Source organism: Prescottella defluvii, from assembly GCF_000738775.1.
GTDB classification, from domain to species: Bacteria; Actinomycetota; Actinomycetes; order Mycobacteriales; family Mycobacteriaceae; genus Prescottella; species Prescottella defluvii.
In genome coordinates this window covers 57672-113001 of record NZ_JPOC01000005.1, presented here as the reverse complement: position 1 = coordinate 113001, position 55330 = coordinate 57672, and the positions used below count along the sequence as shown (strand labels likewise).

43 protein-coding genes and 4 tRNA genes are annotated in these 55330 nt (G+C 68.7%); 22 read left to right on the top strand and 25 right to left on the bottom strand.

Features of this window, described 5'->3' with window-relative positions; all coding sequences use genetic code 11:
• Positions 1-1208: signal recognition particle-docking protein FtsY (ftsY, locus tag IJ15_RS0101735; protein ID WP_031936626.1), on the top strand; the 1208-nt coding region annotated here is incomplete at its 5' end.
• Positions 1209-1304: 96 nt separating this feature from the next.
• Here ftsY and IJ15_RS0101730 read toward each other — a convergent pair.
• The 4 genes from IJ15_RS0101730 to IJ15_RS0101715 form a co-directional block, all read right to left on the bottom strand.
• Complete coding sequence (locus IJ15_RS0101730; protein WP_031936625.1) at positions 1305-2054, bottom strand: enoyl-CoA hydratase-related protein; 750 nt, start codon at positions 2052-2054, stop codon at positions 1305-1307.
• 49 nt (positions 2055-2103) lie between these two features.
• A complete protein-coding gene (locus tag IJ15_RS0101725) occupies positions 2104-2793 on the bottom strand; it encodes a nitroreductase (protein WP_031936624.1) in 690 nt (229 codons plus the stop codon).
• Between the two features lie 85 nt (positions 2794-2878).
• Positions 2879-3826 carry a TauD/TfdA dioxygenase family protein gene (locus IJ15_RS0101720; protein ID WP_031936623.1) on the bottom strand — a complete coding sequence of 316 codons (948 nt, stop codon included), beginning with the start codon at positions 3824-3826 and terminating at the stop codon, positions 2879-2881.
• Positions 3827-3836: 10 nt separating this feature from the next.
• Positions 3837-4430 (bottom strand): TetR family transcriptional regulator, encoded by a 594-nt coding sequence (locus IJ15_RS0101715; RefSeq protein WP_031936622.1) that lies wholly within the window; start codon positions 4428-4430, stop codon positions 3837-3839.
• 449 nt (positions 4431-4879) lie between these two features.
• Between IJ15_RS0101715 and IJ15_RS0101710 the strand changes: the two genes are divergently transcribed.
• The 7 genes from IJ15_RS0101710 to IJ15_RS0101680 all read left to right on the top strand — a co-directional run bounded on the left by IJ15_RS0101710 (position 4880) and on the right by IJ15_RS0101680 (position 15079).
• Entirely contained in the window at positions 4880-6415 is a 1536-nt protein-coding gene (locus IJ15_RS0101710) for an acyl-CoA synthetase (RefSeq protein ID WP_031936621.1), read from the top strand.
• Between the two features lie 225 nt (positions 6416-6640).
• On the top strand, positions 6641-8014 hold the full coding sequence (locus tag IJ15_RS0101705) for an ammonium transporter (protein ID WP_031936620.1): 1374 nt from the start codon (positions 6641-6643) through the stop codon (positions 8012-8014).
• Positions 8015-8017: 3 nt separating this feature from the next.
• Positions 8018-8356, top strand: a complete 339-nt coding sequence (locus IJ15_RS0101700; protein ID WP_031936619.1) for a P-II family nitrogen regulator — start codon at positions 8018-8020, stop codon at positions 8354-8356.
• Positions 8346-10892: a [protein-PII] uridylyltransferase gene (locus tag IJ15_RS0101695; RefSeq protein ID WP_031936618.1), complete on the top strand. Its 2547-nt coding sequence runs from the start codon at positions 8346-8348 to the stop codon at positions 10890-10892. The genes IJ15_RS0101700 and IJ15_RS0101695 overlap by 11 nt, the downstream gene beginning before the upstream one ends.
• A 99-nt stretch (positions 10893-10991) precedes the next feature.
• Positions 10992-12572 carry a signal recognition particle protein gene (gene ffh, locus IJ15_RS0101690; RefSeq protein ID WP_031936617.1) on the top strand — a complete coding sequence of 527 codons (1581 nt, stop codon included), beginning with the start codon at positions 10992-10994 and terminating at the stop codon, positions 12570-12572.
• 8 nt (positions 12573-12580) lie between these two features.
• Positions 12581-13675 carry a metal-dependent hydrolase family protein gene (locus IJ15_RS0101685; RefSeq protein WP_031936616.1) on the top strand — a complete coding sequence of 365 codons (1095 nt, stop codon included), beginning with the start codon at positions 12581-12583 and terminating at the stop codon, positions 13673-13675.
• Positions 13676-13867: 192 nt separating this feature from the next.
• The gene (locus IJ15_RS0101680) at positions 13868-15079 is read left to right on the top strand and encodes a winged helix DNA-binding domain-containing protein (protein ID WP_031936615.1); all 1212 of its coding nucleotides are present in this window, start codon (positions 13868-13870) and stop codon (positions 15077-15079) included.
• Positions 15080-15128: 49 nt separating this feature from the next.
• On the opposite strand, the gene IJ15_RS0101675 is transcribed toward IJ15_RS0101680, so the two are convergent.
• Positions 15129-15213, bottom strand: a tRNA-Leu gene (locus IJ15_RS0101675).
• A gap of 77 nt (positions 15214-15290) precedes the next feature.
• Positions 15291-15956, bottom strand: a complete 666-nt coding sequence (locus IJ15_RS0101670; protein ID WP_031936614.1) for a hypothetical protein — start codon at positions 15954-15956, stop codon at positions 15291-15293.
• 434 nt (positions 15957-16390) lie between these two features.
• Between IJ15_RS0101670 and IJ15_RS0101665 the strand changes: the two genes are divergently transcribed.
• The 3 genes from IJ15_RS0101665 (at position 16391) to IJ15_RS0101655 (ending at position 26822) form a co-directional block, all read left to right on the top strand.
• Positions 16391-25699, top strand: coding sequence for a type I polyketide synthase (locus IJ15_RS0101665; RefSeq protein WP_031936613.1), 9309 nt, complete (start codon positions 16391-16393; stop codon positions 25697-25699).
• Entirely contained in the window at positions 25699-26109 is a 411-nt protein-coding gene (acpS, locus tag IJ15_RS0101660; protein ID WP_031936612.1) for a holo-ACP synthase AcpS, read from the top strand. The genes IJ15_RS0101665 and acpS overlap by 1 nt, the downstream gene beginning before the upstream one ends.
• A gap of 98 nt (positions 26110-26207) precedes the next feature.
• Positions 26208-26822 carry a hypothetical protein gene (locus IJ15_RS0101655; RefSeq protein ID WP_156111983.1) on the top strand — a complete coding sequence of 205 codons (615 nt, stop codon included), beginning with the start codon at positions 26208-26210 and terminating at the stop codon, positions 26820-26822.
• A gap of 29 nt (positions 26823-26851) precedes the next feature.
• Here the strand turns inward: IJ15_RS0101655 and IJ15_RS0101650 are convergent, their stop codons facing one another.
• The 3 genes from IJ15_RS0101650 to IJ15_RS0101640 all read right to left on the bottom strand — a co-directional run bounded on the left by IJ15_RS0101650 (position 26852) and on the right by IJ15_RS0101640 (position 29349).
• The gene (locus IJ15_RS0101650) at positions 26852-27505 is read right to left on the bottom strand and encodes a TetR/AcrR family transcriptional regulator (protein WP_407983953.1); all 654 of its coding nucleotides are present in this window, start codon (positions 27503-27505) and stop codon (positions 26852-26854) included.
• 105 nt (positions 27506-27610) lie between these two features.
• On the bottom strand, positions 27611-28399 hold the full coding sequence (locus IJ15_RS0101645; protein WP_051918436.1) for an ABC transporter permease: 789 nt from the start codon (positions 28397-28399) through the stop codon (positions 27611-27613).
• Positions 28396-29349 carry a daunorubicin resistance protein DrrA family ABC transporter ATP-binding protein gene (locus tag IJ15_RS0101640; RefSeq protein WP_031936608.1) on the bottom strand — a complete coding sequence of 318 codons (954 nt, stop codon included), beginning with the start codon at positions 29347-29349 and terminating at the stop codon, positions 28396-28398. The genes IJ15_RS0101645 and IJ15_RS0101640 overlap by 4 nt, the downstream gene beginning before the upstream one ends.
• 105 nt (positions 29350-29454) lie before the next feature.
• Here IJ15_RS0101640 and IJ15_RS0101635 point away from each other — a divergent pair, with 105 nt between their 5' ends.
• Together IJ15_RS0101635 and IJ15_RS0101630 are read left to right on the top strand one after the other, a co-directional pair.
• The gene (locus IJ15_RS0101635) at positions 29455-30183 is read left to right on the top strand and encodes a TetR/AcrR family transcriptional regulator (protein WP_031936607.1); all 729 of its coding nucleotides are present in this window, start codon (positions 29455-29457) and stop codon (positions 30181-30183) included.
• A 70-nt stretch (positions 30184-30253) separates the two neighbouring features.
• Complete coding sequence (locus IJ15_RS0101630; RefSeq protein ID WP_031936606.1) at positions 30254-31612, top strand: dipeptidase; 1359 nt, start codon at positions 30254-30256, stop codon at positions 31610-31612.
• 20 nt (positions 31613-31632) lie between these two features.
• Here the strand turns inward: IJ15_RS0101630 and bcp are convergent, their stop codons facing one another.
• Entirely contained in the window at positions 31633-32103 is a 471-nt protein-coding gene (bcp, locus tag IJ15_RS0101625; protein WP_031936605.1) for a thioredoxin-dependent thiol peroxidase, read from the bottom strand.
• Positions 32104-32278: 175 nt separating this feature from the next.
• Between bcp and IJ15_RS0101620 the strand changes: the two genes are divergently transcribed.
• Positions 32279-32500: a DUF3618 domain-containing protein gene (locus tag IJ15_RS0101620; RefSeq protein WP_031936604.1), complete on the top strand. Its 222-nt coding sequence runs from the start codon at positions 32279-32281 to the stop codon at positions 32498-32500.
• A gap of 161 nt (positions 32501-32661) precedes the next feature.
• On the opposite strand, the gene IJ15_RS0101615 is transcribed toward IJ15_RS0101620, so the two are convergent.
• Positions 32662-32734, bottom strand: a tRNA-Lys gene (locus tag IJ15_RS0101615).
• A 40-nt stretch (positions 32735-32774) separates the two neighbouring features.
• Positions 32775-32847, bottom strand: a tRNA-Lys gene (locus IJ15_RS0101610).
• A gap of 274 nt (positions 32848-33121) precedes the next feature.
• Here IJ15_RS0101610 and IJ15_RS0101605 point away from each other — a divergent pair.
• Positions 33122-34366, top strand: a complete 1245-nt coding sequence (locus IJ15_RS0101605; RefSeq protein WP_081880527.1) for a L,D-transpeptidase — start codon at positions 33122-33124, stop codon at positions 34364-34366.
• A 46-nt stretch (positions 34367-34412) separates the two neighbouring features.
• A complete protein-coding gene (locus tag IJ15_RS0101600) occupies positions 34413-34646 on the top strand; it encodes a hypothetical protein (RefSeq protein ID WP_231569386.1) in 234 nt (77 codons plus the stop codon).
• A gap of 118 nt (positions 34647-34764) precedes the next feature.
• Here IJ15_RS0101600 and IJ15_RS26885 read toward each other — a convergent pair whose 3' ends face one another.
• From IJ15_RS26885 to orn, 3 genes are all read right to left on the bottom strand, one after another.
• Positions 34765-34893, bottom strand: coding sequence for a hypothetical protein (locus IJ15_RS26885; RefSeq protein ID WP_031936601.1), 129 nt, complete (start codon positions 34891-34893; stop codon positions 34765-34767).
• Positions 34894-35299: 406 nt separating this feature from the next.
• A tRNA-His gene (locus tag IJ15_RS0101590) sits at positions 35300-35372 on the bottom strand.
• A gap of 83 nt (positions 35373-35455) precedes the next feature.
• Positions 35456-36055, bottom strand: coding sequence for an oligoribonuclease (gene orn / locus IJ15_RS0101585; RefSeq protein WP_031936600.1), 600 nt, complete (start codon positions 36053-36055; stop codon positions 35456-35458).
• A gap of 84 nt (positions 36056-36139) precedes the next feature.
• Here orn and IJ15_RS0101580 point away from each other — a divergent pair, with 84 nt between their 5' ends.
• A complete protein-coding gene (locus tag IJ15_RS0101580) occupies positions 36140-37735 on the top strand; it encodes a helicase HerA-like domain-containing protein (RefSeq protein ID WP_031936599.1) in 1596 nt (531 codons plus the stop codon).
• A 24-nt stretch (positions 37736-37759) separates the two neighbouring features.
• Here IJ15_RS0101580 and IJ15_RS0101575 read toward each other — a convergent pair whose 3' ends face one another.
• From IJ15_RS0101575 to IJ15_RS0101545, 7 genes are all read right to left on the bottom strand, one after another.
• Positions 37760-38878, bottom strand: a complete 1119-nt coding sequence (locus IJ15_RS0101575; protein ID WP_031936598.1) for an NDMA-dependent alcohol dehydrogenase — start codon at positions 38876-38878, stop codon at positions 37760-37762.
• Between the two features lie 78 nt (positions 38879-38956).
• A complete protein-coding gene (lysA, locus tag IJ15_RS0101570) occupies positions 38957-40306 on the bottom strand; it encodes a diaminopimelate decarboxylase (RefSeq protein ID WP_031936597.1) in 1350 nt (449 codons plus the stop codon).
• Between the two features lie 142 nt (positions 40307-40448).
• Positions 40449-41252: a mycolate reductase gene (cmrA, locus tag IJ15_RS0101565; protein WP_031936596.1), complete on the bottom strand. Its 804-nt coding sequence runs from the start codon at positions 41250-41252 to the stop codon at positions 40449-40451.
• A 45-nt stretch (positions 41253-41297) separates the two neighbouring features.
• Positions 41298-43328 carry an NADPH-dependent 2,4-dienoyl-CoA reductase gene (locus IJ15_RS0101560; protein ID WP_031936595.1) on the bottom strand — a complete coding sequence of 677 codons (2031 nt, stop codon included), beginning with the start codon at positions 43326-43328 and terminating at the stop codon, positions 41298-41300.
• A 14-nt stretch (positions 43329-43342) separates the two neighbouring features.
• Positions 43343-43903, bottom strand: coding sequence for a PadR family transcriptional regulator (locus tag IJ15_RS0101555; protein WP_031936594.1), 561 nt, complete (start codon positions 43901-43903; stop codon positions 43343-43345).
• 108 nt (positions 43904-44011) lie between these two features.
• Positions 44012-44143, bottom strand: a complete 132-nt coding sequence (locus tag IJ15_RS26610) for a putative transporter small subunit (protein ID WP_031936593.1) — start codon at positions 44141-44143, stop codon at positions 44012-44014.
• Between the two features lie 55 nt (positions 44144-44198).
• Positions 44199-45896, bottom strand: a complete 1698-nt coding sequence (locus IJ15_RS0101545) for a sodium:solute symporter family protein (protein ID WP_031936592.1) — start codon at positions 45894-45896, stop codon at positions 44199-44201.
• 544 nt (positions 45897-46440) lie between these two features.
• Here IJ15_RS0101545 and IJ15_RS0101540 point away from each other — a divergent pair.
• Positions 46441-47766 (top strand): MFS transporter, encoded by a 1326-nt coding sequence (locus tag IJ15_RS0101540; protein WP_031936591.1) that lies wholly within the window; start codon positions 46441-46443, stop codon positions 47764-47766.
• Between the two features lie 24 nt (positions 47767-47790).
• On the opposite strand, the gene IJ15_RS0101535 is transcribed toward IJ15_RS0101540, so the two are convergent.
• The gene (locus tag IJ15_RS0101535; RefSeq protein ID WP_031936590.1) at positions 47791-48612 is read right to left on the bottom strand and encodes an acyl-CoA thioesterase; all 822 of its coding nucleotides are present in this window, start codon (positions 48610-48612) and stop codon (positions 47791-47793) included.
• A gap of 90 nt (positions 48613-48702) precedes the next feature.
• On the opposite strand from IJ15_RS0101535, the gene IJ15_RS0101530 reads away from it, so the two are divergent.
• Positions 48703-49272, top strand: coding sequence for a TetR/AcrR family transcriptional regulator (locus IJ15_RS0101530; protein WP_031936589.1), 570 nt, complete (start codon positions 48703-48705; stop codon positions 49270-49272).
• Positions 49273-49282: 10 nt separating this feature from the next.
• Here the strand turns inward: IJ15_RS0101530 and IJ15_RS0101525 are convergent, their stop codons facing one another.
• Both IJ15_RS0101525 and gdhA read right to left on the bottom strand, forming a co-directional pair.
• On the bottom strand, positions 49283-50128 hold the full coding sequence (locus IJ15_RS0101525) for an alpha/beta fold hydrolase (RefSeq protein WP_031936588.1): 846 nt from the start codon (positions 50126-50128) through the stop codon (positions 49283-49285).
• Between the two features lie 105 nt (positions 50129-50233).
• Positions 50234-51577 carry an NADP-specific glutamate dehydrogenase gene (gene gdhA, locus IJ15_RS0101520; protein WP_031936587.1) on the bottom strand — a complete coding sequence of 448 codons (1344 nt, stop codon included), beginning with the start codon at positions 51575-51577 and terminating at the stop codon, positions 50234-50236.
• Between the two features lie 429 nt (positions 51578-52006).
• Between gdhA and IJ15_RS0101515 the strand changes: the two genes are divergently transcribed.
• The 3 genes from IJ15_RS0101515 to IJ15_RS25425 all read left to right on the top strand — a co-directional run bounded on the left by IJ15_RS0101515 (position 52007) and on the right by IJ15_RS25425 (position 55237).
• Positions 52007-53359, top strand: a complete 1353-nt coding sequence (locus tag IJ15_RS0101515; protein WP_231569384.1) for a DUF4185 domain-containing protein — start codon at positions 52007-52009, stop codon at positions 53357-53359.
• Positions 53360-53512: 153 nt separating this feature from the next.
• On the top strand, positions 53513-54457 hold the full coding sequence (locus IJ15_RS0101510; RefSeq protein WP_407983952.1) for an esterase/lipase family protein: 945 nt from the start codon (positions 53513-53515) through the stop codon (positions 54455-54457).
• A 288-nt stretch (positions 54458-54745) separates the two neighbouring features.
• Positions 54746-55237, top strand: coding sequence for an excalibur calcium-binding domain-containing protein (locus IJ15_RS25425; protein WP_081880525.1), 492 nt, complete (start codon positions 54746-54748; stop codon positions 55235-55237).
• The last annotated feature ends 93 nt before the right edge of the window (positions 55238-55330 follow it).

The window sequence follows — 55330 nt, the reverse complement described above, 5'->3', positions numbered from 1 at the left end:
AGCCCAAGCCGATCGTCCCGCCGGCTCCCGAGCCCGTGGTCGAGAAGCCGGCGCCGGTTGCCGAGCCCGAGGCGCCCGCGGCTCCCGAGCCCGTGGTCGAGAAGCCGGCACCGGTCGTCGAGCCCGAGGCCCCGGCCGCGCCCGAACCTGTCGCCCCGCCGGAGCCGGTCGTCGAACCCGCGCCGGAGCCCGTCGTCGAGGAGCCGGCGCCGGTTGCCGAGCCCGAGCCCGAGCCGGTTGCGCCTGCTGAGCCGGAAGCTGCCCCCGCGCCCGCCATCGAGGAGATCGCACCCACCGAGGGCCGCCTTGATCGCCTGCGCGGTCGACTGTCCCGGTCGCAGAATGCGGTCGGCAAGAGCCTGCTCGGCCTGCTCGGCGGCGGCGACCTCGACGAGGATTCGTGGGAGGAGGTCGAGGACACGCTGCTGATCGCGGACCTCGGCACCGCCACCACGATGAAGGTCGTCGAGCGCCTGCGTGAGCAGATGGCCGCCCGCGGAGTGCGCAGCGAGGCCGACGCCCGCGCGCTGCTGCGGGAGGTGCTCATCGAGGAACTGCGTCCCGAGATGGATCGCTCCATCCGTGCGCTGCCGCACGGGGACCATCCCGCGGTGCTGCTCGTGGTCGGTGTCAACGGCACCGGCAAGACCACCACCACCGGCAAGCTGGCCCGCGTCCTGGTCGCCGACGGTCGCCGTGTCCTGCTCGGTGCGGCCGACACGTTCCGCGCTGCCGCGGCCGACCAGCTGCAGACGTGGGCCGAGCGCGTGGGCGCCGAGGTGGTCCGCGGACCCGAGGGCGGCGATCCGGCCGCGATCGCGTTCGATTCGGTCGCCAAGGGCATCGAGGACGGTGTCGACGTCGTCGTCATCGACACCGCCGGCCGCCTGCACACCAAGACCGGCCTCATGGACGAGCTCGGCAAGGTCAAGCGTGTCGTGGAGAAGAAGGCCGCCGTCGACGACGTCCTGCTGGTCCTCGACGCCACCGTCGGCCAGAACGGACTCATGCAGGCCCGCGTGTTCGCGGAGGTCGTCGACATCACCGGTGTCGTGCTCACCAAGCTCGACGGCACCGCCAAGGGCGGGATCGTCTTCCAGGTCCAGCACGAGCTGGGTGTCCCGGTGAAGCTCGTCGGACTCGGTGAGGGCGCCGACGACCTCGCGCCCTTCGAGCCGGAGGCCTTCGTCGACGCACTGCTCGGCTGACACGTCTCCCTCACACACCACTGCCCGGTCCCTGATTCAGGGGCCGGGCAGTGTGGTTCGGCACAGGACGTCGGAGCCGGGTGCCGGGCGCGTCGGTCAGCGTCCGCGCCATTGCGGTGCACGGCCCTCGAAGAACGCGCTGATGCCCTCCTTCATGTCCTCCGATGCGCGGAAGACGTCGATGGCCTGCGCTGTGGCTTGCCATCCGAGGGTGTCTTCCGCCGCGGTGAGCCCGCGTAGCGCGCGCAGGGTCTCACGCACTGCCATCGGTGAGGAAAGGCAGATGTCCTCGGCGAGGGCGAGCGCCCGTTCCAGCGCGTGTCCGGCCTCGGTCACTTCGTTGACCAGGCCCAGCTGGTAGGCGCGTTCGGGTTCCAGGGTGCGGCCGGAGATGAGCAGTTCCCGCGCCACATTCGGCGGCAGGGCGCGTGCGGCACGGAAGAGTGCACCGGAGGCCGCGACAAGCCCGCGACGGGTTTCGGGTAGGCCGAAACGCGCTGTGCGAGAGGCGATGATCGCGTCGCATGCGAGTGCCATCTCGAATCCGCCGCCGAGCGCGGGTCCTTCGACGGCCGCGATCAGCGGGGTGTCCCGCTCGCGCCGCGCGATGCCGTACTCGCCGCCCCGCTCGGTCCGCAGACTCACGCCCGCCGCGAGGTCGGTTCCTGCGCTGAACACCCGTGGGGTGCCGGTGAGGATGCCGACCCACAACTCGGGATCGTCCTCGAGGCGGTTCAGTGCCGCGTCTATGCCCTCCGTGACGGACCGGTTGATCGCATTGCGTTTGGCCTCCCGTTCGATGCGGATGACCAGAACTCTGCCGTGCTGCTCTTCGACGACGTCCATGTACAGAAGACCTCTATGCCTGTCGTGGGGAGATGGGGGGTGATCGTTCTCAGGACACCCAGCTCGCCACCGTCTCGATGCTCGCCCGAGGGGTGCGGAAGCTGTTGGCCGGATGGGTCTCGTCGGCGTAACCGAACGAGATGGAGCAGACGACCTTTCGGTCGTCGGCGAAGCCGAAGAAGCGACGCAGATACGGTGCGCTGCCGGCCAGTGCCGCCTGCGGGACGGCGGCGATGCCGAGACTGTGGGCGGCCAGCAGGAAGGTGTTCACGTACAGGCCGCAGTCGACGGCGCCATAGATCCCGAGAGCCTCGTCCGTCGTGATGACGGCGACGTGTGGAGCGCCGAACAGGTCGAAGTTCTTCATCGTCTGCGCCGCCGAGGCGCCGCGGTCGCCCTCCTCGATGCCGACGCTGGAGTACAGCTGCATCGCGCAGTCCTTGCGCCGGGCGCCGTAGTCGCCCCGATATCCGGTGGGGAACGGAAAGTCCGGTTCCTGTGGGGACGAGCGCACGTACTCGCGAAGTCCCGTCCGGAGCCGCTCGGTTCCGTCGCCCTCGGTGAGGGACACCTGCCAGGGCTGGGTGTTGCACCACGACGGTGTGCGCTGGGCCATCTCGAGAATCTGTTCCACTGTTTCGCGCGGGACGGGGTCCGATGTGAACGCGCGGCAGCTGCTGCGGGTCTCGAGCAGGGATCGCAGGTGGGTACGACGGTCGATGGTGGGGGCCTCTGTCACGATGGGAACTCCTGTCGGCCGGTCGGCACGAATGTGCCGAATAGTGTTCTTGTGCAAGGTGTTCGACACTCGAAGGGTGGGTGGTTCAGGAGCCGATCCCGATCGGCTCGTCGCCGACGATCGAGATCCGCTCCATGACCCGTCGGGCCGGGTGGTAGTCGCTCGAGGCGTAGTGCTGGCACGTGCGGTTGTCCCAGAAGGCGATGGTGTCCGGCTGCCATCGCAGGCGCACCTGCAGTTCGGGTCGCATGAGGTGGCGGTAGAGCAACCGCAGCAACTCGTTCGACTCGTCCTCCGTCACCCCGAGAATGCGCTGGGTGAACGCGACGTTGACGAACAGCACGCGGCGGCCGGTCTCCGGGACGACTCGCACGACGGGGTGTGTGACCGGCGGGAACTCGGGCCGCAGTCGCTCGATCGCGTCCTGCGGCATCCCGGAGCCGAACGATCTGACCCAGTCGTGCTCGGCCTCGAGGTGGTCGATTCTCGCCTTGATGGCCTCGGGCAGCAGATCGTATGCCGCACCGGTGTCGGCCCAGAGGGTGTCCCCGCCCACGGAGGGAATCTCGACCGCGCGCAGGACCGCCGCGAACGACGGGAACCTGTGCCACGTGACGTCGTTGTGCCAGATGTTCTCCGCGCCTACGGCAGTCGCATCCTTGGCGAGGGTCGCGACGTCGACGGCGCTCTGTCCGGGCTGGGTGTACTTGTAGAAGGGGTGTTGCTCGAGCTCACCCCATCGCGCGGCGAACGCGCGATGGTCCTCTCGGGTGATGTCCTGGCCGCGGAAGAACAGCACCTTCCACTCGAGCAGTGCCCGGCGAAGCTCTGCCATCACCGCGTCGGGCAGATCGCCGCCCAGTCGGATACCGGAGATCTCCGCACCGATGGTGGGGGTCTGCGGTTCCACGGAGAACAGCTCGTAGGGCCGGTCGTCCACGGCCGGGGTGGCGCGTGGGGCGACGATCGGGCCGAAGTAGGCGAGAGGGTCTGTGGGAGTGGGCGCGGCGGTGACGGGAAGCGCGTAGGTCATGGAGAAGCTCCTAGCGGTGCGGGGTGGGAGGTGCGGTGGGGGCCTCGAACATGGCGACGAGTGTGCCCACGAGGTCGGAGACGATCGCGGTGGTCTCCGACGGAGTGCGGTCGGCTCCTTCACGCGCGGCGAGCGCCGTCATGTTGAGCATGACGGCGTTGGCGGTCCGCCAGCCGGCGATGTCCGCCGGCGCGGGGCAGAGGTCGGTCAGCAGCTGATGGACCCGCCGATAGCTTTCTGCCATCAAATGCTTCCGGGTCAGGTCCGCGAGCGCGGGATCGGTGACCGCCTGGACGAGAAAGCGCGCGTAGCGGCTGCCGGGCCGGCCGAGGGTCTCGGCGGCCAGCGGGTGAACGAGGGCCTCGACAGCGATTCGGACGGTCGCCGGGGAGTCCGACCTTTCCATTGCGTCGAGCAGTTGGGTTCGGCGGGCGTTGACCGGAGCCATGCGCATTTCGATCAGCGCGTCGATGAGGCCGTCCCGAGATCCGAAATGGTATTTCGCCGCGGAATTGTTGGACTGGTTCGCCGCGAGTTGAACGTCTTTGAGTGTGAGTGCCGGTAGCCCTCGCTCCACAATGAGCCGTTCGGCGGCATCGATCATCGCGACTCGGGGCATGGGCTGGATCACACGACGGACCTTAAGGTCGCGATCTTAAACTGTCAAGAGTTCACCACTCGGGGCTCCGGCGCGGCGAGTGGACGCCGCTGTCCGCGGCCCGCTCGGTCGGATCGAACATGCACTGCGCCAACGCTGCACGGGTTGCGCGCGGCGGCGTGGGCGAGATAGCTTGCGGTCAGCGATGTAGCGTAGGAATTCGGTGCGCATTGTCCGGAAGGGTTCGGCATCGGGAATTCGGCGAGCATTGTTTCGGTTTTCTCCCCTTTTCGATTGTGCGATCGTCGCGCCGTCCTCCTTGAAATCTGCTGGCCGGGCGCATTGTTCGGATGCGGCAGATCTCCGCCCGCGGAAAGGGTTGAAATGGGGGAGCCCGAGAGGTCGCGCAACGACGCTACGAAACTGTCCGTTCACCACCACCATCGGAGGCCCTGATGTATCCCGGAGCGCACGCCCGCAACTATCCCGACCGAGTCGCTGTCCGGATGGGCCGTGGCCCCGGTCTGACCTACGGGGAACTCGACGAGCGCTCGATCCAGCTCGCCCGCGAGCTCCGAGAACGGGGTCTGCGAGTGGGCGACGGCGTCGTCATCATGGCGGAGAATCACGTCCGGTTCTTCGAGGTCTACTGGGCGGCAGTGCGATCCGGTCTGTACGTCACCGCGATCAACCGGCACAGCACGCCGGCCGAGGCCGCGTACATCGTGGCGGATTCGGGAGCGCGGGTCCTGATCTGCTCGCACGGCCTGCGGGACACCGTCGTCGGGCTGCTACCGCTCCTCGACGCAGCCGTGCACCGCCTGATGTTCGACGGCGTCGTCGACGGCGTCGAACCCTACGAGGACGTACTGGCGCGGCAGTCGCCGGAGCCACTCGGCGACGAGCCGCGTGGCCAGCTGATGCTCTACTCCTCCGGCACCACGGGTCGACCGAAGGGCGTCAAGCGGGCGCTGACCGGCCTGCGGGTCGACGACCCCGCCGCACCGCGCAACTCCAATCTGGTCTGCGGCATCACCTCGATGGACGCAGACTCGGTGTATCTGGTGCCGGGACCGCTCTACCATGCCGCAGCGTTCAACTGGTCGATCGCGGTGCAGGAGATCGGCGGCACCGTCGTCGTCATGCCGAAGTGGGACCCGGAGGAGTTCCTCGCGCTGATCGAGCGGCATCGCGTCACCCACACCCAGCTCGTGCCGACGATGATGGTGCGGCTGCTCAAGCTGGATCCGGCGGTCCGGACCGGCCACGACCTGTCCTCGCTCGAGGCTCTACTGCACTCCGCCGCACCGTGTCCCGTCGACGTCAAACGCGAGATGCTGGACTGGCTGGGACCGATCGTCGACGAGTACTACACAGGCACAGAGGGTCTCGGTGTCACGTTCATCGCCGCGCGGGACTGGGCGACGCGTCCCGGCAGCGTGGGGCGGTCGGTGACGGGTCCGATCCGCATCTGCGGAGACGACGGCGCTGAGCTGGCCACGGATGAGGTGGGCACCGTCTACTTCGAGCGGCAGGGCGCACCCTTCGGCTACCACAACGACGACGCGAAGACCGCTGACGCGCGGCACCCGGACCACCCGACGTGGGCGACGATCGGGGACATGGGGCGCCTGGACGCGGACGGGTACCTGTACCTGACCGACCGCAAGGCGTTCATGATCATCGCCGGCGGTGTGAACATCTACCCGGCCGAGATCGAGGGCCGCATGATCATGCATCCGTCCGTCGCCGACGTCGCCGTGTTCGGGCTGCCGCACGCGGACCTGGGGGAGTACGTGCACGCCGTCGTGCAGCCTGCCCCCGGCGTCGCGGCCACCCCGGAACTCGCGGACGAGATCCTCGCGTTCGCCCGGGAGCAGCTCGCCCGATTCAAGGTGCCTCGCGTCCTGGACTTCCGGGACGAGCTTCCCCGACTGGAATCCGGCAAACTCCGCAAGGACGTCCTGCGTGCGGAGTATCTGCCCGCCTGAGCGTGCGTCCCACCGAGTCGGCCGACGCCGGCACGTTCCACGGTGCGGCTGGATGAACCGACGTCGTGCTTCGCTGGTCTTCGCCGCAGATCGACAGCCACGAAACGAGATCGCAACACTTCCCGCCGATCCGTTCACCTGTCCGAAACTCCGCGAAACCACGGATGAAACACCGCGTGAGCAGTCTTTCCTTACAGAACGACAAGACTGATGAGGAGGGCTACCGTGGATTTTCCCACTATCGGAACCCCGGACACCGGGGACACCGCGTGGATGCTCATGAGCGCCGCGCTGGTGCTCCTGATGACGCCGGGCGTCGCGTTCTTCTATGGCGGCATGGTTCGCGCGAAGAACGTGCTGAACATGATCATGATGAGCGTCGGCGCGATGGGTGTCGTGGGCGTTCTCTGGGTCCTGTTCGGCTATTCCATGACTTTCGGTGACGACAAGGGCGGAATCATCGGCGACCCGACCGAGTTCTTCGGGCTGAAGGGGCTTTTCGGCGGCGATTACCTTGCTGACGCCGAAACCGGTGCCGCCGTATCGATTCCGCTGGTCGGTAGCGTCCCGGCGCTCGTGTTCGTCGCATTCCAGGCGATGTTCGCGATTCTCACCGTCGCGCTGATCTCGGGCGCGGTCGCCGACCGCATGAAGTTCGGCCCCTGGATGCTGTTCGCGGGTCTGTGGGCGACGATCGTCTACTTCCCGGTCGCGCACTGGGTGTTCTCCTTCGACGGCGTGACCGCGGAGACCGGCGGCTGGATCGCCAACAAGCTCGGTGCGATCGACTTCGCCGGCGGCACCGCCGTGCACATCAATGCCGGTGTCGCGGGTCTGGTTCTCGCCCTGATGATCGGGAAGCGCCGCGGGTGGCCGACGACCCCGTTCCGTCCGCACAACCTGCCGTTCGTGATGCTCGGTGCGGCGCTGCTGTGGTTCGGCTGGTTCGGTTTCAACGCCGGCTCGGCCGTCGGCTCGAACGGCGTCGCCGCCGCCGCATTCGTGACCACCATCGTCGCGACCTGTGCCGCGATGCTCGCCTGGCTGCTCGTGGAGAAGATCCGCGACGGGCACGCCACCTCGCTCGGTGGTGCGTCGGGCATCGTCGCCGGCCTGGTTGCCATCACCCCGGCCTGCGCGTCCGTCGACGTCGTCGGCGCCCTCGTGATCGGTGTCATCTCCGGTGCACTGTGTGCCCTCGCCGTCGGCCTGAAGTACCGCTTCGGCTACGACGACTCGCTCGACGTCGTCGGCGTCCACCTCGTCGGTGGTCTCGTCGGCACGCTGCTGGTCGGCCTGGTCGCCACGAAGGCCGCACCGACCGGTGTCGACGGCCTGTTCTACGGCGGCGGATTCGACCAGTTGTGGCGTCAGGCGGTCGGCGCGGGCGCCGTCCTCGTGTACTCCTGCATCGCAACGGCCGTGATCGCGCTTATCGTGAAGGTCACGATCGGACTGCGGGTCAGCGCCGAGGACGAGGTTCGCGGGGTGGACGAGAGCGAACACGCCGAGAGTGCCTACGACTTCGTCGCGCTCGCTGGAAGCCCGGTCCAAGGTCGCACGCCTGCGCCCGCCACTGTTGCCGCCAGGGAGGCATGAGAGATGAAGCTGATCACCGCAATCGTCAAGCCGTTCACGCTCGAAGACGTCAAGACCGGACTCGAGCAGGCAGGTGTGCTCGGAATGACGGTCAGCGAGGTGCAGGGCTACGGGCGGCAGAAGGGCCACACCGAGGTCTACCGCGGCGCCGAGTACTCGGTCGACTTCGTGCCGAAGGTTCGCGTCGAGGTCGTCGTCGACGACTCGGTCGTCGACAAGGTCGTCGAGGTCATCGTCGAGGCAGCCCGCACCGGCAAGATCGGTGACGGAAAGGTCTGGGTCACACCGGTGGAATCGGTCATCCGGGTCCGCACCGGGGAACGGGGCGGGGATGCGATCTGACCCTCACGGGTCCGGATCCGACGGCCCTGATCCTGTCGCCACCACGGCGGCGGGGTCGGGGCCGTCCGGGTCTCACGGACCCGGCACCGATCATCCCGACGACGCTCGGGACCTGGCGCGGGCGCGCGAGCAGTTGCTGGCGGGTGGAACCCGGAACCATCGCCTGGACGCACCCGCATTGCGGCATGCGCTGGTCGATCTGCACGAATTCTGGCTCACCACAAAGGGAAACGAACTGGGTATCCGGCCGGACTCGGGCTTCGCGATCGTCGCGGTCGGCGGCCTGGGCCGCCGCGAGATGATGCCGTACTCGGATCTGGACCTGATCCTGCTGCACGACGACGTCGATCCCGCGCGGCTCTCGCGGGTCGCCGATCAACTGTGGTATCCGCTGTGGGACGCGCACATCAAACTCGACCACAGCGTGCGGACCGTGCCGCAGGCACTGCAGGTCGCGGCCGCCGACCTGACCGCGACGCTCGGCATGCTCGAGGCCCGGCACATCGCCGGCGATGTCGAGCTGAGCCACCTGCTCATCGGCGGTGTGCGACGGCAGTGGCGCACCGGAATCCGTTCGCGCTTCGATGAACTCGTCGAACAGGCCCGCGGTCGGTGGGCGCGCAGCGGCGAGATCGCGCACCGCGCCGAACCCGACCTCAAGAACGGCCGCGGCGGACTGCGCGACGTCCAACTGCTCAACGCGCTGTCGATCGCACAGCTCACCGACGGGATGCCCGGTCTCGGGCCGGACGTGCCGGGCGGCGGGTTGGCGCTCGCGCATCGCCGCCTGCTCGACGTGCGCACCGAACTGCACCGGGTGGCGGGCCGCTCGCGGGACCAGTTACGCGCGCAGGACGCGGACGAGATCGGCGCCGCGCTGCGCATCGGGGACCGGTTCGACCTGGCCCGCACGCTCAGCGACTGCGCCAGAACCATCGGCTACTCCGTCGACGTCGGGTTGCGGACGGCGAACAATTCGCTGCCACGGCGTGGTCTGTCGAGACTTCGCGGGATTCCCGTGCGACGCCCGATCGACGAGGGCGTCGTCGAACACGGCGGCGAAGTGGTGCTGGCGCGCGACGCCCGGCTCGGCCGGGACCCCGGACTGGTGGTGCGGGTCGCGGCGGCGGCGGCGGTCACCGGGATGCCCATCTCGGCGTCCACGCTCGGCCGGCTGTCGGACAACGCCCCCGAACTGAGGGAACCGTGGCCCCCGGGTGCACTCGCCGACCTGCTGGTCCTGCTGGGCTCGGGCACCCGGGCGATCCCGACGATCGAGGCCCTGGACCGGACCGGGCTGTGGGGGCGGCTGCTGCCGGAGTGGGGCGCGGTACGCGACCTGCCGCCGCGGGACGCCGTCCACACCTGGACCGTCGACCGGCACCTGGTGGAGACCGTCGCTCAGGCCGGCGCCCTCACCACCCGTGTCGCGCGGCCGGACCTGCTGATGCTCGGCGCACTGCTGCACGACATCGGCAAGGGGCGCGGTGGCGACCACAGTGAGGTCGGGGCGGAACTCGCCGTCCAGATCGGCACCCGGCTGGGGCTGTGGCCGTCGGACATCGCGTTGCTGACCGCGATGGTGCGGCATCACCTGTTGCTGGCGCAGACCGCCACCCGCCGCGACCTGGACGATCCGGGCACCGTGCAGATGGTGGTGGACAAGCTCGGCGGCGACCCGGTCCTGCTCGAACTGCTGCACGCGCTCGCCGAGGCCGACTCGCTGGCGACCGGCCCCGGCGTGTGGGGCGACTGGAAGTCGTCGCTGATCGGCGAGTTGGTGCGTCGCTGCCGCCTCGCGATGGCGGGGGAGCCGCTGCCGGCGCCCGACCCGATCGACCCGGCGCTGATCGACCTGGCGGCCGGCGGAGGCATCCATGTCTCGCTGCACCCCGGTCCCGCCGCGCACACGTTCGTCGTCACCGTCGTCGCGCCCGACACGCCCGGCCTGCTGTCCCACGAGGCCGGCGTGCTGGCCCTGCATTCGCTGCGGGTGCTGTCGGCGTCGCTGGGCAGCCACGACGCCTCGGCGATCAATTCGTTCGTCGTCGCGCCGCGGTTCGGGGCCCCGCCCCAGGCCGGCCTACTGCGGCAGGAACTGATCCGCGCGATCGCCGGCGAGGTGGACGTCCTCGAACAGTTGGATGCGCGGGAGGCGGAGTCGCGGGGGACGCAGCCGCTCGAGGATCGGACCGCGGCTGCCGTTCCGGTGCAGTACGCGCAGGCCCCGCCCCGGGTGATCTGGTTCGACCCCGAGGGCGCCGAGGGCGCCGGAGAGCCGGGGCAGGTGATCGTGGAACTGCGGGCGGAGGACCGGTTGGGCCTGCTCAGCAGGCTGGCCCGGGTGCTCGAGCGCAACGGCGCCGACGTGCGCTGGGCGCGGGTGAGCACGCTGGGCTCGTCGGTGGTCGACGCGTTCTGCATCCGGATCACGGACGCCGACACCCGGGCCGGACGGCAGCGGCTCGAGGACGCGATCCTGGCCGTCGTCCCCGCGCCGGAACCCGCGCAGGAGCCGGACGCCGAGTCCATCTGAGCCGGGTGCAGGGTTGCCGCACGGTCCGACCGCCTCGAGCGGTTACCCTGGTTGCGAGAATATTTCACGGCCTTCTCCCAGAGCTCAGGAGCGCACTCGGTGTTCGAATCCCTTTCCGACAGGTTGACCGGAGCCCTCAAGGATCTGCGTGGCAAGGGTCGACTCTCCGGAGCCGACATCGACGCCACGTGCCGCGAGATCCGTCTCGCGCTCCTCGAGGCCGACGTCGCACTGCCCGTCGTCCGCGCCTTCATCGCCAAGATCAAGGAACGCGCGAAGGGCGCCGAGGTCTCGGGAGCGCTCAACCCGGCGCAGCAGGTCGTCAAGATCGTCAACGAGGAACTCGTCGGCATCCTGGGCGGCGAGACGCGTCGTCTGCAGTTCGCGAAGACGCCGCCGACGGTGATCATGCTGGCCGGTCTGCAGGGTTCAGGTAAGACCACCCTCGCCGGCAAGCTCGCCAAGTGGCTCAAGGACCAGGGGCACACCCCTCTGCTCGTGGCGTGTGACCTCCAGCGTCCCGGTGCCGTCAGCCAGCTGAAGATCGTCGGTGAGCGCGCGGGTGCCGCGGTGTTCGCGCCGCACCCCGGCACGTCCATCGGCGGCGGCGAGAATCCGCTCGGCATCTCGGCCGCGGACCCGGTCGAGGTTGCCCGCGCCGGCGTCGAGGAAGCCCGCAACAAGCAGTACGACGTCGTGATCGTCGATACCGCCGGCCGTCTCGGCATCGACGAGGAGCTGATGGCGCAGGCCGCCGGCATCCGCGACGCCGTCCAGCCCGACGAGACGATCTTCGTGCTCGACTCGATGATCGGCCAGGACGCGGTGCACACCGCGGAGGCGTTCAAGTCGGGTGTCGGCTTCACCGGTGTCGTGCTCACCAAGCTCGACGGCGACGCCCGCGGTGGCGCGGCGCTGAGCGTCCGCGAGGTCACCGGCGAGCCCATCCTGTTCGCGTCGACCGGTGAGAAGCTCGAGGACTTCGATGTCTTCCACCCCGACCGCATGGCCAGCCGGATCCTCGGCATGGGCGACGTCCTCAGCCTCATCGAGCAGGCCGAGCAGGTGTTCGATGCCCAGCAGGCGGAGGAGACCGCGCAGAAGATCGGCTCCGGCCAGCTGACGCTCGAGGACTTCCTCGACCAGATGATGGCCGTGCGCAAGATGGGCCCCATCGGCAACCTGCTGGGCATGCTGCCCGGTGCGGGACAGATGAAGGACGCGCTCGCCAACGTCGACGAGAAGCAGCTCGACCGGATCCAGGCGATCATCCGCGGCATGACCCCGGAGGAGCGCGAGAACCCGAAGATCATCAACGGCTCGCGTCGACTGCGGATCGCGAACGGTTCGGGCGTCAAGGTCTCCGACGTCAACCAGCTGGTCGAACGCTTCTTCGAGGCCCGCAAGATGATGGCCGCGATGGCCGGTCGCATGGGCATGCCGGGTGCGCGCAAGCAGATCAAGGGCAAGAAGGGGAAGAAGGGCAAGAAGGGCGGCAAGGGCCCGACGCAGCCCAAGATCCGGGGCGGGTTCCCGGGTGGCTTCCCCGCCGGAATGCCGGGTATGGGTGGGATGCCCGCCGGCATGCCGGACCTGTCGAACATGCCCAAGGGCCTCGACCAGTTGCCTCCGGGACTCGAGGGCATCGACCTGTCGCAGCTCAAGCTCCCCAAGAAGTAGGCGCGCCGGTGAGCGCGTTCCACCTGCGGGGCACCGGCCTGCCCGACGAGCAGCGGTTCGAGCTGTGGATCCGGGACGGGAAGATCACCGACGAGCCGGTGCCGGGTGCGCACACGCTGTGCACCGAGGGATGGATCCTGCCCGGCCTCGTCGATGCCCACTGCCACATCGGGATTCGCTACGGCGGTGGCGCCGAGGACCTCGACGGGGCGCTGGCGCAGGCACGGACCGAGCGGGACGCCGGTGTCCTGCTGGTCCGCGACGCCGGATCGCCGGTGGACACCCGCACGCTCGACGACGTCCCGGGTCTGCCACGGATCATCCGCGCGGGTCGGCACATCGCCGCGCCCAAGCGCTACATCCGCGGACTGCCCGTCGATCTCGAGGACGAGTCGCAACTGCCCGACGAGGTGGTGCGGCAGGCCCGCGCCGGCGACGGCTGGGTGAAGTTGGTGGGGGACTGGATCGACCGCGAGGTGGGCGATCTGGCGCCGCTGTGGAGCGACGACATCCTCGTCGACGCGATCGCGGCCGCACACCGTGAGGGCGCCCGCGTCACCGCGCACGTGTTCGGCGAGGACGCGCTGCCCGGTCTCATCGATGCCGGGATCGACTGCATCGAGCACGGCACCGGCCTCACCGACACCACGATCGCGATGATGGCCGAACGCGGCACCGCGCTGGTCCCGACGCTGATCAACATCGACAACTTCCCCGAGATCGCCGACGGCGCCACCAAGTTCCCGGTGTACGCGGCGCACATGCGCGACCTGTACGCGCGGGTGAACGACACCATCGGCGCCGCCCGCGATGCCGGCATCCCGATCTATGCGGGCACCGACGCCGGCGGCCACGTCCGGCACGGCCGGATCGCCGACGAGGTCGCCTCGCTCGGCAAGGTCGGCATGACCCCCACCGAGGCCCTTGGCGCCGCATGCTGGAATGCGCAGACCTGGCTCGGTGGCGGCGGACTCGACGTCGGCGCTGCCGCGGATCTCATTGTCTACGAGCAGGATCCGCGCACCGGCCCGCAGGTGCTGTCGCAGCCGTCGCTGGTGATCGTCGGCGGCGAGGTCGTCACGGCGCGGGGCTCGTTCGCCTGACGGCTCCTCGGCATCCTCGGCCACCCTGCTCCGGCGTCACACAGGTTTCGTCGAGGTCACACCCCAATTCCGTGCACAAAGGGTGTGTGATCCGGCGAGAAGGTGTGTGATGTCGGGACGAGCCGGGACCCGTTCGACGGGATGGATCACGGTGCGTTCGGCACAATCGGATCTGTCGACGGGAGGCGATTGGTGACAGCTAGTCCGAGCGGGGACTCCGCCACCGTCAGGACCAGCGACGTCGTCGCGTTCCGGCTGCACGCGCATAATCTGACCGCCCGGCGACCGATCGACGATCTGCTCGAGGTGGCGGGTGCGTGCGGCGTCCAGAACAGCCCGCCGGGGTCGGCGCTGCTCGCGCTGCACGCCCGCGTCGAGGGCGTGACGGGGGACCTCGTCGACCACCTGGTCGCCGAGGACCGCAGCCTGCTGCAGTCCTGGTGCATGCGCGGGGCGCCGTTCTTCTTCCCGGCCGCCGCCGCGCCGACCTTCACCACCGGTGTGCTGCCGGCGACGGAGGGCGGGCGGCTGCAGTTGATCCGCGGTGTCGAGCAGGCGCTGGAGCGACTCGGGATGGGGTTGGACGAGGCGGTCGACCTCATCGCCGACGAGATCCACGACGTACTGTCCGGCCGGCAACTGGCGATCGGTGAACTCGGTGAGGAACTGGCCGAGCGCGTCGCACGCACGCTGCCGCCCACCCGCCGGGAGACTTGGCAGTCGGAAGGCCCCTACGGTACGCACCAGCCGCTGGGGGAGGCCGTCGTCCACTTCTGCATCCGGATCCTGACGCTGCGTGGAATCGTCTGCCTCGCACCGCGGGCCGGGAACAAGGCGCCGTTCGTTCTGCTCGACGAATGGCTGGGCGGGCCGTTGCCGCAGACGGAGCCCGACGTCGCTCGCGCCGACCTGCTGCGCCGCTACCTGCACTGCTACGGACCGTCCACCCGCAAGGACTTCGCCGCCTGGCTGGGTGTCCGCACGGGTGACGTCGACCCGTGGTGGACGTCTGTCGAGGACGAGCTCACACCGGTCGACGTCGACGGCAGGCGGGGATGGATCCTCGCCGCCGATCTCGACGCCCTACGCGCGCCACCGCGGGCGTATGGGGTGCGCCTGCTGCCGCCGCACGACCCCTACCTGCAGATGCGTGATCGGCAGTCCATCGTCGACAAGATGCACCATGCCCAGCTGTGGAAGACGGTCGGCGATCCCGGCGCGGTACTGGCCGACGGCCAGATCGTCGGGACGTGGCGTCCACGCAAGAGTGGGCGCCGATTGACGGTGACGGTGGATGCGTTCGGACCGTCGAGCCCGACGGTCCGCGACCAGGTGCGCGCAGAGGCCGAGCAGGTGGCCGTGTTGCGCGGGGCGTCGACGGTGCAGGTCGAGTTCGCGAGCTAGGCCGCGGCGATCGCCCGCCTCTGCTCACCGGAGACGGTGAGACTGTTCGTGGTGCGCGAGGGGGGACTTGAACCCCCACGTCCTGAGACACTGGAACCTAAATCCAGCGCGTCTGCCAATTCCGCCACTCGCGCGAGTGGTGTCAGACTACGCCACCGGCGGCCGGTCCCGAACGTCAGGATCGGCCGCCGGAGTGAACGGAGCGATTCTCCTACGCGGACAACGGGTTCCGGGTGCGGTCCCGGCTCCGTCCGTACCGCCACACCGCGCCCAGCAGGGCTGTCGGGTCGACATCGAGGTGCTCGGTGACGTCGGCGAGCACCTCGAGAGCCCGCGTCTCGGTTACCGGAGTGTCGCCGGGTCCCATTGCCTCCGTCACGAACTGGCGGATCGTGTCGAGTGCCGCGGGGCCGACGAGTCCGAGTTGCAGGACGAACGTTTCCCAGGTGGTCGCGCCGAGTCCCGGCACCGAGGCGAGCGCCTCCCGGGCGATGCGGCCGTCCCCGATCCGTGCGCTGCCGGCGACACCCGCCTCGACGAGCGCGGCCGCCGCGAGCGCCGCGGCCTCCGCCTTGGTGGTGTAGTTGCCCGGCACCCGCTGACGGTTGCCGAGGATCTCCGCCAAGCGGTCGGGGGTGTCGACGAAGGCGGCCAAGGCTGTGAGGTCGTCGAGGTCCCCACCGCGGTGCGCCCGCCAATTGGCCACGACCCGCCGGACACCCGACGTCGGTGTCCCGTACGTGGCGCGGGCCGAGAAGACGGCGTCGAGCAGTGCCGCCTCGATCTCGCCGGGCCAGCCCGACGGCCAGTGGATTCGTTCGCTCGGCAGGGCGTCGTCGATGTAGGCGAGCAGTGTGTGGACGTCTGATGCACTCATGGTTCCCCCCGGAAGTTCGATTGTCCGGCGCACGGTAACCGCCGACCCCGACAAGGCGATCCGGGGTGGACGCATGCTGCGGGCCTGCCGTCAAGGAGGTCACGAATTGATAACAATCAATGTGAGGGTTTCCTCAGGTTTGTGGACGTCCTCGCATGGCCCGTGACCCGCGGTTACGCGATCTACTCGCGGGTCACTTTCGCGTGAACCTGTGCGCAAGATCACTCGATACTCGCTGGTAGAAAGCGGGGCGCAGGCAAACGTGAGGCTTCCCTCATGATTTTGTGTCAACCTTGACGCGCCCGTATTCGCTGTATTCGCAGCGCATTCGAGGGGTGCCGTGGATGTCGGGGGACATCGCCGCGACAGCTCTGCCGAGGGCGGCCGACCACGACCTACGTCCCGTCGCGGGACCAGGAGAGGACTTAACTTCAGTGACGATCGACGACACTGCAGGAAACGGACGAACCTCGAGGGAGAGCAGCCAGTTCGGTTCGGATCGGGCTTCTGCCCGGTCCTCCGCACAGGGCCCGCTCGTGGACCGGCTGCGCGCGGGGGAGCCCTACGCGTTGGCCTTCGGAGGCCAGGGCGCGCCGTGGCTGAGTGCCCTCGCCGAGCTCGCCCGTGACAGTGCGCTGGAGCCGACGCTCACCGACCTCGTGAACGAGGCCGCCGCACTGCTCGAGCCCGTCGCGCAGGATCTCCTCGTCGTTCGCCCGGTCGGCTTCGACCCGATCGCGTGGATCCTCGAGCAGGAACTCGCGGACGACGACGACACCGCCGGCGCCGCGGGCCCGTCCGCCGCAGCCCTGACGTCCGCCGCGGTGTCGCTGCCCGGTGTATTCCTCACCCAGCTCGCCGCGCTGCGTGCGCTGCAGCAGCAGGGCCTCGATCCCGCCGAGACCGCGCCGGTCGCGACGATCGGCCACTCGCAGGGTCTCATCGCCGCCGCCGCGGTCCAGGGTGGCGGCGTCGCCGACGGGGCGCTGCTCGCCACTGCCCAGCTCATCGGTGCCGCCGCCGGTCTCGTCGGCCGCCGCCGCGGCATCATCGCGACCGCGGACCGCGCGCCGATGCTGGCCGTCTCCAACGTCGATCCCGAGCGCCTGGCTGCGATCGTCGCGCAGGTCTCCGAGGGACAGGAGCCCGAGCGCGCCGCCGTCATGGCGATCCGCAACGGCCGTCGTCGCGTCGTGCTGTCCGGTCCGCCGGCCCAGCTGGCCCGCGTGCAGCAGCGCTGCGAGCAGATCGCGGCCGACGAGACTCGCGCCCGTGAGGCCAAGACTCGCGGCGGTGCGGTGTTCGCCCCGGTCTTCGAGTCGCTGTCCGTCGAGGTCGGCTTCCATCACCCGGCCCTGAACGAGGCCGTCGACATCATCGGTGGCTGGGCCACCCGTTGTGGCCTGGACGCCGAGCAGGTGCGTGCCCTCGCGCAGGCCGTGCTGGTCGATCCGGTCGACTGGGTCGATGCCGTCGACGGCGCGGTCGAGTCCGGTGCCGCCTGGATCCTGGACCTGGGCCCCGGCGACCTGCTCACCCGCATGACCGCGGCCGGCCTGCGCGGCCGTGGCGTCGGCATCATCGCCGCGTCCACCCGCGGCGGTCACCGCAACCTCCTCACCCCGGGTGCCGCACCCGAGGTTCCGCGCGCGTGGAACGAGTTCGCGCCCAAGGCGGTTCAGCTGCCGGGCGGCCGCGTCGCCGTCGAGACCTCGTTCACCAAGCTCACCGGTCGCTCGCCGATCCTGCTGGCGGGCATGACCCCCACGACGGTCGATCCGAAGATCGTCGCTGCCGCGGCGAACGCCGGCCACTGGGCCGAGCTGGCCGGCGGCGGCCAGGTCACCGAGCAGATCTTCGCCGACAACGTCGAGGAGCTGAAGGGCCTGCTCGAGCCCGGTCGCGCCGTCCAGTTCAACTCGATGTTCCTGGACCCGTACCTGTGGAAGCTGCACGTGGGCGGCAAGCGTCTCGTCCCGCGTGCCCGCGCCGCGGGTGCCCCGTTCGACGGCGTAGTCGTCACCGCGGGCATCCCCGAGCTCGAGGAAGCCGTCTCGATCATCGAGGAGCTCACCGAGGCCGGCTTCAGCTACGTCGCCTTCAAGCCGGGCACCGTCGCGCAGATCCGTTCGGTGGTCCGCATCGCCAACGAGGTTCCGGACTTCCCCGTCATCGTGCACATCGAGGGCGGCCGCGCCGGCGGTCACCACTCGTGGGAGGACCTCGACGACCTGCTGCTCGACACCTACGCCGAACTGCGCACCCGGGAGAACCTGGTGCTGTGCGTCGGCGGCGGCATCGGCACCCCGGAGCGGGCTGCCGACTACCTGACCGGTCGCTGGTCCACCGAATACGGCTTCCCGGCAATGCCTCTCGACGGCATCCTCGTCGGCACCGCCGCGATGGCCACCCTCGAGGCCACCACCTCGCCCGAGGTCAAGCAGCTGCTGGTCGACACCCCCGGCACCCCCGACTGGGTCGGTGCGGGTACCGCCGAGGGCGGCATGGCGTCCGGCCGCAGCCAGCTCGGCGCCGACATCCACGAGATCGACAACGCCGCGTCCCGCACCGGTCGTCTGCTCGACGAGGTCGCCGGTGACGCCGAGGCCGTCGCCGCCCGCCGCGACGAGATCATCGCCGCGCTGGACGTGACCGCCAAGCCGTACTTCGGTGACGTCGCGGCCATGACCTACCAGCAGTGGCTGCGCCGCTACCTCGAGCTCGCCGTCGGCGTCGACTCCCCGCAGGCGTTCGATTGCGGCGGCGACGTGCAGGACGCGATCGCCGAGGCCACCCAGTCGGTGTGGCTCGACGTCTCGTGGCGTGACCGCTTCGGTGAGATGCTCCAGCGCGCCGAGGCCCGCCTGCACCGCAACGACCGCGGACCGATCCAGACGCTGTTCGCCGATTCGGCTGCGCTCGATCAGCCGTTCGCCGCGCTGTGCGCGCTCGAGGCTGCGTACCCCGACTACGCCACCACGGTCCTGCATCCCGCCGACGTCCCGTTCTTCACGGCGCTGTGCAAGACGCCCGGTAAGCCCGTCAACTTCGTGCCCGTCGTCGACGGCGACGTCCGCCGCTGGTGGCGTTCGGATTCGCTGTGGCAGGCCCACGATCCGCGCTACGGCGCCGACCAGGTGTGCGTCATCCCCGGCACCGTCGCGGTCGCCGGCATCACCCGCGTCGACGAGCCGGTCGGCGAACTGCTGGACCGCTTCGAGAAGGCCACCGCCGACGAACTCGTCGCGACCGGCGCCGTCCCGACCCCGGTCGCCGGTCGCCGCCACGGCGGCTTCGGCACCGGTCTGCTCGACGCCGTACTCACCGCACCCGACGTGCTGTGGGCCGCGCGCCTGACGCAGAACCCGGTCCGCCGCCTCGGCGACGTCGCCGAGTGGACCATCGAGTCCGACACCGTTGCGAGCCACGACAAGACCGGCGCGCGCCTCGTCGTCGCCGGCTCCGAGCACGTCGACCTGACGGTGCCGCTCGCCCTCGGCAAGGCCGTCGAGATCCGCATCACCGTGCCCGCCGCGGTCCGTGACGGCGGCGCGCCCGTCGTCACCGAGGCCGACGCCGAGGCGTCGATGTCGGCACTGCTCGGTGTCGCTGCCGGCCAGGAGCTTCCGGTGGTCAAGGGCGGTGTCGCGCACATCAACCTGGCGTGGACCCCGGACCTGATCGCCGACCACGCCGGTGTCACCGGTGTCGGCCTGCCGGAGACCGTGAGCACCAGCGGCAACGCGGTGCCCGACGTCGTCGTCGGCGCCTGCTGGCCGGCCGTGTTCGCCGCCCTCGGCGCCGCCACCACCGAGTCCGGCATCCACGTCATCGAGGGCATGCTCGACCTGGTCCACCTCGACCACGCGGTGAACCTCGTCGGTGAACTGCCCTCGGAGACCAGCATTCTCGTGGTCCGTGCCGAGGCCGGCGAGATCGTCGACACCGACATGGGTCGCGTCGTCGAGGTGCGTGTCGAGGTCGGCGCGATGCTCGGCGAGGGCCTCGACGCTCCCGCCGTCGCGACGCTCACGGAGCGCTTCGCGATCCGCGGCCGCACCGGCAAGGGCGAGCTGGCCGACCCGGCGCGCGCCGGGGGTTCGCTGTCCGCCGACGTCGCGGAGACCCCGCGTCGCCGTCGTCGTGACCTGAAGATGGTCGCCCCGCGCAACATGGCGGCCTTCGCCCGCGTCTCCGGTGACCACAACCCGATCCATACGTCCGACGCCGCGGCACTGCTCGCCGGCCTCGGCAGCCCGATCGTGCACGGCATGTGGCTGTCGGCCGCTGCGCAGCAGGCGGTCACGGCCGTCGACCCGACGTCGAAGACGCCGGCACGCCGCCTCACCGCGTGGACCGCACGGTTCCTCGGCATGGTCCGCCCCGGTGCCGAGATCGACGTCCGCGTCGACCGGATCGCCACCGATCGCGGTGCCGAGATCGTCGAGGTCGGCTGCCGCGTCGACGGCGACCTGGTGATGGTCGCGTCCGGCCGCACCGCCGCCCCGAAGACCATCTATGCGTTCCCCGGCCAGGGCATCCAGCGTCCGGGCATGGGCCTCGACGCCCGCTCGCGCAGCAAGGCCGCCCGCGAGGTGTGGGAGCGTGCCGACAAGCACACCCGTGAGGCCCTCGGCTTCTCGATCCTCGCCGTCGTCCGCGACAACCCGACGCTGGTCAAGGCGCGTGGCGTCGAGCACCGTCACCCGGACGGCGTGCTGCACCTGACCCAGTTCACCCAGGTCGCGATGGCGACTCTCGGTGTCGCGCAGGTCGCCGAGCTCCGCGAGTCCGGCGCCTTCATCGAGGGCTCCTACCTGGCCGGTCACTCGGTCGGTGAGTACAACGCGCTCACCGCGGTCGCCGGAGTGCTGCCGCTCGAGGCGCTGCTCGAGGTGGTGTTCCAGCGCGGTTCGGCGATGCACGAGCTGGTGCCCCGCGACGCCGCGGGTCGCAGCGACTACCGCATGGCCGCGATCCGTCCGTCGCAGATCGGCGTCGCCGACGACGAACTGCAGGCGTTCGTCGGTGAAATCGGAGCTCGTACTGGAGAATTTCTTCAGATCGTGAACCTCAACCTCAAGGGTTCGCAGTACGCGATCGCCGGCACGGTCAAGGGCCTCGCCGCTCTCGAGCGCGAGATCGACATCCGCCGTGAGGCTTTCGGTGGCAAGCGCGCGTTCATCGTGGTGCCGGGCATCGACGTGCCGTTCCACTCGACCGTCCTGCGGGGCGGTGTGGACGACTTCCGCGCCAAGCTCGACGAGCTGCTGCCGCAGGACATCGACCCGTCGCTGCTGATCGGCCGCTACATCCCGAACCTGGTGCCGAGGCTGTTCAACCTCGGTCGCGACTTCGTCCAGGAGATCGCGGACCTGGTGCCGTCGGAGCAGCTGCAGACGGTCCTCGCGGACTTCGACGGCTGGGCGGCACGCCCGGTCGCCCTGACCCGCGTCATCCTCGTCGAGCTGCTGGCCTGGCAGTTCGCGAGCCCGGTCCGGTGGATCGAGACGCAGGACCTGCTTTTCACGGACGAGGCCGACGGTGGTCTCGGTGTCGAGCGGTTCGTCGAGATCGGTCTGGGTGCCACCCCGACCGTCGCGAACCTCGCGTCGCAGACCCTCAAGCTCGACGAGCACGCGCACACCACGGTCGAGGTCCTCAACATCGAGCGTGAGGCGTCGGTCGTCTACAGCACCGACGTCGATCCGGCGCCGGTGGAGGACGACGAGCCGGAAGCGCCCGCGGCCTCCGCCGCTCCGGCTGCCGCTGCCGCCGCCCCCGCCGCGGCTCCGGCCGCTCCGAGCGGTGGACCGCGCCCCGACGACATCGCGTTCAAGGCCGCCGACGCCACCAAGGTGCTCATCGCACTGTGGACGAAGTTGCGCCCGGACCAGATCGGTCCCGCCGACACCATCGAGGCGCTGTGCGACGGCGTGTCCTCGCGCCGTAACCAGCTGCTCGTCGACCTCGGCGCGGAGCTGTCGCTCGGCGCGATCGACGGTGCCGCGGACGCCGACATGGGTTCGCTCGCGGTGACGGTCGACCGTCTGGCCCGCACCTACAAGCCGTTCGGCCCGGTGCTGTCCGACTCGATCAACGATCACCTGCGGAAGGTGTTCGGCCCGTCGGGTCGTCGCCCCGCCGCGATCGCGGACCGGGTCAAGAAGGTCTGGGAGCTCGGCGACGGCTGGGCGAGCCACGTGACCGCCGAGGTCGCGCTCGGTACCCGTGACGGCTCCAGCGTGCGTGGTGGCGCGATGGGTGGCCTGCACGAAGGTGCGATCGCCGACGGTGCCACCGTCGACGCACTCGTCGACGCGGCCGTCCAGGCCGTGGCAGGTCGACGCGGTGTCGCCGTGTCGATGCCGGCTGCCGGTGGCGGCGCGGGCGGTACCGTCGACGCGGCCGCGCTCGGTGAGTTCACCGAGCACATCACCGGCCGCAACGGCGTGCTGGCCTCCGCGGCCCGTCTGGTGCTCGAGCAGCTCGGCTTCAGCGACGCGGCAGCCGCCGCCGTCGCCACCGAGGACACCGCTCTCGTCGACCTCGTGTCGGCCGAGCTGGGTTCGGACTGGCCGCGTCTGGTCGCCCCCGCGTTCGACGCCAAGAAGGCCGTCCTGATCGACGACCGCTGGGCCACCGCTCGCGAGGACCTGGCCCGCGCCTGGATCGGCGAGACCGATCTGACCGTCGAGCGTTTCGATGGTGCCGGTGCCGCCGTGGCCACCCACGCCCGGTGGTGGCAGCAGCGCGCCACCACGGAAGGCCGCACCACGCAGGCCGAGCTGTACGGCCGCATCGCGCAGGTCGCGGTCGTCCCGATCGACGAGACCGGCCAGTACGTCGGCGAGATCGCGGTCGTCACGGGCGCCAGCAAGGGCTCGATCGCCGCGTCGGTGGCGGGCAAGCTGCTCGGTGGCGGTGCGACGGTGGTCGTGACCACCTCGCGTCTCGACGATTCGCGGCTGGGCTTCTACCGCAAGCTCTACGCCGACAACGCCCGCGCCGGTGCCGCCCTGTGGGTGGTGCCCGCGAACATGGCGTCCTACGCGGACGTCGACGCGCTCATCGACTGGGTCGGCAACGTCCAGACGGAGACCGCCGGTGGTGCGAAGAAGCTCGTCAAGGAGGCGATGACGCCGACGATGCTGTTCCCGTTCGCCGCACCTCGCGTCGCCGGGGAACTCTCCGACGCCGGCGCCCGCGCCGAGATGGAGATGCGGGTCCTGCTGTGGTCGGTGGAGCGCCTGATCGGCGGCCTGTCGAAGATCGGCTACGACAGCGACGTCGACACCCACCTGCACGTGGTGTTGCCCGGTTCCCCGAACCGCGGCCTCTTCGGCGGCGACGGCGCGTACGGCGAGTCGAAGGCCGCGCTCGACGCGGTCGTCGGACGCTGGTCGGCCGAGCGCACCTGGGCGGAGCGGGTCACGATCGTCCACGCGCTGATCGGGTGGGTGCGCGGCACCGGCCTGATGGGCGGCAACGACCCGATGGTCGAGGCCGTCGAGGCCAAGGGCGTGCGTACCTGGTCCACCGACGAGATGGCCACCGAACTGCTGTCCTCGTGCACGGCGGAGGCCAAGCGTGCCGCTGCGGTGGCGCCGCGCCTGGTGGATCTCACCGGTGGCCTCGCCGAGGTCGACCTGGATCTGCCGGCGCTGGCGAAGGAGGCCGCCGAGGCGGCCGAGAACGCCGGCAAGGAGGCCGACGCGGCCGGAGACGACGCGAATTCGATTGCGGCACTGCCCGCTCCGCCGCGTGCGGTCCAGATGCCCGCGATCGCTTCCTGGCCCGAGCTGGACGTCGATCCCGCGGACCTGGTCGTGATCGTCGGCGCCGGTGAGCTCGGACCCTACGGTTCGTCGCGTACCCGCTTCGAGATGGAGGTCGACGAGCAGCTCTCGGCGGCCGGCGTGCTCGAGCTGGCGTGGAACACCGGCCTGGTGACGTGGGAGAACGACCCGGTCGCCGGTTGGTACGACGCCGAGTCCGGCGATCTGGTGCCGGAGGCGGAGATCGCCGACCGCTACCACGACGCCGTCGTCGAACGGTGCGGTATCCGCACCTACGGTGACGAGGGCGCGATGGTCGACAACACGGCGCCGCTGCTGACGTCGGTCTTCATCGACAAGGACCTGTCCTTCGTGGTCGGCTCCGAGGCGGAGGCCCGGGCGTTCGTCGACTCCGATCCGGAGAACACGACCGCCGCGGTCGACCCGGAGAGCGGCGACTGGACCGTCACCCGCAAGGCCGGCACCGAGATCCGCGTGCCGCGCAAGGCGAAGCTGACCCGCACGGTCGGCGGTCAGATCCCGACCGGATTCGACGTCACCAAGTGGGGCATCCCCGCCGACATGGCCGGATCCGTGGACCGCGTGGGCCTGTGGAACATCGTCTCGACCGTCGACGCGTTCCTCACCGGTGGCTTCACCCCGTCCGAGCTGCTCCGTTGGGTGCACCCGGCGTTCGTCGCCAACACCCAGGGCACCGGCATGGGCGGCATGACGTCGATGCGCTCGCTGTACATCGACACGCTGCTCGGCGAGTCCCGCGCCAACGACATCCTGCAGGAGGCCCTGCCGAATGTGATTGCGGCGCATGTCGTCCAGTCGTACGTCGGTGGCTACGGCGCGATGGTGCACCCGGTTGCGGCGTGCGCCACGGCCGCGGTCTCCGTCGAGGAGGGCGTCGACAAGATCAAGCTCGGTAAGGCCAAGCTGGTGGTCTCCGGTGGCTTCGACGACCTCGGCATCGAGGGCATCATCGGCTTCGGTGACATGTCGGCGACCGCGAAGTCGGACGAGATGACCGCCAAGGGCATCAGCGATCGCCGCTTCTCGCGGGCCAACGACCGCCGTCGCGGCGGATTCGTCGAGTCCGCCGGTGGCGGCACCATCCTGCTGGCCCGGGGCGACCTGGCCCTCGAGATGGGTCTGCCGGTTCTTGGTGTGGTCGCGTGGGCGGGCTCGTTCGCCGACGGTGTCCACACCTCGATCCCGGCCCCCGGCATCGGTGCCCTCGGCGCCGGACGCGGGGGAGCGGATTCGCAGCTCGCGCTGTCGCTCAACGCGCTCGGAGTCACCGCCGACGACATCTCGGTGGTCTCCAAGCACGACACCTCGACGGCGGCGAACGACCCGAACGAGGCCGAACTGCACGAGCGTCTGGCCGCGGCCCTGGGCCGCAGCGAGGGTGCCCCGCTGTTCGTGATCTCGCAGAAGACGCTCACCGGTCACGCCAAGGGCGGCGCGGCAGCGTTCCAGCTGATCGGCCTGTGCCAGGTCCTCGGCCAGGGCGTCATCCCGCCGAACCGCAGCCTCGACTGCGTCGACGACAAGATGGCGGAGTTCTCCCACCTGGTGTGGCCGCGGACCCCGCTGCGCTTCGGCGACCAGTTCGCGCTCAAGGCCGGCCTGCTGACCAGCCTCGGCTTCGGTCACGTGTCGGGCCTAATCGCGGTGGTGCACCCGCAGGCGTTCGTCGAGTCCATCCCGGTGGACCAGCGCGCGGCCTACCTGGCGCAGGCGCAGCAGCGCACCATCGACGGCCAGCGTCGTCTGGCGTCGGCGATGTGCGGTGGCGACAGCCTGTACGAGCGTCCGGCGGACCGTCGCTTCGGTGGGGACTCGGTGCCCGCCAAGGCATCCCGTCAGCTCGAGGCCGACATGCTCCTCACCGAGGATGCGCGCCTGGGCGCCGACGACGTGTACCGCGCCGGAAAGCCGGGGTGCCAGTGATGGCAATTCTCGGAATCGGCTTCGACGTCGTCACGATCTCGGAGTTCGAGGAGCAGCTGAAGCGTCCCGGCACCGCGATGAAGTCGAGCTTCCGGCCCGGCGAGCGGCGCTACTGCGAGGCCAAGAGTGAACCGGCCCGGCACTACGCGGTCCGCTGGGCGGCCAAGGAAGCCGTGATCAAGGCGTGGGCGGCCTCGCGGTTCGCCCGGCCGCCGGCCGTCGGGGACAACGCCTACGTGCAGGTCGAGGTCGTCAACGACGCCTGGGGGCGTCCGACGATCAAGCTGCACGACGAGGCCGCGCAGTTCCTGCCGTCCGCGAAGATCCACCTCTCGCTCACCCACGACGGTGACGTCGCGGGGGCGATGGTCGTGATCGAAGAACCTGACCCGATCCAGCCCATCGGCTGATCGAGCACGGAAGAACACGAGGCCGGTCGACGGACACAATCCGTCGGCCGGCCTCGTTCTGTCCTCTCACCGACCCCGCCGTGGATATCGTCGACACGATGAAGGCGAGGGACCTTGGCCTGGTTGCCCTGGCGGTCGGCGCTGCGACGGCCGGAGCGATCCAGCTGCACGAACGCCAACCGGACCGTCCCGACCCGGCGCAGGCGGTTGCGGAGGTGACCTGCCTGGACCCGGGAATGTTCCCCGGTCACTTCCCTCGGCCGGCGCCACAGAGCTTCGAGCCGCCTGAACCGGGAACGGTCCCTGACGATTTCGATCCGGTCGCCGTCGTCACTTGCGGCGGAGGCGCGGGCTGGACGTACTTCGGCGCCGACGGACAGCAGCCCGCCGGAACCACCGAGACGGTGGACGAAGTGCGGCGCGAGGGTGATCTCGGTGACCTGCTGGCCGCATTGTCGGAGCATTCGGATCCGCCGGGATGGTGGATCGAGGCGTGGTTCGGGAAGACCCGCCGACCACCGTCCGATCACTGCAGCCCCGGGACGACGTGCCCGATGGTGTGGCTGGTCGACCGTGACGGTCGAGCCATCCGCCCGTCGATTCCGGTCGACCGTTCCGGGGCGCCCAAGGTCGATGCCCGCTACGCCATCGCGCGCCTACCCGTCGTCAGTCGTGTCGAGCACAGACTGGACGTGCCCACCGTGTTCCGTTGATTCGACGGCGCCGACGCGACCCGATCGGGCTACTTGGAGCGGGCTTCCTTCTCGGCCACCAGGAGGTACGCGACCATCAATCGCTTGAGTTCGGCGACGGCGTCGCTGTGGCTCTGGCCGTCCTGGACGGAGAAGTTCAACATCGAGTAGACGACGTGGACGAGGACCTCGGCCATCATCGTGCGGCGCTCGCGGGGTGTGTGCGGGGTGAGCGGGGCGAGCATGAGGGAGATCTGCTCGGCGAGCGCCTTCTCGTGGATCACACCGGTGGCCCGCGTCGACGGCGTCGACTGCATCGCCAGCCACACCTCGCGGCGTGACGGATCCGACGTCCACAGCCCGGCCATGTGATCGACGAACTTGTTGAGGAACCGCAGCCAGTCGAGCGACGGGACCTCCCCGTTGAACGCCTCCAGCTCCTGCTGTACGCCCTTCAGATCCTGCCGGTTGAGTTCACAGACGATCACGTACTTGTTCGCGAAGAACTGGTACAGCGTGCCGATGGGCACATCCGCCCGTGCCGCGACCTCCTCGCACGTGAACGACTCGAAGCCGACGTCGACCAGCAACTCGCGTGACGAGGCCAGCAGGGCATCGAATTTGCGTCGGCTGCGCTCCTGCGTGGGGCGTTTCCGGGGCATCAGTTCCTGGGGGTCGCTCTGGACCTCCAGCGCGGGGTCCACCCTGCGAGGGGGACGGCGGCTGGTAGTGGACTCCACGAGCACAGATTATCGGTCTTTGCCGCCAGATTCGACGACCTTCCCGTTCTGGTGTTTCTCCCGGTACCGCTAACGCGTGGTTCGCCTGCGGTACAGCGTCGTGGCGCCGACGAATCCGGCGGCGGCGACGGCGGCACACCAGAGCACGGCCAGCGCGGCGCTGTTTCCGATCGGGGTGCCCATCAACAGCCCGCGAACCGTTTCGATGACGGGGGTGACCGGCTGGTTGGCGGCGAACCACTGCAGCCAGCTCGGCATCGTCTCGGCCGGAACGAAAGCGCTGCTGACATAGGGCAGGAACAGGAAGACGAACGTGAAGCCGCTCGCGGCCTCCGGGTTCTTCGCGAGCAACCCGAGCGCGGTCGACAAGTACGACAACGCGAACACGAACAGCGCGATGATCCCGATCGCCCCGAGCCACCGCACGGGATCCGCCGTCGGTCGGAACCCGATCAGCAGTGCGAACACGACGACGATCGCGGTCGTGATCATGTTGCGCACGACACTTGCCAGCACGTGCCCGGTCAGGACCGCGGACCGCGCGATGGGCAAGGTGCGAAACCGGTCGATGATGCCGTCGGTCATGTCGCTGGAGACGCTCACCGCCGTTGTGGCCGCACCGAACGCGGCGCACAGCAGGATGATGCCCGGTACGACGTAGTCGACGTAGGCGCCGCCGGTATCGATGGCACCGCCGAACACGTAGACGAACATCACCATCAACATGAGCGGCAGGACGAGGGCCGTGATCATCGTGTCCGGGCTGCGTGAGATGTGGGTGAGATTCCGCCGCAACATCGTCCAGGAGTCCGACACCGCGGAGATCGGTTCGTGCGCGGTCGGGGTCGACACGGTCATCGGACTTCCTCCTTGCGTGCGGCGCCGGTCAGGGCGAAGAACACGTCGTCGAGATCGGGGGTGTGCAGGGTGAACCGGTCGACCGACAGCGCCGGATCGTCGATGCGGTCGAGCAGCGCCTTGAGCGAGCGAATGCTGCCGTCGGTGGGGATCTGCAGCGTCGAGTTGTCGAGGTCGACGACGGCGTCGGACAGCGCCGCGCTCGCGCGAGCGAGTTGGGCCGGGTCGTGCACCGTGATCTCCACGTGCCCGCCGGGGACCAGCTCTTTGAGCTCGTCCGCGGTGCCTTCTGCGACGATCCGGCCGGCATCGAGGACGGCGATCCGGTCGGCGAGTTCGTCGGCCTCGTCGAGGTACTGGGTGGTCAGCAGGATGGTGGTGCCGTCGCGGACCAGTTCACGCACCATCGCCCACACGTCCCGGCGGCTCCGCGGGTCGAGCCCGGTCGTCGGCTCGTCGAGGAACAGCACCCGCGGACGCGCGACCAGGCTCATCGCGAGGTCGAGGCGTCGGCGCATGCCACCGGAGTAGCTGTCGGCGCGCTGGTTCGCGGCGGCGGTGAGATCGAACTGCTCGAGGAGTTCGTCTGCGCGGCGCCGCGATTCGCGACGGCCGAGGTGATGCAGATCGCCCAGGAGGGCGAGGTTCTCGCGGCCGGTGAGCAGTGCGTCGACCGATGCGTACTGGCCGGTCACGCTGATGTCGGTGCGGACCGCTCGGGCCTGTGACGGCAGCTGGTGTCCCGCCACCTCGACCCGCCCGGCGTCGAACGGCAGCAGGGTCGACAGGATGCGAACCGTGGTGGTCTTGCCCGCGCCGTTGGCCCCGAGCAGCGCGAACACGCTGCCGGAGGGCACGTGGAGATCCAGGTCGTCCAGCACCGTGCGGTCGCCGAAGGTCTTCCGTAGGCCGGTGACCGCGATGGCGTGTGTGGATTGTGATTCGTTCACGTGACTTCCTCCCCGAAACTGTGTACGTCATACACAACTGTTTACAACATACGCAGTTTTAGGATGAGCGCAAGAGTTCAGCGGGAGCGAGGAGCGGTGACGCGGATGGAGACCACTGACGGCGCGGCACTGCCTCGGGTCGTCGAACTTGCCTGGGGACTGGGCGAATCCGGCAGCCGCGGCCCCAAGCGGGGCCTGAGCGTGCCCGAGATCCTCGACGCCGCCATCGAACTGGCCGACGACGAGGGTGTGGCGTCGCTGTCGATGGCGCGGGTCGCGAAGCGTCTGGGCTTCACCACGATGTCGCTGTACCGGTACGTCGAAAGCAAGGACGAGCTGCTCGAACTGATCTCCGACCGCGTCCTCGGCCCACCGCCGACGATTCCGCCGACCCTGTCGTGGCGGGAAGGGCTCGAGATGTGGGCGCACGCCGAATACGACGCCCTCATGCGCCACCGATGGTGGCTGCGGCTCCCGATCAACGGCGCGCCGCTGGGGCCGAACAACGTGGCCTGGCTCGAGGCCGCCCTCGGGTGCCTGGCATCGGCCGGGCTGCCCGAGGCGGTCAAGGTGCAGATCGCGCTCAACGTCTCGGTGCACGTCATCGGACGTGCACGATTCGCCATGGATCTCGTCCCGGACGCGGAACCGGACAACTACGCGCGCATCCTGCCGCAGATCCTCGATCCGGCGCAGTTTCCCGCCGTCCTGTCGGCGCTGGGCAGCGGCGCCTTCGAGGAGGACGACGTCGACTGGGAGCAAGCCGATTTCCGGTTCGCGCTGTCGTTGCTCCTCGACGGTGTCGAACGTCTCGTGGCGCGGTACGACTCCTAGCGCCACAACGCCCCGTCGGTGGTCTCCGGATCGTAGGCTCGGATGCGACCCGAGATTGCTGGAGGTGGCCGTGGTGGTGCAGACGTCGGACGAGATTCGGACCCGGATCCGGGAGATGATGCCGACCGCGCGTGACGAACTCGCCGCGCTCGTGGCGTTCCGCTCCATCGCCGATCCCCGGCAGGCCCCGCCCGATCAGTGCGCCGGCGCCGCGAACTGGGTCGCCGACGCCTTCCGGGCGGCCGGGATCGGTCACGTCGAACTGATCGAGACGTCCGACGGGTCACACGCGGTCGTCGGACACCAACCCGGACCCGACGGCGCGCCGACGGTGCTGCTCTACAGCCACTACGACGTCCAACCCGCGGGCGACGAGGCGCTGTGGACCACGCCGCCGTTCGACCTCACCGAGCGCGACGGCCGGTGGTACGGCCGCGGCGCCGCGGACTGCAAGGGCAACGTCGTCATGCACCTGCTCGCGCTGCGGGCGCTGGCCGGGTCGGGGCGGCCGCTGCCGGTGGGGGTCCGCATCGTGTCGGAGGGTTCCGAGGAGACGGGCGGCGGGGGACTCGAGGATCTGGTCGAGCAGCGCCCCGAACTGTTCGCCGCCGACGTCGTCGTGATCGCGGACACCGGCAACGTCGCCGTCGGCCGGCCCACCCTCACGACCAGCCTGCGGGGAATCGCGAACGTCGTCGTGCACGTGGAAACCCTCGCGGGCGAACTGCATTCGGGCATGTACGGCGGTTCCGCGCCGGACGCCCTGGCTGCGCTCGTGCAGATGCTCTCCACCCTGCGCGATCACGGCGGCAACACCGTCGTCGACGGGCTCGACACCGCCCAGGACTGGGACGGCGCGCAGTACCCGGAGGAACAGTTCCGGGCCGACGCCGGCGTGCTCGACGGGGTCCGCCTCACCGGTTCGGGGTCGGTCGCGGACGCGGTGTGGGCGCGCCCGGCACTGACCATCCTCGGAATCGACGCGCCGCCGGTCGTCGGATCCGCGGCGGCCATCCAGCCGCGGGCATCGGCCCGCCTCAATCTGCGGGTGCCGGCGGGCATGGATCCGGTCGCGGCCCAGGACGCACTCATCGCGCATCTCGAGAAGTCCGCGCCGTGGGGCGCCCGGGTGACGGTGGAACGCGAGGCCGTCGGATCGCCGTTCCGGGCGAAGACGTCCGGCCCCGGATACACCGCGCTGACGGCCGCGCTCGCGGAGGCGTTCGGTACCGATGTCGCGGTGGCGGGGCAGGGCGGCACGATCCCGCTGTGCAACGTCGTGGCCGGACAGTTTCCCGACGCCGAGATCGTGCTGATGGGCGTCGAGGAACCGCGGGCACTGATCCACGCGCCCAACGAGAGCGTGGATCCGTCGGAGATCGAGAACCTCGCCGTCGCCGAGGCCCTGTTCCTGCAGGGCCTCGGCTGACGGCTCGGCCGGGGTCGGTGTCAGACCGACAGGTCGCGGCGGAGCTTGGCGACGTGACCGGTGGCGCGCACGTTGTACTGCGCCACCTCGATCTTGCCGTCCTCGTCGACGAGGAACGTCGAGCGGATGACGCCCTGGACGACCTTGCCGTACATCTTCTTCTCGCCGAACGCGCCCCACGCGGTGAGCGTCGTCTTCTCGGGATCGGACAGCAGCGGGAAGGTCAGGCCCTCGTTGTCGCGGAACTTCGCGAGCTTGGCCGGCTTGTCGGGGGAGATGCCGACGACGTCCAGGCCGGCCTCGTTGAGTTCGGCGAGGCTGTCGCGGAAGTCGCACGCCTGCTTGGTGCAGCCCGGCGTGCTCGCAGCGGGGTAGAAGTACACGATCACCTTGCGGCCGCGGTAGTCGGCGAGCGACACCTCGTTGCCGTCGGCGTCGGGCAGGGTGAAGTCGGGTGCGATGTCGCCGGGGGCGAGCCTGTTGTCGGTCACAGCGACTGAGGCTACCGAAGGCCCCCGACGGCCCCCGACGGCCACAGTCCGTCCCCGGGAGGTCCGCGCGACGCTCCGCAGTGCCTTCTGCTCTACGGTTGTGTCGAGCCGTGCCGGTAGCGTGACCGGCGCAGCAGCAACGCAGCCGCACCGATTCGAACCAGTTGGAGGACACGTGCCCAGGGACACCGAGAGCATCGAGCGGGACATCGAGAACGCCCGCAATCAACTCGCGCAGACACTCGACGTGCTCGCGGTCCGCACCAACCCGAAGCGGCTGGTCGAGACCACCAAGCAGAGTGTCCTCGCCAAGTTGAACGAGCCCGCCGTGAAGGCGGCCCTCATCGGTGCCGGTGCTGTCGTCGGGCTGCTGGTGCTGCGCAAGATCTTCCGCTGACGCGACCGGGTCGCGTCCGGCAGTTCGAACGGGACGTCAGGTCACACATTACCTGACGTCCCGTTCGTCGTTTCGGAGGCATCGGAGGCATCGAGGGCATCGAGCGTTCGGCCGGAAACGACGAAAGGCCCCCGCACATGAAGTGCGGGGGCCTTTCACGGTGCGCCCACAGGGACTCGAACCCCGGACCCAGTGATTAAGAGTCACTTGCTCTACCAACTGAGCTATAGGCGCATGCCCATTTGCCGGAAAACCGGCTGCTAGTGAACTAGCGTGCGCCCACAGGGACTCGAACCCCGGACCCAGTGATTAAGAGTCACTTGCTCTACCAACTGAGCTATAGGCGCATTGCTCGTCACGAGGTGTCCCTCGCTCGGTGCGAAGAGAACATTAGCGGACGGCTTCGAGCGAAAGCAAATCTGCACCCGGGCACCCCTCGAGCCGCAGGTGGCGATCGGTATTCGACCGTTACTCACCCGCCCGGCACGTCGCGGAGGTCGGCTCCGCGAACCTGGCATCATGCAGTGACGCGGGTGCTGCAGGGACTACCGGGCCGGCACGCGTGTGGGGTCGGCCGAAGGGGCTCGCCTCGGCAGTTGTGCAGTGTGAAGTGGGGTTTTGATGAAGGTCAGTCGCGGTGGGTGTCGTCGGCGCGGAGGTGGGGCGACGAGATCGAGGATGCCCGTCACCGCGGCGGTCGCCGCAGCAGCATTGGGGATGGTGATGCTCGTCACGGGCTGCACCATCTCGACCGGCGCGGCCGGAGCCTCCGCCTCCGATGCGGGGCCGATCGACTCCAATCCGGTCCTCGCACTGATCCACCCGAAGCTCACCACCGCGGTCGCCGACGGTGCCGTCGGCTTCTCGCCCGGTGATCCGGTCGAGGTCCGCGTGACCGACGGTCGACTCGCCGACGTCGATCTGCGGAACTCGGAAGGCAAGCGGGTCGCGGGCGCTGTTGCTCCGGACGGATTGTCGTGGACCAACACCGAGCCGCTCGGCTACAACCGGAAGTACACGCTCAGGGCCGACGCGTACGGACTCGGTGGCTCGACGTCGACCGCCCTGTCGTTCACGACCAGCGCCCCCGGGAACCTCACCAAGCCCTACGTGATGCCCTGGGACGGCAGCGTCGTCGGTATCGGGCAACCGGTCGCCATCCAGTTCGACGAGAACATTCCGGATCGCAAGGCCGCGGAGGCTGCGATCGAGGTCGTCACCGTGCCGCCGGTCGAGGGCGCCTTCTACTGGCTCAACAACCGCGAGGTGCGCTGGCGTCCGCAGAACTACTGGGCTCCCGGCACCAAGGTCAGCGTCGACGTCAAGGCGTACGGCCGCGACCTCGGCAAGGGGCTGTTCGGGCAGGAGGACGTGCGTTCGTCGTTCACGATCGGCGACGCCGTCATCATGAAAGTCGACGACGACACCAAGCAGGTGACCGTCGACGTGTCGGGGAAGACCGTGAAGACGATGCCGACCTCGATGGGCAAGGACAGCACCCCGACCGACAACGGCGTCTACGTCATCGGAGACCGGTTCGACCACCTCGTCATGGACTCGTCGACCTACGGCGTCCCGGTGACCTCGCCGGACGGATACAAGACGCCCGTCGACTGGGCCACACGAATGTCGTACAGCGGCATCTTCTTCCACTCCGCGCCGTGGTCGATCAGTGACCAGGGCTCGCGCAACGTCAGCCACGGATGCCTCAACCTCAGCCCGTCCAACGCCAAATGGATCTACGACAACACCAAGCGCGGCGACATCGTGATCGTCGAGAACACCGTCGGCGGGACACTGTCCGGCACGGACGGGCTCGGCGACTGGAACATCCCGTGGGAGACCTGGCGCGCCGGCAACGCGTGACAGACGATTAGTCTGGGTGTGACCGAATCGTCCGAAGGAACGGGAGCTGAGCGTGGTAACGGTGGGAGTCGGGGATCTCGTTCAGACGGCGGGCCATGCAGGCCCGTGGACTGTTCTCGAGGTCCGACACGGCATGGCATTGCTCGAACACGCCGACGGGCACCGGCTCTCACGCCGGACGACGACCCTGACCGTGGTACGTAAAGCCGAACCAGGCGCGCGCGCCGCTCGTCCGGTCGACGACACGAACGGCACCGACGCGCCGACGTTGTTCGACTGAGGGCATCTGACGGCATCTGGCGGCTGAACGTTCCTGCCGCGCGGCAACAAAAAGAAGTGGCCGGCACCCGATCGGGTGCCGGCCACTTCTTTCTGAACGGTCTTGCGCCTCTGTTGGATCAGAGGAAGGCGTTGATGGCGCCAACCAGGCCCAGGATTGCCCCTGCGCCGGCGAGAACGCCGCCGATGCCGCTAACGACCGGCTGGATCTGCTTGATCAGGGCGAGGTCGGCGTCGGAAGAACCCATGTGAAGCTCCTTCATGTGGTGCGGATCGGGGAATGTGGCATGTGTCATGCCCTGCATCGTTGATGCTGTGCGTCACAGTAGGGCCAGACTGAACAAACGGTTCATTGGCAGTCCCGCTGAGTGGGACTTGGGAGAAATTCCTGTTCAGGGCGATTTGTGTGTGTCGTGGAGTCGCTGAAAGTGAATCCCGTCACGCCAGTGCTTCCACCTCGCGTTTTGCGCACTTTGCGGTCCTCGAGGGGCGCGGCCGGCGCGATAAGTGCGCGAAACGCAGGGCTGGTGTGGGGAGGGGCGCGATAAGTGCGCGAAACGCGGGGCGAGTGCGGCGAGTGCGGCGCGGCTGGGGGAGCGGGCGCGTCGGTAGAAACGAGAAAAGCCCCCGGCGATGCCGGGGGCTTTTCTTTCGGGTGACTGACGGGACTCGAACCCGCGACACCCAGGATCACAACCTGGTGCTCTACCAACTGAACTACAGTCACCATCACTGTCGCTCCCGGCAAGGCCGGTTGCTGCAGCGAGATGAATATTAGCCTGTTGATCGACCAAAGTGCCAATCGGCTGGTCAGGCGGGGCCCAGCTCCTTCACCGCGGCCGCGATCTCGGTGCTCGAGGGGCCGGGATCCGCGACGAAGGCGGTGCGCCGGTAGTACCGCAGCTCGCGGATCGACTCCTTGATGTCCGCCAGTGCGCGGTGTGAGAGGCCCTTCTCCGGTTGGCCGAAGTAGATCCGCGGGTACCAGCGTCGGCACAGTTCCTTGATCGAGCTGACGTCGATCATGCGGTAGTGCAGGTGTCCGTCGAGTTCGGGCATGTCGCGGGCGATGAAGCCGCGGTCTGTCGCGATCGAGTTGCCGGCGAGCGGCACCGTGCCGGCGACGGGAACATGCTCACGGATGTACGCCAGCACCATCTGCTCGGCCTCGGCGAGCGTCACCGTGGAGGCGCGCACCTCCTCGGTCAGACCCGACTTCGCATGCATCTGGGTCACGACGTCGGGCATGTCCGCCAGCGCCGCGTCGTCGGCGTGGATGACGATGTCCACACCTTCGCCCAGGATGTTGAGGTCGCTGTCGGTCACGAGGGCCGCGATCTCGATGAGCTTGTCGGTGCCGAGTCGCAGCCCCGTCATTTCACAATCGATCCATACCAATTTGTCTTGCACGAGAAACACAGTAGTCAGGCGCGGGCGGGATATCGTCCAGGGTGGAGAACTTCCCGCACGCTTTCTGCTCGAGGAGGACACCACATGACGGTCGACCCGACGTCGGAGGAGAAGGCCCGGCTCGCGAAAGCTGCCGCCGAGATCGCGTCCGGTTATGCGTCGGAGGGTGCGGCACTCGAACTCGGAACGGTCGTGGTCGACGGGACCGTGGATGCGTCCGCCCGGGTGCGGATTCCGCTGGCGACCGTCAACCGGCACGGGCTGATCGCCGGCGCGACCGGAACAGGCAAGACGAAGACTCTGCAGGTCATCGCCGAACAGCTTTCGGCGGCAGGCGTTCCCGTCGTGATGGCGGATGTGAAGGGTGACCTCTCCGGGCTGTCGGCGCCGGGCGAGTCGAACGACAAGATCGTCGGCCGTGCCGCCCTGACGGGGGACCCGGACTGGGCGCCCACCGGGTACCCGGTCGAGTTCGTGTCCCTGGGCGCCGAGGGCATCGGGATCCCGGTGCGGGCCACCATCACGAGCTTCGGGCCGATCCTGCTCGGCAAGGTCCTCGGGCTCAACGCGACGCAGGAGTCGACGCTGGGGCTGATCTTCCACTGGGCCGACACCCGCGGTCTGGCATTGCTGGATCTGAAGGATCTGCGGGCGGTGATCGCGCATCTCACGTCCGACGAGGGCAAGGTCGACCTCAAAGGCATCGGTGGTGTGTCGGCGGCCACGGCGGGTGTGATCCTGCGCGCACTCGTCAATCTCGAGGCCGACGGCGGCGACACCTTCTTCGGTGAGCCGGAGTTCGAGACGGAGGACCTACTCCGACTCTCCGCCGACGGCCGTGGGGTGGTCACGCTGTTCGAACTCGGTGCGCAGGCAGCGCGTCCGGCGATGTTCTCGACGTTCCTGATGTGGGTGCTCGCCGACCTGTTCCAGACGCTGCCCGAGGAGGGTGACCTCGACAAGCCGAAATTGGTCTTCGTCCTGGACGAGGCTCACCTGCTCTTCAAGGACGCGTCCAAGGCGTTCCTGGCGCAGGTCGAGCAGACCGTCAAGCTGATCCGGTCCAAGGGCGTGGGCGTCTTCTTCTGTACCCAGCTGCCCACCGATGTCCCGAATGCCGTGCTGTCCCAGCTCGGAGCGCGGGTGCAGCACGCACTGCGCGCCTTCACCCCGGACGACCAGAAGGCGCTGACGAAGACGGTCCGCACGTATCCGCGGACCGAACACTACGACCTCGAGACGGCGCTCACGTCCCTCGGGACCGGTGAGGCGATCGTCACCGTGCTGTCGGAGAAGGGTGCGCCCACGCCGGTCGCGTGGACGCGGATTCGTCCACCGCGGTCCCTGATGGACACGATCGGCGACGACGGGATCCGGGCGTCGGCCGGGGAGAGCGGATTGCAGGCGAAGTACGGGCAGACGGTGGACCGGGAGTCGGCGTACGAACTGCTGACGGCGAAGGTCTCGGGCGCACCGAACCTGGATCCGACGCTGGATGTGCCACCGCTGCCGGATCTTCCGGACCTGCCGCCGCCGCCCGCGCCGAACGAGGGCCCGAGCGTCGCCGAGCAGATCCTCGGGAACACCGCGGTGAAGAGTTTCCTCCGGTCGGCGGCGTCGGCGGCGGGCCGGGAGATCTCGCGGAGCATTTTCGGTACCGGGCGCAGGCGACGGCGGTGACCGCGCCCGGTACCGATGCGACGGTCAGTCGAACAGGACGACGCCGCGGATGTTCCGGCCCTCGTGCATGTCGATGAAGCCCTGAGCGATGTCGTCGAGCTTGTAGGTGGAGGTCACGAGCTTGTCGAGCTCGAGCTTGCCGGACTTGTACAGCTCGATCATCCACGGGATGTCGGCGCTGGGTGCGGAGGCGCCGAACAGTGAGCCCTGGATGCGCTTCTGGTAGAGCGTGAGCTCGAGCAGGCTGATCGGCAGACCCACGTCCTCCATCTTGCCGAGCCCGGTCACCACGCAGGTGCCGGCTTTGCGGATCGACGAGAACGCCTGTGCGACATGCTCACCCGTAGTGACGCCGACGGTGACGATTGCGGAGTCGGCGCCCTGGCCGTTGGTGAACGAGCGGGCGATCTCGGTGGCCTCCTCCATCGTCGCGACCGCGTGCGTGGCGCCGAATTCGAGGGCGGTGGTGCGCTTGAACTCGACGGGGTCGACGGCGATGACGTGGGCTGCGCCGGCGTGGGCCGCACCCTGCACGGCATTGATACCGATACCGCCGACGCCCATCACGATCACCGTGTGGCCCGGGTACACCTGTGCCGAGTTCACGGCGGCGCCCCAGCCGGTGCCGACGCCGCAGCCGAGCAGGCACAGCGTCTCGAGGGGGAGATCCTTGTCGACCTTGACCGCGGAATCGATGCTCACCGTGGTGTATTCGCTGAACGTGCCGAGTCCGCAGGTCTGGGCGACGGCCGCGCCGTCGAGCGACAGGCGGTAGCTGTTCGGGTCGTCGGGTCGGCCGCCGGTCATGATCGCCGCGCCCCGGTCGCACAGATTCTGCAGGCCCTTGGCGCACCAACGACAGCGACCGCAGCCGGCCAGGAACGAGAAGACGACGTGGTCGCCGACCTCCCAGCCGACGGTGTGCGGGCCGACCTCGACGACGACGCCGGCGCCCTCGTGGCCGCCGCAGATGGGGTAGCGGCCCACGCCGTGGTCGCCCTTGGCGATGTGGTCGTCGGAGTGGCACAGGCCGGACGCGACCATCTTGACGGTGATCTCGTTCTGGCGGGGGCCCTCGAGCTCGAGGTCGACGACCTTGTAGGTGCCGGGCGCTTCGGTGATGACGGCGGCGCGGGTCTTCACAGGGTTCCTCCTGGACGGACGTGTGGATGTGTGCCACGTCACTATCCGTCCGGGTGGTCTGTTCGAGCGGGTGTGGTCTCACTCACCGGTACCGGTCTCCCGGGCCATCAGATCGGCGACGGTTTCACGGCGGATCAACTCGCGAATGTGCCCGTCGCGCACCGCGACCACCGGTGGCCGGCCGACGCCGTTGTATGTCGAGGCGAGGCTGTGATGGTAGGCGCCCGTGCACGGCACGGCGATGACGTCCCCGGGGTGCAGGTCGACCGGGAGCGAGACGTCCTCGGCGATGACGTCGCCGGCCTCGCAGTGCCGCCCGACCACGGTCATCGGCGCATGAGGGACCTGTGGGTGCCGGTTGGCGATCACGACGTCGTATCGGGCCCCGTACAGCGCGACCCGAGGGTTGTCGCTCATGCCGCCGTCGACGGAGACGAAGGTGCGGCCGCCGGTCCGGGTCTTCGTCGACACGACGCGATAGAGGGTGACACCGGCGCGGGCGACGATTGCCCGCCCCGGTTCGACGACGATCTGCGGGCGGGGGAAGCGGTTGCGTGCGCACGCGTCGTCGAGGGCGTCGTCGATCACCCCGGCCAGGACCGCCGGATCGGACGCCGGGTCGCCGGGCCGGTAGGGCACGGCATGCCCACCGCCGAGGTCCAACGTGGTGAGGATGACGCCGTGATCGGCGCGGATCTGCGCCATCTGACCGACGAGCAGCGGGACCGCGGACCGGAAGCAGTCGGCGTCGGCGATCTGGGATCCGAGATGGCAATGGAGACCGACGAGTTCGAGGTTCGGTTGCTCGAGGATCAGCCGTGCCGCATTGCCCGCCTGATCGTGGGACAGCGGGAATCCGAATTTCTGGTCGTCGACCCCGGTCGTCACCGCGGGGTGGCCGTGGATGTCGATGCCCGGCGTGACCCGCACCAGCACCTGGACGCGCCGGGTCGCGATCGCGGCGAGAAGACGGACCTCGGTGAGGGAGTCGACCACGATCCGGCCCACCCCGGCGTCGACCGCGGCCCGCAGTTCGGTCGCGGTCTTGGCGTTGCCGTGCAGGATGATCCGCGCCGGATCGACGCCCGCGGACAGCGCGATCGCGAGTTCGCCCGCCGAGCACACGTCGACGGACAACCCCTCGCGTGTCACCCAGTCGGCGACCGCGCGGATCATGAGCGCCTTGCCGGCGTAGGCGATCTCGGCCTCGGGAAACGCGGCGCGGTACCCGCGGCAGCGGTGCCGGACGTCGGCCTCGTCGAGGACATAGGTGGGTGTGCCGTACTGGTCGGCGATGTCGTCGAGCGCCACTCCGCCGACCCGGATCCGGCCGCGGTCGTCGTGGTCGGTGGTGGTCGGCCACAGTGCCGGATCCAGTCGCGGCGTCATCGTCGTGCGAAGCGACGGAAAGAGATCGAGCAGGGTCACCGGCGTCTCCTGAGGGCTGCCCGCATCCGGGTGGAGCGGGGTCACTCTCAGGACTACGCCGGTCCCGTGCCCGTCGGTCGGTTCTTGACGGGGGCTTGACGGCCCCCGGCCGAGCCCTGACGCGCGGTTGACGCGCGTCGGGTCAGCCGCCCAGCTTCTTGTAGAACGTGCCGACGATGGGGGCGATGACGGCGCGCGGGCTGTACTGCCCGGCCACCGACATGCCCTTGCTCAGGATGCCGGGCACGATGCGCATCTTGTTCGCGGCGAGCGCGTCGAGTGAGACCTTCGCGACGTACTCGCTCGAGATCCACAGGAAGTCGGGGACGAGCTTGTCGACGATCGACGCCTCGGCCGGGTCCGGGACCTCGGTGCGGACCGGGCCCGGGGCGAGCAGGGTGACGTTGACGCCGCTGCCCTTGAGCTCGCCGCGCAGCGACTCGGAGAAGGTGTTCACGAACGCCTTGGAGGCGGCGTAGGTGGCGTTGTTGGGGATCGGCATGTTGCCGGCCGCCGAGCCCACCATCAGGATCGCACCCGACTTGCGCGCCACCATGCCCGGCAGCACCGCGAGGGTCAGGTCGTGCACCGCCACGGAGTTGAGCTCGACCTGGTCGCGCTCGTACGACGGATCGAGTTCGGTCACCGGACCGAACGTCGCGATGCCGGCGTTGTTGCACAGGATCGAGATCTCGCGCTCGGACAGCTCGGCGACCAGCGGTGCCCGGCCGTCGCGGTCGGCGAGGTCCACGGCGCGGACCTCGACCTCGACACCGTGCTTCTCGCGTAGCTGGGCGGCGAGCTTCTCCATGACGTCGCCGCGGCGGGCGACGAGGATCAGCGAGTGTCCGCGCGCGGCCAGTTCGGCGGCGAGGGCCTCGCCGATTCCGGAGGAGGCGCCGGTCACGACCGCGCGGGCGTCTGGGGTGGGGTTCGGCAGGCTCACGAGAGTGCAGCGTAGTCGGTGCCCGGATTCGGGGTGGTCATGCGTTCAGATCCGTGCCGCGAGCCGAGTGCCCTGCTCGATCGCGCGTTTGGCGTCGAGCTCGGCAGCGACGTCGGCCCCGCCGATGATGTGGGTTGTCACACCGGCGACCGTCAGCTCGTCGACGAGGTCGCGCACCGATTCCTGCCCGGCACAGATCACGACGGTGTCCACGTCGAGTGTCCGTGGCCGCTCGTGCTTCTCGCCGAAGGAGATGTGCAGGCCGGCGTCGTCGATCCGCTCGTAGTTGACGCCCGACAGCTCGTGCACGCCCTTCGCCTTCAGCGCGGCGCGGTGCACCCAGCCGGTGGTCTTCGCCAGCCCGGCGCCGATCCGCCCGGGCTTGCGCTGCAGCAGGTACACCTCGCGCGGTGACGGCGAGGGCTGCGGCGTCGTCAGTGCACCGGGCGCGGACTCGGGATCGGTGACGCCCCACTCCTGCCTCCACTCCTTCAAGTCCAGGGTGGGGGAGTGCTCGTGGGTGAGGAACTCGCTGACGTCGACGCCGATGCCACCGGCGCCGATCACCGCGACCGTCCTGCCGACCGGCTTCCCGTCCCGCACCACCTCGGCGTAGGTGAGCACCTTCGGGTGGTCGATGCCGGGGATGTCCGGCACGCGTGGAGTGACGCCGGTCGCCAGGACCACCTCGTCGTAGCCGGCCGCGATCAGCTCCGCGGCGTCGGCGCGGGTGCCGAGGCGGACATCGACGCCTGCGAGGTCGAGTTGGCGGCGGTAGTAGCGGATGGTCTCCGCGAACTCCTCCTTGCCGGGGATCTTCTGCGCGATACCGAACTGACCGCCGATGTCGTCGCGCGACTCGAACAGGGTGACGGTGTGGCCGCGTTGTGCGAGATTCAGTGCGGCCGCCAGCCCGGCCGGTCCGGCTCCGACGACGGCGAGGTTCTTCGTCCGCCGCGTCGGGAGCAGCGTCAGTTCGGTCTCGCGTCCTGCTCGCGGGTTGAGCAGGCACGAGACGTGCTTGTTCGCGAACGCGTGGTCGAGGCACGCCTGGTTGCAGGCGATGCACGTGTTGATCTCGTCGGGAGTGCCGGCCTCGGCCTTGCGCACCCACATGGGGTCGGCCAGCATGGGCCGGGCCATCGAGATCAGCTGGGTGTCGCCGCGGGTGAGGATCTCCTCGGCGGTCTCGGGCATGTTGATGCGGTTGGACGCCGCGACCGGGATGGACACGTGCTTCGCCAGTTTGTCGGTGATGTCGGCGAACGCGGCGCGCGGAACCGACGTCACGATCGTCGGCACCCGCGACTCGTGCCAGCCGATGTCGGTGTTGATGATGGTGGCGCCGGCCGCCTCGACTTCCCTTGCGAGCGAGACGATCTCGTCCCAGCTCTGCCCGTTCTCGACGAGGTCGGCCATCGACAGGCGGAACAGGATGACGAAGTGCGGCCCCACCGCGGCACGGGTCCGGCGCACGATCTCCACGGCCATGCGGCGACGATTCTCGGGGGTGCCACCCCACTCGTCGGTGCGTTTGTTGGTGCGCTCGGACAGGAACTGGTTGATGAAATAGCCCTCCCCGCCCATGATCTCGACGCCGTCGTAGCCGGCGGAGCGGGCCAGGCGCGCGCAGCGGACGAAGTTGCGGATGTGCCAGCGCACCCCGCGGCTGGTCAGGCGCCGCGGCCGAAACGGGTTGATGGGGGCCTTGATCGACGACGCGGACACGCTCAGGGGCTGGTAGCTGTAGCGGCCGGCATGCAGGATCTGCAACGCGATCTTGCCGCCCTCGTCGTGCACGGCCTGCGTGATGGCGCGATGGCGGCGGGCCTCGAACCGGTTGGTGAGCTTCGCGCCGAACGGCACCAGCCAGCCCGTCCGGTTGGGGGCGTAGCCGCCGGTGACGATCAGTCCGACGCCGCCGCGGGCCCGTTCGGCGTAGAACTCGGCCAACCGGGTGGTGTTCTTCGCGCGGTCCTCGAGGCCGGTGTGCATCGACCCCATGATCACGCGATTCCTCAATGTCGTGAATCCGAGATCGAGCGGCGAGAGCAGGTGCGGGAACTGGGAAGTCATGCCGGGCCTTTCGGTCAGGGCTGCGAAGTCGCTGGGTGTTGTGCGTCGTCGAGAGCGTCGAGCACCTCGGTGCACCAGCCGACGAATCCTTCTTCGACGCGGATGCCGCCGCGCAGGACGAGGTACTGGTGCAGAGCCGACCCGCTGCGGCGGCGGAGGTCGGGGAAATCGTGTGCTTCGATGCGGCGGTACAGGTCCAGTCGCGCGAGATGCTCGTCGCGATGACGGCGGACCTCGGCGACCAGTGCGGTCATGTCGCCGTACGCGGCGCCGCGGATCTTCACGGCGAGCTCGTTGCGCAGGGGGCCCGGTTCGGTGGGCTCGGCGATCCAGCGGGCCAGTTCGGCCCGGCCCGCGCCGGACACGCGGTACACCTTCTTGTCCGGGCGGCCGTCCTGGGCGATCGACTCCCCGGTGACCCAGCCGGCCTCGTCCATCCGTTTGAGGACGCGGTAGATCTGCTGGTGGGTGGCGCTCCAGAAGAAGCCGATGGACCGGTCGAACCGGCGCGCGAGTTCGTATCCCGAGCCGGACTGCTCGCTGAGGGAGACGAGGATCGCATGTTCGAGTGCCACGTTGCCAGTCTGTATGCAACGAGGTGAATATGCAACTACGCGTATAAGGCGAGGGGTGTCCCGGACCTCCGCTGGTCCTGGACACCCCTCACGTCGATTCGGGTCGGGTCAGACGAGGTCCTTGCCCGTTCTGCGGGCGTCGGCCCACTCGCGGACGGCGCCGCGGGTGATGACGAACAGCGTCGCGGCCACGAGGATCGGCCAGATCAGGACGTAGACGGTCAGGAACACGGTGTTCACGGGTACTCCTCTGTGGTGGTGGTCGGATCGGGGGAGGTCATGGCGTCGTCCGGGTTCAGCCCCGGACCGGTGCCTCCCCACGGGACGGGCGCTCGCCGTCCGCGTCGGTGGAGTCGGAATCGCGGTCGAAGTCGCCGACCCGTTCCTTGATCGTGGCGAAGTCGAACGAGTCGGGGTTGCGCACCGACATCACGTAACAGAGCACGGTGCTCACCGCGTACGCGACGAGGGACCCGCTCAGGGTGGCGTAGTCGTGCAGGAAGCCGATGCCGAAGGGGGCGACGACCACGATCGCGACCGCACCGACGATCTTCGCGACGCGCAGGCCGAAGAACCCGAAGGCCATGAGTGCGAGTACCACGCCGACGCCGACTACCGACACGACGTCGATGATGAACCCGCTCGCCCCGTCGGTGGGGACCCAGCCGAAGCGCACCGGCAGGAACGCGGCCACCGCGGCGAGGGTGGAGACCGTGAACGCCTTGTTGGTGACCTTGTTCCAGTAGAAGCTCGCGATCACCGGGAAGACCAGCGCACCCCACAGGGCGCCGACGAACACCAGGAGATCGAGAATGTTGAGCCGCATGCTCGCGAACGCCACGGCCGCAGCGGTGGCGACAACCATGGTCGCGCGGCCGACCAGCAGCATCCGGCGAGGATCGGCTGCCGCTCGGCCTGCGACGGTGTGCCCGTAGCCGTCGGTCATGACGATGGACGACAGCGCCGCCAGATCGGAGTCCGCTGTGGACGACAACGCTCCGAGGATCAGCAGGAAGAACAGCGCGACCAGCGCAGCCGGCAGATAGGTGCCCGCCATCTGGGGGATGAGGTTGTTGACGTCCCCGTCCAACGGGTCGAGGCCCAGGTACAGCGCGAGGACGCCGAACATGCCGATACCGATCACCGTGGCGCCGTATCCGACGGCCGCGGTGACGAAGGTGGGTTTGATGAGATCCTCGCGGACCGCGAACAGTCGCTGGGCGATGGTCTGGTTGCCGATCGCGTAGGCGAGGACCGCGGCGATATAGGGCGCACCCTGGTTGAAGAACGCCTCGCTGGAGAAGAAGTTGCCCTGCGCCGGAGTCAGGTTGGCGGCACCGGACTCGAACGCTGCCGGGAATCCCGCAGCGAAGAAGACGATGGGGATCAGGATGGCGACGGCGCCCAGCATGCCCAGCACCTGGATCACGTCGGTCAGTACGGAGGCCCGGAATCCCGACCACAGCGTGTACAGCAGCACGCCGCTCGCAATGATGAGAACACCCTGGATGAAATTGAGCGGGGACAGCAGGGAGATCAGTACACCGCCCGCGATGAAGTTCGACATCAGGCTGATGAGGCTGCCGACGACGTTCGAGCCCGCCAACATGAGCTGACTGGACCGGCCGTGCCGGGCGTACATGATCTCCGCGAGAGTATGGGCCCTGGGCGCCAACTGCCGGATCCGGCGGCCGAAGGGGTAGATGAACAGGATCATCAGCGCGCCCCACAGCCCGTAGTGGATGGGACCGGAGATGCCGTAGGTGTATCCCGAGGTCGCCGACGCATACATCGACGACGCCCAGATCCAGGTGGCCGTCATGCTGGCCGCGGAGATGCCGAAACCCACCTGGTTTCCGGCGGTCATGAAGTTGTCGGCGTTCTCCTTCCGTCTCCCGATGCGTAGCGAGACGAGAAATGTTCCGCCGTAGAAGAACACTAGTAGCAGAATAATCGCCACGGCGCTGAATTGGACGAGTTCGGGAACGTCCATTCGTTACCTCCTTGACATTCATTCGCGAGAAATTCGCCCGCGAATTCGTGATGCGAGCAGGGGAGGTCGAGGGGCGGCCGCGCAATGCGACGGCGGTCGGCACGTCGACGCGGCGGCGCCGTGGTGCCCACTCCCGAGAACGCGAAAACTGTTCAGCGCGAACGGGTCATGACCCTCGACACAGCTCGTGGACCGACGGCGCCGTGACGGCGCGCAGGGCCCGTCGGCGCGGGAGTTGCCCGCGTCGACGGTCGTGCGGGTGTGCATCGGACGCGCGAATTCGGCGTTCGTTCACGAGGGTCGACGTGTTCCGGATCGGGCATCTGCGCAGTTCTGCGCAGGTTCGTCGACGCATTCCCATCGGTCGCCAGGCAGTGTAACACGTAGCAATTCGCGGATCGGATTTCATGGTGTGAAATTGAAATGAATCGATAAATTTGATAGAAGTACGGATTTGGATATGCGCGGACGATTTGCCGTGAACTCGGCCGGGCGGTGGGTGTGTCACCGTGCGGGGGCTGTCGCACTACGTAGGCTCGCCGCCATGAGCACCGAAGTGGTGGGGGGCGCAGGCATCGGGGAAGCGGCGACGCGCCGTCAGGTCGCCGCGTGGGGCCTGTGGGACTGGGGGTCGGCCGCCTTCAACGCCGTCGTCGTCACCTTCGTCTTCTCGGTGTACCTCACCGATGCCGTCGGCGACGATCTGCCCGGATCGATCTCCGCGAGCACTTGGCTCGGATGGTCCCTCGGTATCGCCGGCTTCTTCATCGCCGTCCTCGCGCCCGTCAGCGGTCAGCGGTTCGACGCCGCCGGTCGGCGCAAACGGTCCCTGGCGGTCCTGACGTTCCTCACGGTCGCCGCGATGGCGGGGATGTTCTTCGTGGTCGACGACTACCACTACCTGTGGCTGGGGTTGGTGCTGCTCGGCGTCGGATCGGTGATCTTCGAGCTCGCCGGGGTGCCGTACAACGCGATGATGCGGCAGGTGTCCACCCCTGAGAACATCGGCAGGGTGTCCGGGTTCGGCTGGGCCATGGGCTATTTCGGCGGGATCGTGCTGCTGCTGGTGTGCTACTTCGGTTTCATCGCCGGCGACGGTGACACCCGTGGCTTCCTGGGCCTGAGTACCGATGGCGGCCTCAACATCCGGCTCGTCGCGCTGCTCGCGGCGGTGTGGTTCCTGGTGTTCGCGATCCCGGTGCTACTCGCGGTGCCCGAGGTGCCGCGTACCGCGGCCGACCCCGGCGCCGCGAAGGCGGGCTTCGTCGAGTCGTACCGGGTGTTGTGGCGGGACCTGAAGGATCTGTGGGCCGCGGACCGGCGTACCGTCCGGTTCCTCGTGGCGAGCGCGCTGTTTCGCGACGGACTGGCCGGCGTCTTCACGTTCGGCGCGGTCCTGGCCGTCAATGTGTACGGGATGGCGGCGGACAGTGTGCTGCTGTTCGGTGTCGCCGCCAACTTCGTCGCGGCCCTCGGCGCGATCGTCGCCGGACGCTTCGACGACCGGATCGGCCCCAAGATCGTGATCGCCGGATCGCTGATCGCGATGCTCGCGGTCGGCGCCGCATTGCTGGCCGTCTCCGGGACGGTGATGTTCTGGATCTTCGGGTTGCTGCTGTGCCTGTTCGTCGGGCCGGCGCAGTCGTCGTCGCGGACGTTCCTCGCCCGGATCACCCCGCCCGGGCGCGAGGGTCAGCTGTTCGGGTTGTACGCCACCACCGGCCGCGCCGTGTCGTTCCTCGCGCCCACGCTCTTCGGCTTCTTCGCGTGGTGGTTCGGCGCGGACCGGGCCGGCATCGTCGGCCTGCTCGTGGTCCTCGGCATCGGTCTGGCGGCGCTGATGACGGTCCGGGCGCCCGAGCGCGTGTGACATTCGGCCGGCGGTGGCGGTGTGTCAGGACTTGAAGTAGACCAGCTGGTGGGTGGTGGCGAGCAGGACGCCGTCGCGTCCCCAGATCTCACCGGACTGGTCGAAGTAGCCGTTGCCGAAGCGCTGGGCGCGGGCGGTCCCGAGGACGGCGTCGTCCGCCTGCGCGGCGAGCATCGCCGAATCGGCGTGGAAGTACACGGTCAGTGACACCGTGCCGGCCGGCACCATGCGGCCGAGTCGCAGGAACACGCGCGGGTAGAAGACGTCGCACAGTGAGGTGAGGGCGGGAAAGTCCAGCGCGCGGGGCGGATTGTCGCGCACCCACAGCGTCGTCGTCGAGTCGGTCTGCTCACTGCCCTCGAGGTCCGGAACCGCGCCGGCGACGAAGCGCATCTCGTAGTTGCGGGCCCACGCGATGAAGTCGGGGAATCCCTGCACCGCAACGGCATCCGCGGGCGGGACGGACGGTGGTGTGATGTCCGTCGACGACCAGGTCTCGCGTCGGACGCCGAACACCGCGGTGGCGGTGGTGGTGACCGCACCGTCCTGGGTGAGTTCGATGCTCCAGTGCTGCGTGGAGCGGTTGGTGCGTGTCGGTCGGGCATCGATCTCGAACGGGCCGTCGGTGATGGGGCCGGCGAAGTTGACGGTGAGCGAGAGCGGTTCGCCGAGACGCTCCGGGTGCTGCTGCACGGCGCGGAGCATGGTCGCGGCGGTGATGCCGCCGAACGGGCCCACCATGTTCGCGTAGGCGGGATCGGTGTGACCGTGCGACCGGCCTGCGTCGAACGCGCTGAGTTCGACGGCGGTGTCGAACGGGTGCGGGGGTGCGGCGATCTGGGTCACGGCTGCTCCTGGTGAGTGACGATCCGGTTCTAGGTATGACAACATACATAGAACCGGACGGCAACGGGGCGATCTACGGAGGGTGACGACATGGCGAGGCGAAGCGACCCCGCGAACGGTCCACGCGCGGCCATGATCGACAGCGCCGTCGCGCTCATCCGCGAGCAGGGGGTTGCCGCGACGTCGTTCGCGGACGTGCTCGCCCACAGCGGCGCCCCGCGTGGTTCGATCTACCACCACTTCCCGAACGGGAAGTCCCAGCTGGTGGAGGAGGCGACCCGGTCGGCGGCGTCCTACCTGGGTCGCGGCGTCGCCCGCGTGCTCGAGGAGGGAGACACCGTCTCGGCGCTGCGGGCGCTGGTGGATCTGTGGCGGCGAGGACTCGAGGCCACCGACTACGCCGCCGGGTGCCCGATCGTCGCGGCCGCGCTGGGCACCGAACGCGGTGCGCGTGAGGTGGCGGGCACGACGTTCTCCGAGTGGTGCGATCTCATTGCCGCGTCGCTCGTCGACGACGGCGTCGCGCCGGAGCGGTCGGCGGCGCTGGCGGTCCTCGTGGTGAGTGCACTCGAGGGCGCCCTGGTGATGGCACAGGCGCAGGGCACGTCGGCACCGCTCGACGCGGTGGTGGACGAACTCGAGGTGGTCCTCGGCGCGTGACCGCCGCTGGTCAGCTCAGGGCCGCCCGCGCGAGGATCGCCTCGGCCAGGGCGTCGGCGTTCTCCTCGGGAATCCAGTGACTCCCGCCCTCGAGGACGACGAAGCGGTACGGCGCGTCCACGAAGTCGCTGCACCGCTGGGCGCAGGCGGTCCCGATCGCGGGGTCGGCGGTGCTCCACACGTACGTCGTCGGGACCCGCACCGGCGGCAGGTCACCGAATTCGGGGACCAGCGCGCGATACCAGTTCATCGCGGCCGTGAGGGCACCCGGCTCGGACAGTAGGCGGACGTGCTCCTCGACCAGTGCGGGATCGTTGCCGTCGCCGAACACGGCCCGCAGTCCCCGCGAATCATTCTCGAGCAGAGCGGCTTCGGAGTCGGCCTCGGTGCGGAACTGTCGCATGTAGCCGGATCGTCGCTGCTGGTCGGCGTCGTGGCGCAGCGCCCACCCGAAGGCGGCCGCGTGCGGCACCGACACCGCGGTGAGACTGCGGATCCGCTCCGGGTGCCGGCCCGCCACCTGCCAGGCGACGGCCGCACCCCAGTCGTGGCCCACCAGGTGCGCCGAGTCGAGACCGTAGGCGTCGAGCAGGTCGACGACGTCGGTGACGAGGCGATCGAACCGATAGTCCTCGACTCCGTCGGGGCGGGCGTCGGGGGAGTAGCCCCGCTGGTTGGGCGCGATCACCCGGAATCCGGCGTCGACGAGTCGCGGCGTGACCGGACGCCAGGACGCCGCGCTCTCCGGGAAACCGTGCAGCGCGACGATGGGCGCGTTGTCCTCCGGACCGGTGACGGTGACGTCGAAAGTCAGGTCGCCCAGGCGAACTCGGTCGTGGCGCGGGTCGGCTGTCATGGGGTCACGGTAACCGAACGATCGACCGCACGCGGGGTGGACGGGAAACGGCTCGGGCCGGCATCGCAGTCGATGCCGGCCCGAGCCGTGTGTGGTGCTTGCGGATCAGATGACGCCCATGGCGAACATCGCGTCGGCGACCTTCACGAAGCCGGCGATGTTGGCGCCGTGCACGTAGTCGCCCGGCTTGCCGTACTCGGCTGCGGTGGTGATGCAGCGCTCGTGGATGCCGCGCATGATCTTCGACAGGCGCTCGTCGGTGTACTCGAAGCTCCAGGAATCGCGCGAGGCGTTCTGCTGCATCTCGAGTGCGGAGGTGGCGACACCACCGGCGTTGGCGGCCTTGCCGGGTGCGAACGCGACGCCCGCGTCACGGAAGACCTTGATGCCCTGCGGGGTGGTGGGCATGTTCGCGCCCTCGGCCACGGCCTGCACGCCGCCGGCGACGAGCTTCTTGGCGGCGTCCTCGTCCAGCTCGTTCTGGGTGGCGCAGGGAAGCGCGATATCGCACTCGACGTCCCAGATGGAGCCGCCCTCGGTGTAGGTGGCGTGGGGGACCTCGTCGGCGTAATCGCAGATGCGAGCGCGCTTGACTTCCTTGATGTCCTTGAGGAGCTCGAGGTCGATGCCCTTGGGGTCGACGATGTAGCCGGCCGAGTCGGAGCAGGCCACGACGGTGCCGCCGAGCTTGTGGATCTTCTCGATGGCGTAGATGGCGACGTTGCCGGAACCGGAGACGACGACCTTCTTGCCCTGCAGGCTCTCGCCCTTGGCGGCCATCATCTCGGCGACGAAGTACGCGACGCCGTAGCCGGTGGCCTCCTTGCGGACCATCGAGCCGCCCCAGGTGAGGCCCTTGCCGGTGAGGACGCCCGACTCGTACGAGTTGTTGAGGCGCTTGTACTGGCCGAACAGGTAGCCGATCTCGCGGCCGCCGACACCGATGTCACCGGCGGGCACGTCGGTGTACTCGCCGATGTGGCGGTGCAGTTCGGTCATGAACGACTGGCAGAAGCGCATGATCTCGGCCTCGGAGCGACCCTTGGGGTCGAAGTCCGAGCCGCCCTTGCCGCCGCCGATGGGCAGGCCGGTGAGGGCGTTCTTGAAGATCTGCTCGAAGCCGAGGAACTTGACGATGCCGAGGTTGACGCTCGGGTGGAAGCGCAGGCCGCCCTTGTAGGGGCCGAGCACGCTGTTGTACTGGACGCGGAATCCGCGGTTGACGTGCACGTTGCCGTTGTCGTCGGTCCACGGCACGCGGAAGATGATCTGACGCTCGGGCTCGCAGAGGCGTTCGATCAGGCCGGAATCGGCGTAGCGGGGGTGATGCTCGAGGACCACATGCAGAGATTCGAAGACCTCGGCTGCTGCCTGGTGGAATTCGGGCTCGCCGGCATTGCGCAGCAGGACCTGCTCGTAGATCTCCTCAACGCGGTCGCGTACAGACAACATTCACCTACCTGATTCCGTGAGAACTCATTGATCTTTCCGTAACACAATAGTCCGTCGCAGGCCGACTCTTCGACGCTTACCTGGGGAAAGTGAGATTGGCCACGTGTAAACATCGTGTTACGGAAGGCGGGCGTGGTCGGTTCCGTGTCACCCGAACGAGGGATGGAGTTCACGGTGGAGTCCGGCGATGATTCCGCTCGAGCGGGTCTCGTTTTTTCACAGGAATCACATGAGTAACGTCCGGATCTGGGGTGTTTCATGGTTTGCTCGTTGCTCAATGTTCGAATCCGGGGGGACCAGCGGTTGGGCCGCGCACACAGCTTTGCCTCCCGACCACTGGAAGGAAATCGGTCTGTGAGGGCAACGAAGAGCAGATGGACGGCGGCGCTGTCCGCTGCGACAGTCACTGTCGGACTCTCGGTTGCGATGGCAGCACCCGCAACGGCGGTCGGGGGACCGTGCGGGCAGAACGGCGGAAGCCTCGGCAGCGCAGGCAGTTCCGGCAGCTCGGGCAGCTCTGGCAGTCTTGGGAGCCTGGCTTCGGGGAGTCTCGGCAGCGCGACGGGTTCGCTCATCAACTCGCTTCCGTGGATCACCGGCGCGCCCAACGGTGCGCTGCCGGTGCTGACGGGCAAGACCAAGGCCATCGAAATGGTCACCGGGCCCGGTAGCCCCAACAACAGCATCGAGCGCTTCAGCGTCTCCGGCACCGACCTCGGGATCATGTGGGACACCGGAAAGACTGGCCAGGACCGAGAGGTCATGGTGCTCTTCGGTGACACCGTCGGCGATTGCGATGAACCCGGTGACCAGTGGCGTAGCAACGTCCTGTTCCGCAGTGGCGACGAAAGCCTGGACGACGGCATGCGGATCGACAGTTCGCCGCTCGACGGCCCGAACTTCTCACGGCAGGTCATCGACGGACTGCTTCCGAACCCGCGTGGCGGCTTCCCCGAGTTCACTGTGATTCCGACCGGCGGTGTCGCCGTCGACGGCGTGCAGTACGTGCGGTGGATGTCCGTCCGCTCGTGGGACACGCCGGGCGAGTGGACCACCAACTACTCCGGGCTCGCCACGTCCACCGACAACGGGGAGAGGTGGCATACCGATCCGTCGACCGTGCGCGCGAACCTCGACGGCCTGGGTATTCCGGGCATTCCCCCGGTGTCACCGGAGAACAACGACTGGCAGATGAGTGCCTTCCTGCCGGGCCGAGCGGGGGATGACTTCATCTACGAATTCGGCACGCAGTCAGGGCGTTCCGGGCAAGCACGGATCGCGCGTGTACCCAAGGCGCAGATCGCCGACTCACTGGCATACCAGTATTGGAACGGGTCCGACTGGAGCGAAGACATCGCCGATGCAGTCCCGGTCATCAGTGGGAAGGTCAGCGAGCTGTCGGTGCAGTGGAATCCGTACCTCAACAGGTACGTGTCGATCTACACGGACCTGGGCGGGCTGAGGATGCGGCAGGCCCTACGTCCGGAAGGCCCGTGGAGTACTGCGGACACGCTGATCAAGTCGGCCGCGTTGCCATCGCTGTACGGCGGCTTCATGCACCCCTGGTCCGACGGGCGCTACCTGCACTACGTTGTGACGACCTGGGATCGATACAACGTGATCTACATGCGCACCGATCTCAACGGTATGCAGCGCCTGACCGGTCAGGCGGAGCGGCCCGACATTGCGGTCACTGGAGAGCAGAGGCTCGAGGGCTTCGAGACCCCCGAGGGGTTCATCACCCCCGAGGAGCTCGCCGAGACAGTCGACGGCGAGTGAGTTCGACGGTGTCGTGAAGCTGAGGCCCGTCCCCGGAATCGGGGGCGGGCCTCCCTCGTTTGCGGATTCCGATTCTCTTGCGAGTGTGAGGTTTCGACTGCTCGGGGGCGGTCAGGTCGGCGGCTGAGGGGGAATCGGATGGTCAGGTCGTGCATGGCAGTCCTCGCACTCGTCGCGATGGCGGGATTCGGTCCGGGTGCGCTACCTGCGGTGGCTGCAGATCCGATGCCGGTGCCGCACAATTTCTTCGACGGGATCGGGCTGGAGGTGGCCGATCCCGGCGGTTCGATTCCCGGATCCAACGACTGGAGTTGCCGGCCGACGGCGGAACACCCGAATCCGGTGATCCTGGTCCACGGCACCGGTGCCAATCGTCAAACCAACTGGGCCACTTACGTTCCGTTGCTGAAGAACGAGGGCTACTGCGTGTTCGCGCCGACGTACGGCACGCGGGCAGGTGCGACGTGGCCGTCGAGCGCCTTCGGTGCTCTGGCGCCGCTGGAGCAGAGCGCCGAGCAGCTCTCCGTTTTCGTGGACGAGGTTCTCGCCACCACCGGTGCGACGGAGGTCGACATTGTGGGCCACTCGCAGGGCACCCTGATGCCGAACTACTACGTGAAGTTCCTCGGCGGCGCCGCGAAGGTCGACAAGTACGTCTCCCTGGCACCGCTGTGGGGTGGGGCCGGCGCCTTCTGGGCCGGCGAGATCACCGCGTTCGCCGAGCAGAACGGCCTCATGCCGTTGCAGCAGCAGACCTTCGGCCAACTCTGCGCGTCGTGTCTCGACATGGCGCCGGGCGCCGAGTTCGTCGACAAGATCAACGAGGGTGGCAGCCCCTACGTACCGGGTGTCACGTACACCAACATCGCCACCCGCTACGACGAACTCGTGGTCCCGTACACCAGCGGACTGGTGCCCGGACCCGACACCACCAACATCGTGATGCAGGACCAGTGCCCGCAGGACTACTCCGAACACGCGGCGATCGCGGCATCGCCGATCGCGGCCGCGCACGTACTCAACGCACTCGATCCGGAGCATCCGCGTCCGGTGCCGTGCATGGTGATCTCGCCGCTCACCGGGCTGCCGATCGGGTGAGGAACACGGCGGTAACGTCGTTGTGTGTCCGTCTTCTCGAGGTCGGGGATAGCGGCATCGGCCATGCTCTTCGAGTGCGCCAGGTCCACGCCGAATCGGATCATTGAAACCAGTCGGGTCTTGCGAGACGGCCTATGGGGACTTCGAAGTTGGTTCACCCTCGCAATCACCCTGTCGGCCGACCGGTTTTGCCCGAATTCCGGGCTAGAGTCCCTCAGGTTTGATCACAGTTAGGCGTGTCCCAGCCGGTACTGGTTGGGACACGCCTTTTCTACACTCACAGACGGGATGTTGAACATGCGTGTCTCAAGCTCGATCGTTCGGCGTACGGGCGCCGGAATCATGGTTCTGGCGGCAGCGTTCGCGTTGACTGCCTGCGGCGGTGACGATTCCAGCTCAGCGAAGACCACCACCACCACGGCTGTGTCTTCGACTACGAAGGCGACCACCACCGCCAAGGCCACAACAACTACCGGGGTTCCGCCGACAACGACTTCGTCGGTCGCTCCGGCCGCTGTCGAGCCGTCACCTGTCGTGCAGGCCCCGGCTCCTATCGTGAACGAACCGGAGCCCGCGCCGGTGCAGTTGCTTGCCCCTGCTCCAGCTCCGGCCCCTGCTCCTGCTCCAGCAGCGGTTGCACCGGCACCCGCTCCTGCAGCGAGCGCCTACTACCCGAACTGCAAAGCCGCGAAGGCAGCAGGCGCCGCACCCCTTTACAGCGGCGATCCCGGCTACAGCAGCAAGCTGGACCGCGACGGTGATGGCGTCGCCTGCGAATAGGTCATCCCAAGGCTGAGCGGTACGAAGGCCCGTACGAAACTGATCGACAGCGCAATTGGACGGGAGCAGAGTGGTCGAGTCATACGCGCGTCA

Excerpts from the sequence above, each read along its gene's own strand:
- IJ15_RS0101730 (WP_031936625.1), bottom strand. The coding sequence starts at position 2,054 with ATGGACGTCGTCGAAGAGCAGCACGGCAGAGTTCTGGTCATCCGCATC.
- IJ15_RS0101720 (WP_031936623.1), bottom strand. The coding sequence starts at position 3,826 with ATGACCTACGCGCTTCCCGTCACCGCCGCGCCCACTCCCACAGACCCT.
- IJ15_RS0101715 (WP_031936622.1), bottom strand. The coding sequence starts at position 4,430 with ATGATCGATGCCGCCGAACGGCTCATTGTGGAGCGAGGGCTACCGGCA.
- IJ15_RS0101710 (WP_031936621.1), top strand. The coding sequence starts at position 4,880 with ATGTATCCCGGAGCGCACGCCCGCAACTATCCCGACCGAGTCGCTGTC.
- IJ15_RS0101700 (WP_031936619.1), top strand. The coding sequence starts at position 8,018 with ATGAAGCTGATCACCGCAATCGTCAAGCCGTTCACGCTCGAAGACGTC.
- IJ15_RS0101695 (WP_031936618.1), top strand. The coding sequence starts at position 8,346 with ATGCGATCTGACCCTCACGGGTCCGGATCCGACGGCCCTGATCCTGTC.
- IJ15_RS0101670 (WP_031936614.1), bottom strand. The coding sequence starts at position 15,956 with ATGAGTGCATCAGACGTCCACACACTGCTCGCCTACATCGACGACGCC.
- acpS (WP_031936612.1), top strand. The coding sequence starts at position 25,699 with ATGGCAATTCTCGGAATCGGCTTCGACGTCGTCACGATCTCGGAGTTC.
- IJ15_RS0101655 (WP_156111983.1), top strand. The coding sequence starts at position 26,208 with ATGAAGGCGAGGGACCTTGGCCTGGTTGCCCTGGCGGTCGGCGCTGCG.
- IJ15_RS0101645 (WP_051918436.1), bottom strand. The coding sequence starts at position 28,399 with ATGACCGTGTCGACCCCGACCGCGCACGAACCGATCTCCGCGGTGTCG.
- IJ15_RS0101635 (WP_031936607.1), top strand. The coding sequence starts at position 29,455 with ATGGAGACCACTGACGGCGCGGCACTGCCTCGGGTCGTCGAACTTGCC.
- IJ15_RS0101605 (WP_081880527.1), top strand. The coding sequence starts at position 33,122 with ATGAAGGTCAGTCGCGGTGGGTGTCGTCGGCGCGGAGGTGGGGCGACG.
- IJ15_RS26885 (WP_031936601.1), bottom strand. The coding sequence starts at position 34,893 with ATGGGTTCTTCCGACGCCGACCTCGCCCTGATCAAGCAGATCCAGCCG.
- IJ15_RS0101580 (WP_031936599.1), top strand. The coding sequence starts at position 36,140 with ATGACGGTCGACCCGACGTCGGAGGAGAAGGCCCGGCTCGCGAAAGCT.
- IJ15_RS0101560 (WP_031936595.1), bottom strand. The coding sequence starts at position 43,328 with ATGACTTCCCAGTTCCCGCACCTGCTCTCGCCGCTCGATCTCGGATTC.
- IJ15_RS0101545 (WP_031936592.1), bottom strand. The coding sequence starts at position 45,896 with ATGGACGTTCCCGAACTCGTCCAATTCAGCGCCGTGGCGATTATTCTG.
- IJ15_RS0101540 (WP_031936591.1), top strand. The coding sequence starts at position 46,441 with ATGAGCACCGAAGTGGTGGGGGGCGCAGGCATCGGGGAAGCGGCGACG.
- IJ15_RS0101530 (WP_031936589.1), top strand. The coding sequence starts at position 48,703 with ATGGCGAGGCGAAGCGACCCCGCGAACGGTCCACGCGCGGCCATGATC.
- IJ15_RS0101525 (WP_031936588.1), bottom strand. The coding sequence starts at position 50,128 with ATGACAGCCGACCCGCGCCACGACCGAGTTCGCCTGGGCGACCTGACT.
- IJ15_RS0101515 (WP_231569384.1), top strand. The coding sequence starts at position 52,007 with ATGGCAGCACCCGCAACGGCGGTCGGGGGACCGTGCGGGCAGAACGGC.
- IJ15_RS0101510 (WP_407983952.1), top strand. The coding sequence starts at position 53,513 with ATGGCAGTCCTCGCACTCGTCGCGATGGCGGGATTCGGTCCGGGTGCG.
- IJ15_RS25425 (WP_081880525.1), top strand. The coding sequence starts at position 54,746 with ATGTTGAACATGCGTGTCTCAAGCTCGATCGTTCGGCGTACGGGCGCC.